General features: G+C 69.9%; 38 protein-coding genes, 1 tRNA gene and 1 pseudogene (2 of these 40 only partly in view). 22 read left to right on the top strand and 18 right to left on the bottom strand.

The annotated features are described in order from the left end of the window. Together M3Q35_RS46460 and M3Q35_RS46465 are read left to right on the top strand one after the other, a co-directional pair. On the top strand, positions 1 to 240 hold the 3' portion of the coding sequence (locus tag M3Q35_RS46460; RefSeq protein WP_273939012.1) for a hypothetical protein. It extends 93 nt beyond the left edge of the window; only the last 240 of its 333 coding nucleotides appear in the window; the start codon falls outside the window, past its left edge; it ends in the stop codon at positions 238 to 240. A gap of 52 nt (positions 241 to 292) precedes the next feature. Next, positions 293 to 1,105: a hypothetical protein gene (locus M3Q35_RS46465; protein ID WP_273939014.1), complete on the top strand. Its 813-nt coding sequence runs from the start codon at positions 293 to 295 to the stop codon at positions 1,103 to 1,105. Between the two features lie 56 nt (positions 1,106 to 1,161). Here the strand turns inward: M3Q35_RS46465 and M3Q35_RS46470 are convergent, their stop codons facing one another. The 4 genes from M3Q35_RS46470 to M3Q35_RS46485 form a co-directional block, all read right to left on the bottom strand. Next, positions 1,162 to 3,330, bottom strand: a complete 2,169-nt coding sequence (locus M3Q35_RS46470) for a heavy metal translocating P-type ATPase (RefSeq protein WP_273939015.1) — start codon at positions 3,328 to 3,330, stop codon at positions 1,162 to 1,164. Between the two features lie 58 nt (positions 3,331 to 3,388). After that, positions 3,389 to 3,595, bottom strand: a complete 207-nt coding sequence (locus tag M3Q35_RS46475) for a heavy-metal-associated domain-containing protein (RefSeq protein WP_273939016.1) — start codon at positions 3,593 to 3,595, stop codon at positions 3,389 to 3,391. Between the two features lie 28 nt (positions 3,596 to 3,623). Then, the gene (locus M3Q35_RS46480; protein WP_273939017.1) at positions 3,624 to 3,905 is read right to left on the bottom strand and encodes a metal-sensitive transcriptional regulator; all 282 of its coding nucleotides are present in this window, start codon (positions 3,903 to 3,905) and stop codon (positions 3,624 to 3,626) included. 127 nt (positions 3,906 to 4,032) lie between these two features. Further along, positions 4,033 to 4,845, bottom strand: coding sequence for a class I SAM-dependent methyltransferase (locus M3Q35_RS46485; protein ID WP_273939018.1), 813 nt, complete (start codon positions 4,843 to 4,845; stop codon positions 4,033 to 4,035). 53 nt (positions 4,846 to 4,898) lie between these two features. On the opposite strand from M3Q35_RS46485, the gene M3Q35_RS46490 reads away from it, so the two are divergent. Next, positions 4,899 to 5,441 (top strand): DUF2087 domain-containing protein, encoded by a 543-nt coding sequence (locus tag M3Q35_RS46490; protein ID WP_273939019.1) that lies wholly within the window; start codon positions 4,899 to 4,901, stop codon positions 5,439 to 5,441. A gap of 124 nt (positions 5,442 to 5,565) precedes the next feature. Then, on the top strand, positions 5,566 to 6,507 hold the full coding sequence (locus M3Q35_RS46495; protein WP_273939020.1) for an MEDS domain-containing protein: 942 nt from the start codon (positions 5,566 to 5,568) through the stop codon (positions 6,505 to 6,507). 4 nt (positions 6,508 to 6,511) lie between these two features. Here the strand turns inward: M3Q35_RS46495 and M3Q35_RS46500 are convergent, their stop codons facing one another. Continuing rightward, a complete protein-coding gene (locus tag M3Q35_RS46500) occupies positions 6,512 to 6,976 on the bottom strand; it encodes a helix-turn-helix domain-containing protein (RefSeq protein ID WP_273939022.1) in 465 nt (154 codons plus the stop codon). Positions 6,977 to 7,065: 89 nt separating this feature from the next. Between M3Q35_RS46500 and M3Q35_RS46505 the strand changes: the two genes are divergently transcribed. Further along, positions 7,066 to 7,998: an NADH-quinone oxidoreductase subunit B family protein gene (locus M3Q35_RS46505; RefSeq protein ID WP_273939023.1), complete on the top strand. Its 933-nt coding sequence runs from the start codon at positions 7,066 to 7,068 to the stop codon at positions 7,996 to 7,998. A gap of 36 nt (positions 7,999 to 8,034) precedes the next feature. On the opposite strand, the gene M3Q35_RS46510 is transcribed toward M3Q35_RS46505, so the two are convergent. Genes M3Q35_RS46510 through M3Q35_RS46525 form a run of 4 tightly spaced genes read right to left on the bottom strand, consistent with a single transcriptional unit; the run spans position 8,035 to position 11,526 of the window. After that, positions 8,035 to 9,243, bottom strand: a complete 1,209-nt coding sequence (locus tag M3Q35_RS46510) for an ABC transporter permease (RefSeq protein WP_273939024.1) — start codon at positions 9,241 to 9,243, stop codon at positions 8,035 to 8,037. Beyond that, positions 9,240 to 9,920 carry an ABC transporter ATP-binding protein gene (locus M3Q35_RS46515; protein ID WP_273939025.1) on the bottom strand — a complete coding sequence of 227 codons (681 nt, stop codon included), beginning with the start codon at positions 9,918 to 9,920 and terminating at the stop codon, positions 9,240 to 9,242. Before M3Q35_RS46515 ends, M3Q35_RS46510 begins: the two co-directional genes overlap by 4 nt. Beyond that, positions 9,917 to 11,005, bottom strand: a complete 1,089-nt coding sequence (locus tag M3Q35_RS46520) for a peptidoglycan-binding protein (protein WP_273939026.1) — start codon at positions 11,003 to 11,005, stop codon at positions 9,917 to 9,919. Before M3Q35_RS46520 ends, M3Q35_RS46515 begins: the two co-directional genes overlap by 4 nt. Before the next feature lie 2 nt (positions 11,006 to 11,007). Continuing rightward, positions 11,008 to 11,526, bottom strand: a complete 519-nt coding sequence (locus M3Q35_RS46525; protein ID WP_273939027.1) for a hypothetical protein — start codon at positions 11,524 to 11,526, stop codon at positions 11,008 to 11,010. Positions 11,527 to 11,639: 113 nt separating this feature from the next. Between M3Q35_RS46525 and M3Q35_RS46530 the strand changes: the two genes are divergently transcribed. Continuing rightward, positions 11,640 to 12,299: a response regulator transcription factor gene (locus M3Q35_RS46530; RefSeq protein WP_273939028.1), complete on the top strand. Its 660-nt coding sequence runs from the start codon at positions 11,640 to 11,642 to the stop codon at positions 12,297 to 12,299. Then, the gene (locus M3Q35_RS46535; protein WP_273939030.1) at positions 12,296 to 13,381 is read left to right on the top strand and encodes a sensor histidine kinase; all 1,086 of its coding nucleotides are present in this window, start codon (positions 12,296 to 12,298) and stop codon (positions 13,379 to 13,381) included. Before M3Q35_RS46530 ends, M3Q35_RS46535 begins: the two co-directional genes overlap by 4 nt. On the opposite strand, the gene M3Q35_RS46540 is transcribed toward M3Q35_RS46535, so the two are convergent. After that, positions 13,365 to 14,570, bottom strand: coding sequence for an NAD(P)/FAD-dependent oxidoreductase (locus tag M3Q35_RS46540; RefSeq protein WP_273939031.1), 1,206 nt, complete (start codon positions 14,568 to 14,570; stop codon positions 13,365 to 13,367). The genes M3Q35_RS46535 and M3Q35_RS46540 overlap by 17 nt on opposite strands. Positions 14,571 to 14,715: 145 nt before the next feature. Between M3Q35_RS46540 and M3Q35_RS46545 the strand changes: the two genes are divergently transcribed. The 4 genes and pseudogenes from M3Q35_RS46545 (at position 14,716) to M3Q35_RS46560 (ending at position 18,580) form a co-directional block, all read left to right on the top strand. Next, positions 14,716 to 15,171, top strand: coding sequence for a MarR family winged helix-turn-helix transcriptional regulator (locus M3Q35_RS46545; protein ID WP_273939033.1), 456 nt, complete (start codon positions 14,716 to 14,718; stop codon positions 15,169 to 15,171). Positions 15,172 to 15,307: 136 nt separating this feature from the next. Beyond that, on the top strand, positions 15,308 to 15,733 hold the full coding sequence (locus M3Q35_RS46550; protein ID WP_273939034.1) for a nitroreductase/quinone reductase family protein: 426 nt from the start codon (positions 15,308 to 15,310) through the stop codon (positions 15,731 to 15,733). A gap of 46 nt (positions 15,734 to 15,779) precedes the next feature. Beyond that, positions 15,780 to 16,432, top strand: a pseudogene (locus M3Q35_RS46555) (maleylpyruvate isomerase N-terminal domain-containing protein). A 78-nt stretch (positions 16,433 to 16,510) separates the two neighbouring features. Next, the gene (locus M3Q35_RS46560; RefSeq protein ID WP_273939035.1) at positions 16,511 to 18,580 is read left to right on the top strand and encodes a tetratricopeptide repeat protein; all 2,070 of its coding nucleotides are present in this window, start codon (positions 16,511 to 16,513) and stop codon (positions 18,578 to 18,580) included. Here the strand turns inward: M3Q35_RS46560 and M3Q35_RS46565 are convergent. Further along, positions 18,534 to 20,063, bottom strand: a complete 1,530-nt coding sequence (locus M3Q35_RS46565; protein WP_273939036.1) for a hypothetical protein — start codon at positions 20,061 to 20,063, stop codon at positions 18,534 to 18,536. The two genes, M3Q35_RS46560 and M3Q35_RS46565, sit on opposite strands and share 47 nt — an antisense overlap. 477 nt (positions 20,064 to 20,540) lie before the next feature. On the opposite strand from M3Q35_RS46565, the gene M3Q35_RS46570 reads away from it, so the two are divergent. Together M3Q35_RS46570 and M3Q35_RS46575 are read left to right on the top strand one after the other, a co-directional pair. Beyond that, complete coding sequence (locus M3Q35_RS46570) at positions 20,541 to 29,402, top strand: LamG-like jellyroll fold domain-containing protein (protein ID WP_273939038.1); 8,862 nt, start codon at positions 20,541 to 20,543, stop codon at positions 29,400 to 29,402. A gap of 35 nt (positions 29,403 to 29,437) precedes the next feature. Continuing rightward, on the top strand, positions 29,438 to 33,895 hold the full coding sequence (locus M3Q35_RS46575) for a ricin-type beta-trefoil lectin domain protein (protein WP_273939039.1): 4,458 nt from the start codon (positions 29,438 to 29,440) through the stop codon (positions 33,893 to 33,895). A 190-nt stretch (positions 33,896 to 34,085) separates the two neighbouring features. Here M3Q35_RS46575 and M3Q35_RS46580 read toward each other — a convergent pair whose 3' ends face one another. Beyond that, positions 34,086 to 37,124: an alpha-N-acetylglucosaminidase gene (locus M3Q35_RS46580; protein WP_273939040.1), complete on the bottom strand. Its 3,039-nt coding sequence runs from the start codon at positions 37,122 to 37,124 to the stop codon at positions 34,086 to 34,088. Next, entirely contained in the window at positions 37,121 to 39,256 is a 2,136-nt protein-coding gene (locus M3Q35_RS46585) for an NEW3 domain-containing protein (RefSeq protein WP_273939041.1), read from the bottom strand. The genes M3Q35_RS46580 and M3Q35_RS46585 overlap by 4 nt, the downstream gene beginning before the upstream one ends. A gap of 336 nt (positions 39,257 to 39,592) precedes the next feature. On the opposite strand from M3Q35_RS46585, the gene M3Q35_RS46590 reads away from it, so the two are divergent. Further along, entirely contained in the window at positions 39,593 to 42,253 is a 2,661-nt protein-coding gene (locus M3Q35_RS46590; protein WP_273939042.1) for a discoidin domain-containing protein, read from the top strand. A 75-nt stretch (positions 42,254 to 42,328) separates the two neighbouring features. Here the strand turns inward: M3Q35_RS46590 and M3Q35_RS46595 are convergent, their stop codons facing one another. Continuing rightward, on the bottom strand, positions 42,329 to 43,510 hold the full coding sequence (locus M3Q35_RS46595) for a PucR family transcriptional regulator (RefSeq protein ID WP_273939044.1): 1,182 nt from the start codon (positions 43,508 to 43,510) through the stop codon (positions 42,329 to 42,331). 294 nt (positions 43,511 to 43,804) lie between these two features. Here M3Q35_RS46595 and M3Q35_RS46600 point away from each other — a divergent pair, with 294 nt between their 5' ends. Continuing rightward, positions 43,805 to 44,977 (top strand): serine hydrolase domain-containing protein, encoded by a 1,173-nt coding sequence (locus M3Q35_RS46600; protein WP_273939045.1) that lies wholly within the window; start codon positions 43,805 to 43,807, stop codon positions 44,975 to 44,977. Between the two features lie 333 nt (positions 44,978 to 45,310). Here M3Q35_RS46600 and M3Q35_RS46605 read toward each other — a convergent pair. Next, positions 45,311 to 45,383, bottom strand: a tRNA-Leu gene (locus tag M3Q35_RS46605). Positions 45,384 to 45,549: 166 nt separating this feature from the next. Here M3Q35_RS46605 and M3Q35_RS46610 point away from each other — a divergent pair. Further along, positions 45,550 to 46,161 (top strand): ANTAR domain-containing response regulator, encoded by a 612-nt coding sequence (locus M3Q35_RS46610; RefSeq protein WP_043717271.1) that lies wholly within the window; start codon positions 45,550 to 45,552, stop codon positions 46,159 to 46,161. On the opposite strand, the gene M3Q35_RS46615 is transcribed toward M3Q35_RS46610, so the two are convergent. Further along, positions 46,154 to 47,587 carry a hypothetical protein gene (locus tag M3Q35_RS46615; protein ID WP_273939046.1) on the bottom strand — a complete coding sequence of 478 codons (1,434 nt, stop codon included), beginning with the start codon at positions 47,585 to 47,587 and terminating at the stop codon, positions 46,154 to 46,156. The genes M3Q35_RS46610 and M3Q35_RS46615 overlap by 8 nt on opposite strands. A 626-nt stretch (positions 47,588 to 48,213) precedes the next feature. On the opposite strand from M3Q35_RS46615, the gene M3Q35_RS46620 reads away from it, so the two are divergent. From M3Q35_RS46620 to M3Q35_RS46640, 5 genes are all read left to right on the top strand, one after another. Next, on the top strand, positions 48,214 to 49,440 hold the full coding sequence (locus M3Q35_RS46620) for a branched-chain amino acid ABC transporter substrate-binding protein (RefSeq protein ID WP_273939049.1): 1,227 nt from the start codon (positions 48,214 to 48,216) through the stop codon (positions 49,438 to 49,440). A gap of 81 nt (positions 49,441 to 49,521) precedes the next feature. Beyond that, positions 49,522 to 50,439, top strand: coding sequence for a branched-chain amino acid ABC transporter permease (locus tag M3Q35_RS46625; protein ID WP_273939050.1), 918 nt, complete (start codon positions 49,522 to 49,524; stop codon positions 50,437 to 50,439). Then, positions 50,436 to 52,148, top strand: a complete 1,713-nt coding sequence (locus M3Q35_RS46630) for a branched-chain amino acid ABC transporter permease (protein WP_273939052.1) — start codon at positions 50,436 to 50,438, stop codon at positions 52,146 to 52,148. The genes M3Q35_RS46625 and M3Q35_RS46630 overlap by 4 nt, the downstream gene beginning before the upstream one ends. Next, positions 52,145 to 52,957 carry an ABC transporter ATP-binding protein gene (locus M3Q35_RS46635; protein ID WP_273939053.1) on the top strand — a complete coding sequence of 271 codons (813 nt, stop codon included), beginning with the start codon at positions 52,145 to 52,147 and terminating at the stop codon, positions 52,955 to 52,957. The genes M3Q35_RS46630 and M3Q35_RS46635 overlap by 4 nt, the downstream gene beginning before the upstream one ends. Further along, the gene (locus M3Q35_RS46640) at positions 52,954 to 53,712 is read left to right on the top strand and encodes an ABC transporter ATP-binding protein (RefSeq protein ID WP_273939054.1); all 759 of its coding nucleotides are present in this window, start codon (positions 52,954 to 52,956) and stop codon (positions 53,710 to 53,712) included. Before M3Q35_RS46635 ends, M3Q35_RS46640 begins: the two co-directional genes overlap by 4 nt. Before the next feature lie 56 nt (positions 53,713 to 53,768). Here M3Q35_RS46640 and M3Q35_RS46645 read toward each other — a convergent pair whose 3' ends face one another. Continuing rightward, positions 53,769 to 54,227 carry a hotdog fold thioesterase gene (locus tag M3Q35_RS46645; protein ID WP_273939055.1) on the bottom strand — a complete coding sequence of 153 codons (459 nt, stop codon included), beginning with the start codon at positions 54,225 to 54,227 and terminating at the stop codon, positions 53,769 to 53,771. A 45-nt stretch (positions 54,228 to 54,272) separates the two neighbouring features. Between M3Q35_RS46645 and polA the strand changes: the two genes are divergently transcribed. After that, positions 54,273 to 56,975 carry a DNA polymerase I gene (gene polA, locus M3Q35_RS46650; protein ID WP_273939056.1) on the top strand — a complete coding sequence of 901 codons (2,703 nt, stop codon included), beginning with the start codon at positions 54,273 to 54,275 and terminating at the stop codon, positions 56,973 to 56,975. On the opposite strand, the gene M3Q35_RS46655 is transcribed toward polA, so the two are convergent. Further along, positions 56,972 to 57,671: the 3' portion of an aminotransferase-like domain-containing protein gene (locus tag M3Q35_RS46655; protein ID WP_273939057.1), read on the bottom strand. The gene runs 584 nt beyond the window's last position; only the last 700 of its 1,284 coding nucleotides appear in the window; its start codon lies off the right edge, out of view; the stop codon is at positions 56,972 to 56,974. The two genes, polA and M3Q35_RS46655, sit on opposite strands and share 4 nt — an antisense overlap.

The raw sequence follows: 57,671 nt of genomic DNA on the forward strand, positions 1-57,671 counted from the left end.
GCGATGCCGTCGATGACGGCCGTGGCGCACACCGGCATGGACATGGGATCCGGTCACGGGGGCGTGTGCGTTTTCACCACGCCTTCCCGCGATCACCCGCCGGTACTGGCCCTGGTGCTGCTGTTCGTCGCCATCCTGCTGACCGTGGTGTGGCGGCCGCTGCTGGTCGGCGGCCCGAGCCGGCGGGGACCGCCTTCGGGAGCCGAACTGCTGACCATGGTGTGCGTGTCCCGGACGTGACAGGCGCTCGTTGTGAGCCGTCCTGTTGACCTGTACCGGAAAGACACTCTCCATGTTCACGATCACGCGTGCCCTGGCGGCCGTTGCCGCCGCCGGGGTGTTGACCGCTGCCTGCGGCAGCCCCGACTCGATGCCGGGCATGGCCCCGACCACCACGTCCTCCCCGATGACCATGGGTGACATGGCCATGGGCGACGGCCTGGCCGCCACCTCCGGCGGCTACACCTTCCAGCCGACCTCGACCACCCTGTCGAGCTCGTTCCAGTTCAAGATCCTCGGTTCCGACGGACGGGCGATCACCGCGTTCGACCCCGAGCAGACCAAGCTCATGCACTTCTACCTGGTGCGATCCGACCTGACCGGGTTCCAGCACGTGCACCCGACCATGGCTGCGGACGGCACCTGGACCGCGCCGCTGGCCACCGCCGCGCCCGGCAGCTATCGGGCGTACACGCAGTTCGTGGTCAAGGGCACGGATGAGGTGCTGAGCCAGCCGGTCAGCGTCCCGGGCGACGCCACGAAAGTCCCATTGGCAGCGCCCAGCGCAACAACCTCGGTGGATGGCTTCACGTTGACCATCGGCGGCGACAAGCCGATGGCCGGCATGACCCATCAGCTGACGGTCAGCGTGACCAAGGACGGCCGGCCGGTCACCGACCTCCAGCCCTACCTTGACACGTATGCGCATCTGACGGCGTTCCACGCAACGGATGGCGCTTTCGCGCACCTGCACCCGCAGGGCAAGGCCGGCGACAAGCTGACCTTCGAGGCGATGCTGCCCAAGGCCGGCGACTGGCGGCTGTTCATCCAGTTCCAGACGGACGGCATCCTCCACACCGCCCCCATCACCATCACCGCCGGCTGAGTGCAGGGAAGGACGCCTTACCTGCATTGGATGCAGGTAAGGCGTCCTTCCCTGCATCAGTGGAAGCGGCGCAGGCGGAGGCTGTTGCTGACGACGAAGACCGAGGAAAACGCCATCGCGGCGCCGGCGATCATCGGGTTGAGCAGGCCGAACGCGGCCAGCGGCAGGGCGGCCACGTTGTAGGCGAAGGCCCAGAACAGGTTGCCCTTGATGGTGCCCAAGGTCTTGCGGGACAGGCGGATGGCGTCGACGGCGGCCCGCAGGTCGCCGCGCACCAGGGTGAGGTCGCTGGCCTCGATGGCCACGTCGGTGCCGGTGCCCATGGCCAGCCCGAGATCGGCCCGGGCCAACGCGGCGGCGTCGTTCACGCCGTCGCCGACCATCGCCACGACCCGGCCCTCACGCTGCAACCGGGCCACGACGTCGACCTTGTCGGCCGGCAGGACTTCGGAGATGACGTCGTCGATGCCGACCTCGGCGGCGACGGCCCTGGCAACGGAAGCGTTGTCGCCGGTGAGCAGAACCGGCTTGAGCCCCAACGACTTCAGGCCGGCGACGGCCTCGGCCGAGGTCGGCTTCACGGTGTCGGAGACCACCAGCACCGCCCGGGCGATGCCATCCCACGCCGCGACAACAGCGGTTCGGCCGGCCTGTTCGGCGGTCTGCTTGGCGGCGGTCAGCTCCGAGTCGAGCGGCAGGCCCCAACGGCCGACCTGGACCCGGTGGCCGTCCACGACCCCTTGCACGCCAAGGCCTTCCTCGGCATGGAATTCGGCGACCGCGGGCAGTGAGCTGCCGGCCGCGGCGGCGATGGCGCGGGCGATCGGGTGCTCCGAGGCGTGCTCCAGCGCGCCGGCCAGCCGCAACGCCTCCTCAGCGGAGACGCCCTCGGCCACGTGCACGGAGACCAGGCTCATCCGGCCCTCGGTGACGGTGCCGGTCTTGTCCAGCACCACCGTGTCGACCCGCCGCGTGGACTCCAACACCTCCGGCCCCTTGATCAGGATGCCCAGCTGCGCCCCGCGACCGGTGCCGACCAGCAACGCGGTCGGCGTGGCCAGGCCCAGCGCGCACGGGCAGGCGATGATCAGCACCGCCACGGCGGCGGTGAACGCGGCCTCGGCCGGATGGCCGGTGGCCAGCCACACCACCAAAGTGGCCAGCGCCAACATGATCACCACCGGCACGAACACCCCGGACACCCGGTCGGCCAGGCGCTGCACGGCCGCCTTGCCGTTCTGCGCCTCCTCGACCAGCCGGGCCATCTGCGCCAGCTGGGTGTCGGCGCCGACCCGCGTCGCACGGACCACAAGCCGCCCACCGGCGTTGACCGTCGCGCCGACCACGGCGTCGCCGCTGCGCACCTCGACCGGCACCGACTCGCCGGTGAGCATGCTCATGTCGACGGCCGAACTGCCCTCGGTGATCACGCCGTCGGTGGCGATCTTCTCGCCCGGGCGTACCACGAACTCGTCGCCGACCCTGAGCTCTCCCAACGGAATCCGCCGCTCGCGGCCGTCACGCAGCACCGCGACGTCCTTCGCGCCGAGCTCGAGCAGCGCCCGCAGGGCCGCGCCGGAGCGGCGCTTGGACCGGGCCTCGAAGTACCGGCCGGCCAGGATGAACACCGTGACCCCGGCGGCGACCTCCAGGTAGATGTCCATGCCGGACATCGTCGCCATGCCGGCCGCCGGCATCGCGGCGTCGCCGAGGAACAGCGCGTACAGCGACCACAGGTAGGCCGCGCCGACGCCCATCGAGATCAACGTGTCCATCGTCGCGGCGCCGTGCGTCAGGTTGGTCCAGGCGGCGCGGTGGAACGGCAGCGCGCCCCAGACCACGACCGGGCTGGCCAGCGTCAACGCCAGCCACTGCCAGTTCGGGAACTGGAGCAGCGGGACCATCGACAGCAGGATCACCGGCACGGCCAGCGACGCCGACACGAGCAGCCGCTGCCGCAGCGGATCGTGCTCCACCGGCGGCTCGACCTTGTCCACCGGCAGCGCGGCGGTGTAGCCGGCGGCCTCGACGACCTGCACCAGGTCCGCGGGCACGACCGAGTCCGGGAAGCTGACTCGGGCCTTCTCGGTGGCGTAGTTGACGGTCGCGGTGACGCCGTCCACCTTGTTCAGCTTGCGTTCGATGCGGTTCGCGCAGGAGGCGCAGGTCATGCCGCCGATGGACAGCTCGACCTCGCGCCGGGCGAGCTCGGTCGCCGAAGTCATCGAGGCTCCTCCATGCAGAATGAGTGGCCCGCCGCCTCCACGCCGACGGGCCATGGCGTCAGCCGACCAGCTGGTAGCCGGCCTCCTCGACGGCCGCGCGGATGTCCGCCGCCGGCACGTCGACGTCGCTGACCACGGTCAGCCGGCCGGTGGCCAGGTCGACGTCCACCTGCCGGACGCCGGTCACCTCGCTGACCTCCTCGGTCACCGAGCTGACGCAGTGGCCGCAGGTCATGCCCTGGACGGTGTAGGTGTTCTCGGCCATGGGGGTGGTTGCTCTCCTTCTGCGAGTTTCAGGAACGGACAAGACGCGCGATGGCGTCGCCCGCCTCCTTGATCTTCTCGTCGGCTCCTGCGCCACCCTCGGCGATCGCGTCGGTGACGCAGTGCCGGAGGTGCTCGTCGAGCAGGGACAGCGACACCGCCTGCAACGCCCTGGTCGCGGCGGAGATCTGCGTCAGGATGTCGATGCAGTACTTGTCCTCGTCGATCATGCGCTGTAGCCCGCGGATCTGGCCTTCGATCCGACGCAGGCGACGCAGGTGCGCCTCTTTGTTGTCGGCGTAACCGTGCATCGTCGTCCTCCTGTGGTCGGTGGCCCACGACGCGGCCGGCTGCCGGGGGAGTCACGGGCTCCCGTCCTTTATACCCCTAGGGGGTAGCGGTACGCGAACCTCGGGTGGCCGGCATCACCCGAAGGAGTCAGGCCTTGGTGGCGACGAGCGCCAGGGCGGGGCCGTGCGGGTGGTCGGGGGTGTCGAAGGCGACCGTCTTGACCTGCCAGCCGAAGTGTTCGAGGGCGGCCATCAGGTCGGCGCGGGAGAGCCAGTTGCTGTGCGGGGCGCTGCCGCCGCAGAAACCCTTGAGCTGCAAGGCGCTCTCGTACTCGAAGCGGTGCAGGGTGTGCTCGAAGCCCTCGTGCGATGCCGCGGCCGACGAGGTGAAACGCGGCGACAGCAAGGAGCTGGCCCGGACGATGTCCTCGTCGTAGTAATGGGTCCACAGGAAAAGCGACGAAGCGGCGCGAGCCATCAAGGCGATGGTCTCGACCGGGGTGCGCATGTGGTAGAGAACCCCGCTGGCGAAGACGAGGTCGAAACGCTCGTCGGTGTCGCGGAGATAGGCCATGAAATCGCCGAGCACGAAACGGGCGTTCGGCATGCCGAGCAGTTCCTTGGCGATGAGGCATTTCAGATAGGCCCGGGTCTGCGATTCCACGGCCAGCACGGAGGCGCCGGCCTTGGACAGCATGAAAGTGTGCCCGCCCTCCAGCGGCCCCAGCTCCAGCACCCGGGCCCCGTCGACGCCGCCGAGCTCGGACAGGGCCCACTGGACCCGGTCGTCGGCGAACAGCGGAATGGGCCCGGCGGAAAGGCCGGGCAGCTGTGAGGACCACTCGCCGGCGAACAGATCCACGGCGTTCTGCGGCGACGGCGCGGCCGTCACGTACTCGTCGAGAATCGACGGTTGAGCGGCTTCGGGCTGACGGCGGAGCCGCGACAAGAGGGAGCGCACGGGTGCACGGTAATTGATCGCGGCCGGCGGCCGGTTCGGGCTACCCTCCGCCGATGTCCGCGAAGTTGAGCGCGGCGGCCGCCGCGTTGCAGGCGTTGTCCAACCCGGCCCGGCTGGCGATCCTGGCCGCGATCGCCGACCGCAACCAGCGCCGGGTGCCGGTCGTCCTCGAAGAGCTGGGCGACCTGCGAACAGTGGCCAAGGAAGTGGGCCGGCTGACCGAGGCGGGCCTGCTGACCAAGGTCCGCGGCCAGTTCGTCGCCGACCTGACCACGCTGGGCGCGCTGGCCGACGCGGTGGTGGAGGCGACCGCGCTGGGCCGGGCCATCCCGGCGGATTCGCCGTTGCGGCGTTTTCTCGTGCACGGCCGGATCCGGACGCTGCCCAAACGGCCGGCCGATCTGGACGCGATGGCGGCGGTGCTGTGCACATTGCTGCCGAACGACCGCACGCTCACCGAGGCCGAGGTCAACGACTACCTCCACCAGGCCGGCGACGACGTGGCCGGGCTGCGCCGGCTGCTGGTCGACCTGCACTTCGTGCGGCGAAGCGGCTCGGCCGGCTACGAGGTGATCGAGCACCCGATCCACGTGTAAGACAATTCTGTCGGGCCCTGTGACGGTTTAGGGGACAGAAGTGTCTCACCAATTTCGGTAATTCCGTTCGACTGTCTCGACGGGTAGTCTCGGGCCGGAAATCCCCGCGGAATCGGACGGTGCGATGACATCCGGCTTACGGCACCAGGGTTGTCTGTACGGCAGCGACGCCGAGTTCCTCAGGATGGCGGTCCCGTTCGTCCGCGACGGCCTGGCCCGCGGCGAACCGGTGCTGGTCGCCACCACTTCGGCCAACCTGGAGCTGCTGCGGGACGCGATGGGCGAGGAGGCCGAGAACGTCGACTACGCCGAGGCGGCCTACTTCGGCCGCCGGCCGCCGCAGCGGGCCGCGGCGATCCACCGCTACTGGGGGCAGCACGGCGGCAGCGTGGTGCGGGTGATCGCCGAACCGGTGTGGGCCGGGCGTTCCCGCCGCGAGGTCGACGCCTGGCAGCGCATGGAGGCCGGGGTCAACGTGGTCCTCGCCGACGCCGACATCCGGCTGATCTGCCCGTACGACACCAGAATCGTCGAGCCCGGCATCATCGACGACGCCCGCCGCACCCACCCCGAGTTCGTCACCGGCATGCAGACCCGCCCGTCGGCGGAGTTCATGGCGCCGGCCGACTTCGCCCGCAGCCACTCGACCGCCGGCACGGTGGCGGTGGCCGGCGACTTCTACCGTTTCGACGGCGATCTCGGCGCGGTGCGGCGGTACGTGCTGGACAAGGCGACGCCGCTGCTGCCGGACGAGGATGCCGTGGCCACCTTCGGTATCGCGGTAGGGGAGTCGATCACCTATCTGCTGCGGCACGGCATCAGCGGGGTGTCGGTGTGGGTGCGGGCGAGCGCCGGCCGCGTCGTCTGCACGCTGCGGGGCGACCAGCCGCTGCCGGTGCATCCGTTCGTCGGCTTCCGCCCGCCGGGCCAGGAACTGGCCGACGGCGACGGACTGTGGCTGACCAACCAGATCTGCGAGTGGCTGGACGTCAGCTCGGACACCGCCGGCTGCACCGTGGAGCTGGCCGTGCCCGGTCACCGCGCGGCGGAGGCCTTCGGTGTCTGACCGCTCACCGCAGCCCGACGTCCCCGAACCGCTCCTGGATCCGCCGCAGCTCCCGCAGCCGGGGCTCGGTCTCCCCGCCGGCCCAGCGACTCACGGTCTTGGCCGACACGCCCAGCTGCCGCGCGGCCGCCTCCCGGCTCATGCCCTCGCGCCGCAGCACATCGGTGATCCAGTCGGCGAACGTCCCACCGGCGGGCGTCGGCTCGGCCGTTTCGGTGACGGTGCGCAGGACGTCGAACTCGACGTAGTCGGGGTAGGTGCGGCAGGAGACCTGGACCGCGCCGTCCGGCCCGGCGGCGTCCAGCATGGCCCGGAACACGGCGTTGGACACCTCGCGGCCGTCCGCCTCGGCCAGCGGCACGTCGGCCGCGCACTGCCGGATGAACTCGCGGATCTCCGGCACCGAGCCCGGCCGCGCGGCGAACACGCGCGTGCGCACCTCGATCGGGAGCACCTCGACCGGTTCCACGCCTGCCGCCTCTCGCCACGGGCCGTCCCCGGATTTTCGCCGACAACGACCGGATTCACCAGTATCGTTGCCGGCGCGGGAGGCGGCCGATGAGCGAGTTGCACGTCCTGTGGATCAACGGCGGGCTCGGCTGCGACGGCGACTCCGTCGCGCTGACCGCCGCCACCCAGCCCAGCATCGAGGAGATCGTGCTCGGCGGGCTGCCCGGCCTGCCCCGGATCGCCATGCACTGGCCGATGCTGTCCTACGACAACGGCGCCGACTTCATGGCGTGGTGGCACCGGGCCGACCGGGGCGAGCTGAACCCGTTCGTGCTGGTCGTCGAGGGTTCGGTGGCCGACGAGACGAACAAGGCCGAGGGCTACTGGACCGGCTTCGGCACCGATCCGAACACCGGCCAGCCGATCACCGCCAGTGAGTGGCTGACCCGGTTGGCCCCCAAGGCCTGGGCCGTGCTGGCCGCCGGCACCTGCGCCGCGTACGGCGGCATCCACGCCATGGCCGGCAACCCGACCGGCGCCATGGGCGTGCCGGATTTCCTTGGCTGGGAGTGGAAGTCCAAGGCCGGCATCCCGATCGTGTGCGTGCCCGGCTGCCCGGTGCAGCCCGACAACCTGTCCGAGACCCTGCTGCACCTGCTCATGCAGTACGGCAGCCCGGAGCCGGCGCTGCCGCTGGACGAGTCGCTGCGGCCGAAGTGGCTGTTCGGCACGACCGTGCACGACGGCTGCGACCGGGCCAGCTACTTCGAGCAGGACGAGTTCGCCGACCAGCACGGCTCGTCGCGCTGCCTGGTGAAACTGGGCTGCTGGGGCCAGGTGGTGCAGTGCAACGTGCCGAAACGGGGCTGGATCAACGGGGTCGGCGGCTGCCCCAACGTGGGCGGCATCTGCATCGGCTGCACGATGCCGGGCTTCCCGGACAAGTTCCAGCCGTTCATGGAACCGCCGGCCGGTGGCGGACGCACGACACATCTGTCCGGCTCGGTGATCCGGGTGCTGCGCTCCATCCGTACCCGATAGCCGCACCGTGGGGGACCGAAGTCCCCCACGGGCTGGTCAGGCGAGAGCCTGGGTCGGCGGCAGCCTGGCCGCGCGCATCGCCGGATACGCCCCGGCGACGGCCCCGGTCAGCGCCGACACGGCAACCCCGCCGACCAGCGCCTCCCACGGCAGGACCGCCGGCCAGCCCTGGGACAGCGCGTAACCCGTGGTCACCAGGATCCCGATCAGCACGCCGACCACGCCGCCGAGCCCGGCCAGCAGCACCGACTCGGTCAGGAACTGGCCGCGGATCTGCCGTTTCGTCGCGCCGAGGGCCCGGCGCAGGCCGATCTCGCGACGGCGCTCCAGCACGGAGATGACCATGGTGTTGGCCACCCCGACCCCGCCGACCAGCAGCGCGACGCCGCCGAGCCCGAGGAACAGGGCGCTGTAGGTGCTCTGCGTCAGCTGCTGCGCCGCCAGCACGTCCGACGGCCGCTGCACGCTGACCTCGTTGGGGGATTTCGGGTTGAGGGTCGCCCCGAGCACCGCCCGCACATCGGTCACCGCGGACTCCTGCGCCGTCAGGTAGACGGTGGTGGGGTGGCCGTCGAAGCCGAGCAGCTGCTGGGCGACGCCCCAGCTGACCAGGGCTGCCCGCTCGATTTCCGGCGCCAGCGGCATCGAGTTCAGCACGCCGGCCACCGTGAACCAGTGCCCGCCAAGGTAGACCTGGGTCGGGTGGGCCGGGTCGACGTGGTCGATGCCCAGCCGTGCGGCGGCGACCGCGCCGAGCACCACCACGGGGAACTTCTCGTTGCCCTGGTTGAGGAACGAGCCGCTGTGCACGGTGCCGCCCAGCACGCCGAGCAGGTCGTCCTTGGCCGCCAGCACGGCCAGGCCGGACGTCTCGGCCAGCTCGATCTTGTCCGACCGGCGCACGGTGGTGTTGTCCACCTTGCCGGTCGCCGACGTCGCGGTGACCGGCCCGATCCGCTTGGCCAGCGCGGCGGCGTTGTCCGGCAGCTTCGCCTTGCCGCCGAACAAACTCTGGCCCGGGCTGGCGGTGAGCAGGTTGGTGCCGAGCGCCGCGAGCTTGTCGTGCAGCGCCTGCTGCGCGGACGCCGGCACCGCGATCACGGCGACCATCGCCGCCACGCCGATCGCGATGCCCATGGCCGACAACACCGCGCGCAGCGGCCGCGTGCGCATCCCGTGCGCGCCAAGCGTGATGACGTCCGGCGGGGCGAGCCGGCGCGACTCCGGCAGCGTCGGGGCGGTCACCGGCAACCCCCGGTGTCCAGCTGGATCCGCCCGTCGAGTACCTCGATCCGGCGCGGCATGCCGGCGGCGATGTCGCGGTCGTGCGTGATCACGACGATCGAGGTGCCGTCCGCGCTCAGATCGGCCAGCAGGCCGAGCACGGCCGCGCCGGTGGCGGTGTCGAGATTGCCGGTCGGCTCGTCGGCCAGCAGGATCGACGGCTCGTTGACCACGGCCCGGGCGATCGCCACCCGCTGCCGCTCGCCGCCGGACAGCTCGTTGGGGAAGTGCTCGGCCCGATGGCCCAGCCGGACCTTCTCCAACGCCGCCAACGCTTTCACCCGGCGTTTGCGCCGCGGCACGCCGGCGTACAGCAGGCCGGTGCACACGTTGTCGACGGCGCTGACGCCCTCGCTGAGGAAGAACTGCTGGAACACGAAGCCGATCCAGGCCGAGCGCAGCGCCGACAGCTTGCGGTCCGGCAGCGTCGCCACGTCGTGGCCGCGGATCTCGATCCGGCCCTGCGTCGGCCGGTCCAGCGTGCCGATCAGCTGCAACAGGGTGGACTTGCCGGAGCCGGACGGGCCGACGATGCCGACCATCTCACCCTCCTCAATGGACAGTGAGACGTCGCGCAACGCCTGCACGCCACCGGGATAGGTGCGGGAGACGTGGTCGGCGGCGAGCACCGGGGTCACGAGGTCGTCACCACCTTGACGCCGGCGGCCAGCCCGCCGCCCGACACCTCGACCTGGCCGCCGGAGAACAGGCCCGTCTTCACCGGCACCAGATGCCGCTGGCCGTTCTGGTCGACCTCGACGGCGTAACCGCCTTCGGCCAACGCGAGCAGGGCGCCGACCGGCACCACCAGCACGTCCTTGTGCACGGCCCGGGTGAAGTGCACGGTCGCCGGCGTGGTGTCCAGCCCGCCGGCCAGGGCCGCGTCGTCCAGCTTCACCGTCACGGTGATCACCGACTTGCCGCTGGGCTGGCCGTTGCCGTCCTTCTCGGCCACGGCGGTGTGCCCGACCTCCAGGACCTTTCCGGTGCCGGTCTTGCCGTTGATCTCGATCGAGACCTGGTCGCCGGCCTTGGCCAGGTTCTGCTTGGCCACGTCCAGCTTGACCTCGACGACCTTGTCGACACCGGTCGTCTTCAACACCGGTCCCGCGGCCGGCCCGCCGAGCGTGCCGGTCACCGCCGACACCCGGATCGGGCCGGCCGCCAGGACGACGTCACCGGGGGAGAAGGTGCCGGTCTGCGGCAGTCCCTGCGCCTTCTGCCACTTCTTCAGCGCCACCGCCGTCGCGGCGGTGAACTTCTTGTCCGGTGCGCCGAATCCGCCGTAGCCCAGCTGCTGGAGATTCGTTTCCAGCACCTCGACGTCCGGGCCGTCGGTGACGCCGGCCGACAGCTCACGGTAGAACGGGAGCGTGCCGTAGAACAGCGGCACCGGGGCCGCGTCCACGCCGTACACGCTCTGGCCCTGGGTGATCGTCGCGCCGGCCGACGGCAGCGAGGTGATGGTGCCGGCCTTGCGCCCGTTCACGTCGGTCTCCGCGCCGTAACCCAAGGTGCCGCCGGCGTCCTCCTGCTCGCTCAGGTCGGCCTTGTTCACGGTGGCGGTGGCGACCGGTGGCGGCGGCGCGACAGGGGTCTGCGCCTCGGAGGAGTTGGCCAGCACCACGACCGAACCGGTGCCCAGCACCACCACCAGCACCGCCGTGCCAACAGCCCACCGGGTCCGATGACCACGCCTGCGATGTGTGCTCTGCTCGCTCATGATCAGTGCGCTTCCATCCCGCACGCCTTCATGGCCGCTTCGACCTTGGCCGGGTCGTCGCCGGGCCCGCCGATCTCCAGCTCACTGTCCGGCCCCGGCTCCTTCATGTGGACGCCGTGGTCGCGCATGCACTGCACTTCCTTGTGCAGATGGTCCTGCGCCGCGGCGTCCATCGGCGGGCCCGCCGCGCCGCCGTTGGGCAGCAACGACTTGCACGCTTCCATGGCGGTCTTGACCTTGGGGTCGTTGGGATCGCCCTTGACCCCGCCCAGCCGGCCGCCGTTGGGATCCGGGTCGGGCATGTCGACCCCGTGGTCCCGCATGCACTTGGCGTACCCGCGGATCTTGTCCAGGTCGAAGCCGTTGTCCTTGCCGCCGCCACCGGCCGGGGCGCTGCTGCTGCTCGTCGGGTTCGACGAGGACAGCGAGGCGACTTTGCCCGCGCTCTCGTTCGTCGCGCAGCCGGCCAGCAGCGCGAGCGCCGCCCCGGCTATGAGGACGGCGGTGGTCCGTTTACGCATGACACTCCTCGGGTGCTGGTTCGAAGGGCCAAGTAGTACCGATCGAGTGATCCGGAACCGATAAGCGAGGACGTTTATCCCGTTCTTATCGGCGCCCGGCTAGCCTGGAAAACGTGCGCGTGCTTGTGGTCGAGGACGAGCGGCTGCTGGCCGACTCGATTGCCGAAGGGCTGCGCCGGTTCGCCATGGCGGTCGATGTCTGTTATGGCGGGGAATGTGCGTTGGAACGGGTCGGTGTGCACGATTACGACGTCGTCGTGCTCGACCGGGATCTGCCCGATGTCTCCGGCGACGAGGTGTGCGCGGCGGTGATCGCCACCGGTGGCGAGGCCAGGGTGCTCATGGTGACCGCCGCCGTCGATGTCGCCGACCGGGTCGCCGGGCTCGGTCTCGGCGCCGACGACTACCTCACGAAACCGTTCGCCTTCAGCGAGTTGGTGGCCCGTGTGCAGGCTCTGGGGCGGCGGGCCCGGCCCGCACTGCCGCCCGTGCTGGAGCGGGACGGTGTGGTGCTGGACCTGCCCCGCCATCAGGCCGTGCGGGACGGTCGTTTCCTGCCTCTGTCGCCGAAGGAATACGCCGTGCTCCAGGTTTTGATGCGGGCGGACGGTGCCGTGGTCAGCGTGGAATCGCTGTTGGAAAAGGCGTGGGACGAGCACGCCGATCCGTTCACCAATGCGGTGCGAATGGCTGTGATGACACTGCGCCGCAAACTCGGCGATCCGCCGCTGATCGAGACCGTGCCCGGCGCGGGTTATCGGTTCGGCGCATGACTGTTCGGGGCAAGCTCACCGCGTTGTACGGCGGCCTTTTCCTGCTGTGCGGGATCGTGTTGCTGGTGATCGTCTATGTGCTGGTGCGCGACGCTTTGCCGGCGCCGACGGAGTTCACCAACCGGCTGGGCGTTCCGCTGCCGGACTCGCAGGTGGCCGCGCCGAGGCCGCCATGGGACTCCGTGGTCATCGACTCGCTCGAGGTGTACCGCTCGGCGACCCTGACCACGCTGCTCGTCCAGTCCGGCGCGGCGCTGTTGATCATGGCTGTGGTGGCCGTCGGACTGGGGTGGCTGGTGGCCCGGCGGGTGCTGCGGCCGCTGCACGACATCACCGCCACCGCACGGCGGCTCGGGGCCGAGGACCTCGGCCGCCGGATCGAACTCAGCGGACCCGACGACGAGCTCAAGGAGCTGGCCGACACCTTCGACGGCATGCTCGACCGGCTGTCCCGGTCCTTCGACAGCCAGCGCCGGTTCGTCGCCAACGCCTCCCACGAGCTGCGCACACCCCTTGCCCTGCAACGGACCCTGATCGACGTGGCGATGCTGTCCGACGACGTGCCGGCCGACATGCGGCTGCTCGGCGCGCGACTGGTCGAGGCCAACGAGCGCACCGAGCGCATCCTGGACGGCCTGCTGGTGCTGGCCCGCAGCGACCGCGGCCTGTCGGCCCGGGAGCCCGTCCGCCTCGATCATCTGGTGGAGACCGTCGCCGGCGGCTTCGCCGGAGTCGAGGTCCGGTCCCGGCCGTGGACCGTGGCCGGCGATCCCGTGTTGTTGGAACGCCTGGTCGTCAACCTGATCGACAACGCCGTCAGCTACAACCGGCCCGGCGGCTGGGTCCGGGTCGAGGTCGGTGACGCCCTGGTCGTGCGCAATTCCGGGCCATTCGTCGATCCTGACACCGTCGAGTCGCTGTTCGAGCCCTTCCGCCGCGGCTCCCACGACCGCACCGGCGAGGCCGGGCACTCCGGCCTCGGCCTGTCCATCGTGCGCTCGGTCGCCGTTGCCCACGGCGGCAGCGCCACCGCCCGAGCCCGGCCGGACGGCGGTCTGGACGTGACTATTCGGCTGCCGTGAGGGGCTTCTCCGGGTCGGCCAGCGCCTCCGGGTCGACGGGGGCGTCTGAGCGGATCATGGCCTTGATCGGGTCGACGACGTCCCAGACGTTGACGTTCATGCCGGCCAGCACGCGGTTGTCCTTGAGCCAGAAGGCGATGAACTCGCGACCGGCAACGTCGCCCCGCAGCACCACGCGGTCGTAGCCGGTGGGATCGCCGACGAACTCCATGCCCAGGTCGTACTGGTCGGTGAAGAAGTAGGGCAGGTCGTCGTGGCTGGCCGTCTCGCCGAGCATGGTGGCCGCGGCGACCGGCGGCTGGCTCAGCGCGTTGGCCCAGTGCTCGACGCGGATGTGCTTGCCCAGCACCGGATGGAAGGCGTTGGCGACGTCGCCGGCGGCGACGATGTCCGGGTCGGTGGTGCGCAGCGCGGCGTCGACGACGATGCCGTTGTCGACGTGCAGACCGGCCCGCTCGGCCAGCTGGGTGTTGGGGGCCGCGCCCACGCCGACCACCACGGCATCGGCGGCGATTTCCGTGCCGTCGGCCAGTTTCACGCCGGTGGCGGCGATCTCGGCGACGTTGGCGTCGAAGCGGAGGTCGACGTCGTGCTGGCGGTGCAGCTCGGCGAACACCGGCGCGACCTCGGGGCCGAGCACCCGCAGCAACGGCAGCGAGGCCGCCTCCAGCAGCGTGACGGCAACGCCGGCCTGCCGGGCCGCGGCGGCAACTTCGAGGCCGATCCAGCCGCCGCCGACCACCACGATGCGGGACGCGGTGCCGAAGGCGTCGCGGAGGGACTCCGAGTCCTCGATCCGGCGCAGGTAGCGCACCCCCGGGGCGTCGGCGCCCGGGATCGGGGGCCGGCGTGGGCTCGCGCCCGTGGCCAGCAGCAGCTTGTCGTACGGCTGGGAACTGCCGTCGGCCAGCTGCACCCGGTGGTCGTCGCGGTCGATGCGGCTGACCCCGATGCCCAGCGCCAGCTCGACGCCGTGCTCGTCGTACCAGGCGGCCGGGTGCACCGTCATGCTGTCCCGGTCGGCCTTGCCGGCGAGATGGTCCTTGGACAGCGGCGGCCGCTCGTACGGCAGGTGCCGCTCGTCGCCGACCAGTGTGAGCCGGCCGTTGTATCCCTTGTCGCGCAGGGCCTCCGCCGCCTTCGCGCCGGCAAGGCCGCCCCCGACGATCACGAACCGCTGCTGCGCCACGCCGCTCGCTCCCTTGGCCGCTAGTTTCGCCAACAAATCTTGGTCTTATCCCCGGTTCCGGTCAACCCTTGCCAGTCGATCGGGTGCCGGACACAGTTGAGGAAACAACCATGGTCGAATTGAGGGCCCGGGATACCATGCCGCCATGGAGCCGCACTGGCTGAACAACGACGAACTCGGCCTGTGGATGCGGCTGCACGGGCTCAGCGAACGCCTGCTGTCCGACGTCGACTCCCAGCTGCGGCGGGACGCCGGGCTCACCCGCTACGAGTACTACGTGCTGGCCATGCTGTCCGAGTCGCCGACCCGGTCCCGGCTGATGAGCGAGCTCGCCCTGGCCACCAACGGATCCCTGTCGCGGCTGTCCCACGCCGCCACCAAGCTGGAGGCCAACGGCTGGCTCACCCGCTCGCACGCCGCCGGCCAGCGCCGGTCCGTCGTGGCCACGCTGACCGACGAGGGCTGGGACAAGATCTGCGAGTCCGCCCCCGGTCACGTCGCGGCGGTGCGGGAGCGGATCTTCGACCACCTGACGCCCGAGCAGGCGAAGACCCTCTACGAGGCGTTGGCTCCGCTGTTCAACGGGACGTGCCCGCGCTAGCCCTCCTTTTTGGCACATGCGGTCCGGATGTGCCTCAGGGAGGCAAGTATGCGCCGCATGTGACATTTGCGCGGCCTCAACTAGCCTTGAAGGCTCAACTGTTGAACGTGCAATGCTTGAGCGCTAAAGTGATGGCATGACGGACTTCAACGCCCAGATCATCGAGGAGTTCCGCGCCAACGAGGGCGTGGTCGGCGGCCACTTCGAGGGCAAGCGGCTGCTGTTGCTGCACCACATCGGCCGCAAGAGCGGCCAGGAGCGGGTCACCCCGCTGGTCGCGGCGCCGGACGGCGACGCCTTCCTGATCTGCGGCTCGATGGGCGGCGCGCCGGCCGACCCGGTGTGGGTGGGCAACATCGAGGCCGGTCCCGGCGAGACCACCATCGAGTACGGCACCGAGACGCTGCGGGCCGCCACCACCGTCATCCGCCCGGACGGCGAGGAATGGCAGCGGGTGTACGGCATCTGGGCCGCTTACTGGCCGGACGCCAAGGAGTACGAGACCCACACCGACCGCAAGTTCCCGATCATCCGCGTGGTCCCCGTGTCCACTGTGGACTGACACAAACCGGTCGCGTCCGGCGGCGGCCACTGCTAGCTTGCGGCCCGTGGACCTGTTCGCCCGTTCATGGGCCGCGCTGCTCAAGGCCGTCGCCGACCTGACCGTCCCCGATTTCGAGCAGCCGTCGGGTTGCGCCGGTTGGCTGGTCCGGGACCTGGTGTGCCACTTGGTGATCGACGCCCAGGACGTGTTGATCACGTTGGCCACGCCCGTCGACGCCGAGCCCACCCGCAACGCCGTGACCTACTGGGAGGTCGTCTCGCCGCCCACCGGCGAGGACCCCCTCGACGCCCTCATCGTCCGCCTGGCCGCCGCCTACGGCGATCCCGCCCTGCTCAAGTTCCACCTCGACGACGTCGGCTCCGCCGCCGGCCGCGCCGCCGCCTTGGCCGACGCCGCTCTCCGCGTCGGCACCCGCGACCAGGTCATCACCGCCGGCGACTACCTCGACGCGTACGTCATCGAGTGGACCCTGCACCACCTCGACCTCGCCGCCCACCTGCCCACGTGGCCCCGCCGCCCGCCGAGTCCCTGGCCCGCGCCCGTGCCATGTTCGAGCAGATCGTCGGCCTCGAGTTCCCCGATTCCTTCTCGGACAAGGACGTCCTCCTCATCGGCACCGGCCGCCGCGCTGTGACCGACACCGACCTGGCCGCCCTTGGGAACGCGGCTTCGAAGCTCCCGCTGCCGCTGGGGTGAGGTCGTGCGCCCGACCGGCTGATTCCTGGCAGGCGGTCGTGTCCGGTGCAGTAGCGTGATCGTTCAGGCTTGTCGCTGATGGGGACGAGGCACGTGGACGACAGCACGAACAACGACTTCGGGGGCCGCGCCCAGTTCGTCGTGCAGGCCCGTGACGTCGGCTCGATCACCTATACGGAACCGGAGCTGCCCAAGGTCAGCCCCCGGCTCGTGCCGGCCCCGGTGGAGTGGTTCACCAACCGGGGCGGAGAGCTGGAGCTGCTGCGGGACGTGGTCCGGCGGGCCGGCGAGCCCCGGCTGCGGCCGTCCGTGGTCGGCCTGCACGGCGTGCCCGGGGTCGGCAAGACCGAGCTGGCGCGCCGGGTCGCGGCGATGGTGAAGGACGACTTCCCGGACGGGGCGCTGTACGCGTCCTTCGCGGCCGACGAGTCGCCGTCCGATGCCGCGGAACGGTTTCTCACCGCGCTGGGCGTGCCGCCGGCCCGGGTGCCGGCCGGCTTCCAGCCACGGGCCGACCTGCTCCGGTCGCTGACCGCCGAACGGCGACTCGTCTTCGTGTTCGACGACGTCACCGATGCCGCGCAGGTGACGTCGCTGCTGCCGAACTCGCCGGCCAGCCTGGTGCTGGCCTTGGCGGTCCGCGCCGACGCGTTGACCGAGCTGCATCTCGACGGTGCGGTCGACATGCCGCTGCGGCCGCTGAGCCCCGCGCACGCCGTCGAGATGCTCGGCGCGATGTGCCAGGACGACCGGGTGGCCGCGGACCCGGCGGCGGCCGACGAGCTGGTCCAGATCTGCGGGCACCTGCCGATGGCGCTGCGGGCCGCCGCCGGCTGGCTGCGGACGAACCGCCGGTGGAGCGTGCGGCGGCTGGTCGACCACCTGGACCGGGCGGACCGGAGTCCGGTGGACGCGGTGTTCGACCTCGTCTACGAGTCGCTGGACGACGACGCGCGCCGGCTCTACCGCCTGCTGGGCGTGATCGTCGGCGGGCACTTCGGGCCCGAGGTGTTGGCCGCCATGGCCGACCGGCCGCTGGACGACGTGCGCGATGCGCTGGACGAGCTCGGTCGGGCGGGGTTGATCGAGGACCGCGGCGACGGCGTGTTCGGGCTGCACCGCCGGCTTCGCGTGCATGCGCTGAGCTTGGCCGACGAACACGATTCGCCCGGCGACCGCCGTGCGGCCCTGCGCCGCGCGGCCGAGTGGTGGCTGGTCGGGGCCTCGGTCGCCGACATAGCCGCCACCGACGCACAGCGGCTGCGGATCGTGCCGCCCGACGACGGGATCATTGCCCTGGCAGCGTCGGTGTCGAAACCGGCGGCGTTGGCCTGGCTGAACCGCGAGCTGACCAACCTGCTCGCCGTCATGAATGCCGCGGCCGACCAGAAGTGGCACGACCTGGTGTGCCGGCTGTTCGAGGCGATGTGGCCGCTGCTCGACGCCCGGCATCCGCTGGCGATCTGGGTGCGGGCGGGGAAGTTGGCCGTCACGTCGGCCCAGGTGAGCGAGAACGCACCGGCCGAGGTGCGGAGCCGGTGCCTGCTGGCCAAGGCCTACCAGGAGCTGCGGCGGTTCTCCGACGCGCATGCGGAGCTCGATCGCGCCCGTGCGTTGGCCCCTTCCTGCGGTGATCGGCTTGTCGCGTCCACCGCGGACTTCACGGGCAATGTCCTGCTGCGGGAATCGCGGTTCGACGAGGCGCTGGCCAGTTTCCGGGTGGCGTTGCACATCAACGAGCAGCTCGGGTTGCCCCGGGCCATCGCGTTGCAGAGCATGTTGGTGGGCCGGGCTTTGACCGGACTTGGCCGTCACGAGGATGCCCTGGCCGCTTTCGACCGGTCACGGTCGATCCTGGCCGACGGCACGGCTCGGTCACTGCTGCCCAAGCTGCACCTGAGCACTGCGAAAACCTTGTCGGCCATGGGAAACCTGGCCGCGGCCGAGCAGATGCTGCTGGCTGCCGTGGACAGTGCCGGCGCGACCGTGCCGGGGGCGGAGGCGCTCGCCGAGCTGAGCACCCTCGCCGCGCGCCGGGGCGACGCCGACGCCGAGCTGGGCTATCGGCGTCGGGCCGTCGAGCTGTACGACAGCATGGGCGTCAGTCCTCGGACCGCGGCTTTTCTGGCCGGGTTGCCCGAAGGCTGAGGGTCCCGGCGTCGACGTGCCACTTCTGTTGTCGGCGCCGGTTGTGCACGTCCCACCAGTACAGCACCGAACCCGCCATCGAGACCGACACGCTGCCCTGCGCCACAACCTCCGTGCCATCCCTCAGCTCAGCCGTGATGTCACCGGATGCGTTGCGGCACACCGCGATTCGCGCACCCGGCCAGCGTCGGAGCAACTCCCGTGGCTCCTGGTTCTCCTCTGACCACACCACTGCGGCCCGTTCCAACAGTCCCGGATCGGCACCATCGTCGCGCGCGACCAGATATCCGCTCGGACGCTCCTCGACGCTCGGCACCACCGGGAACCGTTGCAGTACAAGCTGTTCGCCGTCCTGCTGGGCCTGCACCACGAACGCGTCCGGCTCGCTGATTCGCACTGCCGGCACCGGCACCGGTCGGGCCACCGCGTGCCACGGCGGCTCCGGCAACCGCAGCATCTCGTACATTCGCTGCCGCAGCAGAGCTGCCGCTCGCCCCGGCCGGGAGAAGATCGACTCGGCGATGTCGCCCGCGATGTCCCCTTGTCGGATCGTGTCGTCGAGTTGTTGCCGCAGCGGGCTTTGCCGGTCGAGGCGGGGCAGTCGGTCGAGCAGCCGGCGCATGGGGGAGTGCGGCACCACTTCCGGGCCGCCGTCCGCCGCGATCAGGACCGGCCGCTCGATGCCCACCGCGTAACACGTCAGCGATCCGTGGTCGGACACGACGACGTCCGCCGCCACCAGCGCCGCGCGCCAGCCTTCTTCCGGTGGCACCACGATCATGCCCGCTTCGCTCGCGTGCCGCAGCCACGCCCGCACCTGGAGGGTTCCGTGCCGGCTCCAGACGTTCGGATGCAGCACGAGCGCCACCCGGTAGTGATCGGCCGGCAGCGCCGCCGTGACCTTCGCCGGGAGGTCGGGATCCTTGCCGTACAGGGAGAATCGGCCCCAGGTCGAGCACAGCACGACCAGCCGCCGACCGTCCGCCCCGAACGCCTTCCGGTAGCCCGCCCTTCCCGTTTCGCTCGCCCGGATCCGGTCCATACACGGGTCGCCCGCCACCAGCACCTTCGGCGTCAGTTCCGGCGCCACCGCCCGCACCGTGCCCAGTTGGTCGTCGTGCGCCACCACCAGCGTCTCCGGCACGATTTCGCCTTCGTGCAGCAGGCTTTCGGCCCTCAGCCCCGAGATCGTGCCGTCCGGCGTCGTGCGGTGATACCCCACGCCGTGCGGCAGTCTCATCAGCGGCGCCCGCAGCCGGTGCAGCTCTCCGTTGTCACTCGCCGCCAGCGCCAGGTCGTATTCGCCTCGCACCGCCTCTTCCCACTGCTCGACCAGCGCCCCCTTCGCCGCCAGCTCTTCCGCCAGCGCCCTCGAGAACGCCGATCCTTCATCCACCGCGAACGTGATCGCGATCCGGTGGTCCGCCGCGATCAGCGGCACCACGTCCCACAGCCGGTTGATCCCTGCCGGTGTCCTCGCCACCACCAGCACCCGCCGCTCAGCCGCGACCGTGTCCCACCGGCTCTCGGCTCTCGGCTCTCGGCTCTCGGCTCTCGGCTCTCGGCCCCCGGCCCCCGGCCCCCGGCCCCCGGCCCCCGGCCCCCGGCCCCCGGCCCCCGGCCCCCGGCTTGTCCGATAGTACCGTTTTGTCCCGCTCGCTCCTGGGTGTCAACCGGCTTTTCACCCCTTTGTGCGCGCAGGTCGTCCGTCACTCGATCAGTGTACGAAGACGCCTGGTCAGGCTCTTGTCGTGCCTGTTCCGTTCGAAGTGGTTCCGATGCCGCTGGATGATGTCACCGGCACTCGATACCGCCTCCCGCATCCGATACGTCCGGTTCCGTGTTCAGATTTAGTTGTCCAGTGCGTTCGCACCGACGCTGAACAGACCCGATGCCCGTAACACCTCGTGATGACGCGGACGACAGCCGTCGATCGCGTGGGGAGTCGAGGGGGCGAGCCGTGGCTCGGGTGCGTTCGCGCCGTGCTGTCCTGGTCTGGATCGCGGTGGTCTTGGTCGCGGTCATGACGCTGCCGATGCTGGCCACGCAGGGACTGACCTTCACGTGGTGGCCCGTCGCCGGCACGATGCCGGCGGGTGCGTCGCTCACCGCGCCGGAACAGCAGTCCGGAAAGCCCGGCCAAGCCGGTGACGCCAGATCGTTGACCGCACCGGCGCGAAACCCGGAGAGACCCCCGGGCGCGGTGCCCGACAAACAGCCGCCATTGCCCGCGTCCAATTCGGCGAAATCGGCCCAGCACGTCAAGCCGAAGGTGAGCCAGCATTCCACCGCGCCCGCCAGTGACCCCAAGGCGGTGGAACGGCCGCAGGCCCGCACCGCCACCACCGAGACGTTCGACAACCCGGACGGCTCCCACTCGCTGCGGATCTATGACGCGCCGGTCAACGTCCGCGCGGCGGACGGCAGCTGGCAGCACATCGACCCGACCCTGGTGCCGGCCGGCGACCGGCTCAGGCCGACGGCCGCCCGGACCGAGCTCAGCCTGGCGACCCGGGCCGACGATCCCGCCCTGGTGCGACTGGTGTTCGACGACCGGCACGTCCTGGCCTACGGCCTGGTCGGCGCCGCCCGGAGCAAGGCCAGGACCCAGGACGCGACCGCGACCTACCCGGCCGCGTTCCCGGGCGTCGACCTCGCGTTGGCCGCGAGCGACGCCGGCGTGCGGGAAGACCTGCTGCTGACCACCGCGCAGGCCCCCACGAACTACACCTACTCACTGGCGCTGACCGGCCTGACCCCGCAGCTCGACGCGTTCGGCGCGGTACAGCTGCTCGACGGCACGAAGGTCGTCGCGACCATCCCGGCCGGCACCGCGACGGACGCCAAGCAGGCGACCGGTGCCGTGAAGTACACGCTGACCAAGGCCGGCAGCGGGTGGACCCTCGGACTGAGCCTGGACGCGACCTGGCTGCACGACCCGGCCCGTGCCTTCCCGGTCGACGTCGACCCGACGACCACCCAGCCCAGTGCCGAGGAGGACGACACCTACGTCCAGTCCAACGACGGCCGTGACCACTCGACGTCGCCGAAGCTGGAGACCGGCTACCTCAACGGCGGCATCACCCGGTCGTACCTGCGCTTCGACCCGGCCCGCGACCAGCTGGCCAACAAGTACGTGCTCGCCGCCTCGCTGAACCTGGACGCCTCGTACTCCACCACCTGCTCGCCGCGCGCGGTCAACCTGTTCGAGGTCAGCGGCGGCTGGAGCCGGAACCAGGCGTGGCCCGGCGCCCCGGTGGGGCGCACGCTGGCCACCAGCAGCTTCGCCCACGGCGGCCCGAGCTGCGGCCCCGACTGGGCTGTCTTCCAGCTCGACCCGGACGTCATGACGGCGTGGACCCACGGCACCGCCCTGACCAACGGCTTCGGCCTGCGCGCCGCCGACGAGTCGGACCGCAACGGCATGAACTTCGAGTCGTCGAACGGGCCGAACCAGCAGGACTGGCCGTACCTGACGGTGCGCTACTCCGACGAGGGCGCGGCCTTCCAGGCCACCGACGTGCTACAGCCGGTGAACAACAAGCAGGGCAGTGTCACCGCCGTCATCACCAACCAGGGCTCGACGACGTGGACCGCGAGTAACGGCTGGGACTTCGGCTACATCATCCAGCCGGGCAACTACGTCTCCAACGGCACCGCGATGCCGCACGACGTCGCGCCGGGCCAGTCGGTCACCCTGACCATTCCGCTGTACGCGCTGAGTCCCGGCCGATACCAGGTGTTCCTGACCATGTGGACACCGTCCAAACAGGACTTCTTCGTGGCCTACACGGTCCCGTACGGGGTGTTCGACCTCGACGTCACCAACGTGCCGCCGTCGGTGAACTTCGAGCAGCCGGCGACGCCGGCGACCGTGGCCACGCTCACCCCCACGCTGTACGCCGAGGCCACCGACACCGACCAGTGGCCGAACAAGGGCCTGACCTACAAGTTCCGGCTCTGCGCCGACCAGGCGCTGACCCAGAACTGCGTGGAGTCCCCGTGGGGCGGGCCCACCTGGTCGCCGCCGGCCGGCACCCTGTCGTGGTCCAAGAACTACTACTGGGGCGTCAAGGCGAACGACACCGTCGACCCGAGCCCGGACTGGGTCAAGCTGCAGCTGCGTCCGTCGGTGCCGCAGCCGGAGATCACCTCGCACCTGGCCGGCACGCCCGACACCGTGCACGGCCCGGGCCTTGATCCGGAGACCGGTGACTACTCGCTGGTCGACACCGACACCTCGGTTGCCACCGCCGGCCCCGATCTGACCGTCGGCCGCACCTACAACAGCCTGGATCCCCGTCGGGACAGCGCGTTCGGCATCGGCTGGGCGTCCAGAGTGGACATGAAGCTGGCCAGGGACGACGACGGCTCGGGCAACCTGGTGCTGACCTATCCGACCGGACGGCAGCTGCGCTTCGGCCTGAACCCGGACGGCAGCTACGGCTCGCCGGCGGGCGACAGCACGGTGCTGGTGCACAACACCGGCGGCGGGCTGGCCTACCACACGCTGCGCGACGCCACGGGCGGCCAGTGGCAGTTCGACGCCGCACAGCACCTGGTCACGATCATCGACCCGGCCGGGCTGACGGAGTCGCTGACCTATGACGGCAACGACCACGTCAGCACGATCACCAACACCACCAGCGGCCGGACGCTGACCCTGACCTGGACCGGCAACCACGTCACCGGTGTCGCCACCCAGGCGCCCAAGATCGGTGGCACACCGCTGATCTGGACCTACAAGTACGACGGCGACCAGCTGACCAACGCCTGCGCCCCGGGCAACGCCTGCACCACCTACACCTATCAGGCGGGGTCGCACTACCGGAGCTCGGTGGCCGACGACGCGCCCGCGGCCTACTGGCGGCTGGACGAGCACGACAACACGAGCTTCGCCAGCTCGGTCGCCTGGCACCAGGGCGGCGAGAACGCCGCCGGCCACGGCGTGATCACGGGTGTGCCGGGGGCGATCGCCGGCACCGGCGACACCGCCGCGACCTTCGACGGCGCCAGCTCGTACGTCACGCTGCCGGACAAGCTGGCCACCACCAGCATGTCCATGGCGGCCGAGCTGTGGTTCAAGACCACCGGCAGCGGCGTGCTGATGTCGTTGCAGAACCAGGCTTTCCCGGCCGGCACGCCGACCTCGGCCACGCCGGTGCTGTACGTCGGCACCGACGGCGTCCTGTACGGCGGCTTCCCGATGCGCGACCAGAGCGGCCCCAGGCAGATCGTCACCACGCAGGCGGTCAACGACGGCAAGTGGCACCATGCCGTGCTGTCCTCGGCGATCAACACCCAGACGCTGTACCTGGACGGTCAGCAGGCGGGCTCGCCGATCACCGGCCTGATCGACGCCAAGGCGCAGACCACCGCCGTGCTGGGCGCCGGCCGCGGCCAGGGCTGGCCGGCCACCAACAACGGCAACTTCTACTTCCAGGGCGACATCGACGAGGCGGCGTTCTACCAGCACTCGCTGGGCGCGCTGGCCGCCGCCGAGCACTACGCCGCCGCCCAGGCCGGCGTCGAGCTGACCGGCGTGACGCTGCCGCAGGACGCCACCCGGGTCTACGCCAAGCTGACCTACGACGACATCAACGACCGCGTCGCCAGTCTCGTCGACCACAGCGGTCTCAAGTGGACACTGGACCCACCGAAGATCACCTCGACGCAGAAGACGGACCAGAACAACAACCCCTACTGGGGTGACGTTGTGCGGACCTCGGTGCTGCACGGTCCGCAGACCTACGGCGACTGGACCTACACCTACGACGTGGTCAACGGCGGCCGGCCGATGACCACCTCGCACAACGGCCACGGCACCAGCCTGGAGTACAACACCTCGGGCTTCCTGTCGGCGAAGGTGGACGAGAACGGCACCCGGACCGAGCAGACCACCGACGAGCGCGGCAACGTGCTCAGCCGCAAGACCTGCCGCGCCGCCAACTCCTGCGACACCAGCTACTACACCTACGTCACGCCGGCGAACCCGCTCGACCCCAAGGGGAACAAGCTGGCCAGCAGCTCGGACGCGCGCTCGGCCGGCGCGACCGACACCACGTACCGCACGACCTACGACTACGACGCCGTCGGCCGGCCGACGGTGACGACCAAGCCGGTTCCGGTCGGCCAGACCACCCATCCGACCACCGTCAACGTCTACTCCGACGGCACTCAGCCGACCGCCGACCACATCGGCACGGTGCCGGCCGGTCTGCTGCTGTCGACCACCGGGCCACGGGGCGAGATCACCAGCTACCGATACAACCACAACGGTGACCTGGCCGAGCAGATCTCACCGTCCAAACTGCACACTCAGCGAACCGTCGATGACATCGGCCGCACGGTCACCAACAGCACGCTCAACGACGGCGGGGCGGTGTTCGCCACCACCACCTACACCTACGACGCCCGATCGCAGATCGCCACGACCACCGGTCAGGCGGTGAAGAACCCGGTCACCGGCGTCACGCACACGCCGGTCACCACCTACGGCTACGACGGCGACGGCAACGTCACCTCCTCCACCGTCGGCGACACCGTGGCGACCGACCAGGGCGGCGACGCGCCCCGCATCACCAGCTACGTCTACGACGCGCACGATCGGTTGCAGCAGAAGACCTATCCGGACGGTGGCGTGGAGAAGGTCGGCTACTCGGCGGACAACCTCAGCGTCACCACGACCGACGTGCGTGGCGCCAACTGGACCCGCATCTCCGACGAGCTCGGCCACGAACTGTCCACAGTGGTCAGCGGCGCCGGCGTCGATCCACAGAACCCCAACGCCACCTCGCTGACCACGGAGACCAAGGGCTACGACCCGGGCGGGCGGCTGACGGTCAGCACGGATGCCATGGGCCGCACCACGACGTACGGCTACTGGGGCGACAACCTGCTCGCCACCGTGACGGCGAAGAACTACGACGGCGCGCGTGATCTCGTCCTGGAGCAGCGGACCTACGACCCGGCCGGCAACCTGACCCAGGACGTGACCGCGGGCGGCGTCACCGCCACGACCGCCTACGACGCCGCCGGCTACATCTCCTCGACCACGCTCGACCCGGCCGCGTTGAAGCGAACCACCACCTACACGCGTGACCTCGACGGCAACGCGCTGACCGCGTCGAAGACCGGCGCCGCCGACCCGTCCCGCACCGAGTTCACCGCCTACACCTACGACAACGGCAACCAGGTCGTCCGTGAGGACGACAAGCTCGACGCCAACACGATGCTGTCCACCAGCACCATCCGCGACGAGCGCGAGCTGCCGATGCAGTCCATCGACCGGCGGCAGCTCACCACCAACTACACCTACGACGGCAACGGGCTGCTGGTCGGCACCACCACGCCGGCGGCGGACGTGTGGCAGGCCGGCAAGCTGACGTCGAACGTGCGTGGCGTGACCACCCTGGGGCGCAACACCTTCGGTGAGGTCACGCAGTCAAGGGACGCCTCCGGCGGTGTCACCACGACCGCCCGTGACGGCATGGGCCGCGCCACCGCGGCGATCCTGCCCAACTACACGCCGCCCGGGTCGAGCACGCCGATCACCGCGACGACGGTGACGGAGTACGACCACGCCGGCAACGCCGTCAAGGTCACCGACCCGTTGAAGCGGGTCACGGTGAACACCTACAACCCGTACAACAAGCTGCTCACCAGCACGCTGCCATCGGTCGGCGACACACCGAGCGTGGTGACCAACGCCTACGACCGCGACGGGGAGGTGACGTCGACCACCGACCCCGGCGGCGACCGCACGCAGTTCACGTACGACAACCTCGGCCACCGAAGGACATCCACCGCGGTGGACGACTCCTCCGGACAGACCCTGTACTACACCACGACAACCGGGTACGACGACGCCGGAAACCCGGTCACCGTCACGACACCGCAGAACAACACCACCACGACGGCGTTCGACGCGGCGCACCTGCCGACCAGGGTGACCGACCCGACCAACCGCAGCACCGCCACCAGCTACGACATCGCCGGCCGCAAGGCGACCGTCACCGACCCGACCGGCCTGCTCACCGCCACCAGCTACGACCTGGTCGGCCGGCCGACGCGGATCACGCAGTCGAGCAACGGCACGGAGTTGCGGCACACCACCACCGGCTACGACGCCAACGGCAACGTCGCCGCCGTCACCACCGCGGAGAACCGGCTCACCACCTACGGCTACGACGCGCTGAACCGGGTGGCGCAGCAGACGGAGAAGGTGGACGACACCCACGCCATCACCACGACCACCGGCTACGACGCGCTGGGCAACAAGTCGCACTACGTCGACGGCGACGGGCACGCCACCGAGTACACCTACAACCCTTGGGGCCTACCGGAATCCACCATCGACCCGGCCACGGCCGCGTACCCGAGCCTGGCCGACCGCACCCGCACCACCGTGTACGACGCGGCCGGGCAGACGGCCACCATGTCCGAGCCGGGCGGCGTCGTCCGAACCAACACCTATGACGCGCAGGGCCGGCTCACGCGGCAAACCGGTACCGGCGCCGAAGCGTCCACCGCGGACCGCAAGATCGGCTACGACCTGGCCGGGCGGATCACCACCGTCGGCGGACCGGCCGGCGACACGACGTACACCTACGACGACCGCGGCAATCTGCTCACCTACACCGGACCGGTGACCTCGGGCACGTACACCTACAACGGTGACGGCACCACGGCGACGCGCACCGACGCGGCCGGCACCGCGACCTTCGGCTACGACAACGCGGACCGGCTGGCCTCGGTGACCGACCCGGTGACCGGCCGGACCATGGACTACGGCTACAACAGCGGTGGTCAGCTGGCTTCGATCACCGACCGGGCCGTGGCCAGGACGACCAGCCGCACCATCGGCTACGACCCGCTGGGCCGGCAGACCTCGGACCTGCTGCGGCAGAGTCCGGACGGCGCCGTCTGGACCACCCGGCTCGGCGAGACCTACGGCTACGACCTCGACGACAACCTGACGTCCAGGTCGGACCTCACCGTAGGCAGGTCGGCCAACAACGGGTACGGCTACGACGGCGCGGGACGACTGACGTCCTGGAGCGATCCGACCGGGAAGAACACGGTCTACGGCTGGGACAACGCCGGCAACCGGACCTCGGTCGGCGGCCAGGCCTACACCTACGACGAGCGCAACGAGTTGTTGTCCGGCAACGGGAACACCTACTCGTACACCGCCCGCGGCACGCTGAAGTCCACCAACGCCAACGCGGCCACGTTCGACGCCTTCGACCGCCAGATCACCAGCGGCGCCATGCAGTACTCGTACGACGGCCTGGACCGGGTCGCGGTCCGCAACGGCACGGCGTTCGGCTACGACGGCCTGACCAACAACGAGGTCAGCGACGGCAGCCGGGTCGTCAGCCGGCTGCCCGACGGAACCCCGCTGTCCGACAAGGCGATCGGCGCGACCGGCGGCAAGACCCTGTTCGCCGACCAGCACGGTGACATCGTCGGCCGCTACCTCGGCGGCAGCACCGACGGGTTGCGCGGCTACGACCCGTTCGGCGCGGTCACCTCGTCCAGCGGCGACACCTCCGCGCTCGGCTACCAGGGCGGGTGGACGGACTCCGGCACCGGTCAGGTCGACATGGCGGCGCGCTGGTACTCGCCGGCGTCCGGGCAGTTCACCAGCCGCGACAGCGTGAACGTGCCGCCGAACCCGTCCTGGGCCGGCAACCGGTTCGGCTACGGCAACGCGGACCCGCTCGACGGCAAGGACCCCAGCGGCCATTGTCTCGAGGACCTGTGCATTGGTGAGGCTGCCCTGGCCGTCCTGGCTTACGGCGCGATGGTCAGCGCCGCCGAATGGGTCTACCAGCATCCCCTGCACATCACCATGCCCTGGGACATCCCCCGTGACGTGCCCGGCACCTACGACGGCCCGGTCTCGGTGCCGAGGGACATCGCCATCGAGAACGACGACGATCTGACGTGCCTCGGCAAGTGCTTCCCCGGTCCGGTGACGGTGGACCCGTCGTGCAAGGTCAACTGCAAGCCGGACAACCCGTGCCGGGTCAACTGCAAGCCGCCGAAGAAGCCGGATCCCCCGAAGCCGCCGCGGGACATTGTGAACCTGCTGTTGAAGCTGGCCCGCATGCTCATCGGCCAGACGCTGCTCGACCCGAGGGACGGCACCGACCGGGCCGACCCCGACCCGAACCACGTCACCGACCCGTCCTCGACGGACTGGCAGAACGGCACCAGCACCACCACCGTGCCGACCGACGAGCAGCTCCGGGAGGACGAGGCCGGGGCGGCGCAGGGATTCACGGCCGGCGACGGCCGGCCGAAGTGGTGGCCGGGCGACGAGGACGACCGGGACGACTGCCAGTCGGATCAGTACTACGGCCCGCTGGACCCGTCGGGGCGTGCCACCGGGGCGTCCGCGCACCTGTGCCCCGGCGAGGTCTCCGCGCCCGACCGGAGGGACTGGGGCGGGTACAACCCGCCGGGCTGGCCGACGCCGAACTACCAGGACCCGAACGTCGCGTACCAGCGCTACATGTACGACCGCACCCACCTGCTCGGCCGGAACTTCGGCGGCACCCAGAATCCCGACAACGTGGTGACCGCGTACTGGCGGGTCAACCAGCGCAGCATGTACGACTTCGAGACCAGGGTGAGCGCCAGTCTGGCCGCGGGCGACGAGGTCTACTACCAGATCGTGCCGATCTACCGTCCCGGCCAGACCCGGCCGGTGGCGATCAGCATGCTCGAGGAGACCAAGCGCGGCGACTGCAATGACGTGATCATCCGCAACGACTACGCCGGCAGCACGCTGTCCGGCGGCCTGTGTCCGTGAGCTTTCCTGTGACGAGCAAGGAGAAACGAGAGAACATGGCGACACTGAGACGCGCGGCCGCACTGGCCGTCGGGGTGGCGGTCGGGGCGGGTCTGCTCGCCCAGCCGGCCTTGGCGGCCCCGCCGCAGCCGGCGGCGGTCGCCGGCCCGGTGACCGTGGCCAAGCCGAACAGCCTGGTGCCCAAGGACAAGACGGGCAACCTGGTGCTCTATGTGGACGGTCAGCAGGCCGCACGGGGGGTGGCCGCCGTCGGCGGAACCGTTGCGCTGAGCCGGAACGGCCGGGTCGAGGCCAAGGTGCCGGCCGGCAAGGTGGCCGAACTGGCCAAGCAGCCCGGCGTCGCCGACATCCGTCAGCCGGACCGGGTGGTGCCGATGGGCTCCATCGACCCGGAGGGCGTGCTGGCCTCGACGGCCGACCAGTGGATCAAGGCCGGCTTCACGGGCTCCGGCGTGAAGATCGGCGTCATCGACCCGGACCTGGGCGGGCTGGCCGACGGCCAGTCGGCGGGCACGCTGCCGGCGCAGATGCCGGTCAACTACGGCAACTGCCAGGCCGATGACCCGGCGTCGACCCAGCACGGCCGGTCGGTGGCCGAGGTCGTGCACGCGACCGCGCCGGACGCGCAGCTGTTCGTGGCCTGCGCCGGCACCTCGATGGAGTTCGCCACCGCGGCGAACTGGTTGCAGCAGCAGGGTGTGCAGGTGATCACGGCCGCGATCGGCATGTTCACCTCGGGCCGTGGTGACGGCAACGGCGCCGCGGACAGCCCGGCGGACGTGGTGCGCCGCACCAGTCAGGCCGGCATCCTGTGGTCGGTGGCGGCCGGCAACCAGGCGCAGACGCACTGGACCGGCAAGGCGACCACCAACGCCAGCCGCTTCGTCTCGTTCGACGGTGGATCCGGGGTCACCGACGGCTTCTCGGCCGGCGTCGGCCAGCGGCTGACGATCGGCCTGCGCTGGGACGCCTGGCCCGTCACGAACCAGGAATTCGACCTGTACGTGATGAAGTCGAGCGCACCGCCGACCGGTCCGACGGACCCGAACGTCGTCGCGTACGCGGCCAACAACCAGGCGACGACGCCCGGCGGTGGCGAGCCGACGGCCGAGGTCACCTTCACCGTGCCCAACGACCCGAACCAGGGGCCGAGCCACCAGTACTTCGTGTACCTGAAGAACGTCAACGGGAACCCGGCGACCCGGCTGGACCTGTTCATGAGCGGCGCGTCCGGCGTGTTCCAGTACTACACGGCGGCCGGCAGCATCACCGAGCCCGCGACCTCGCCGTACGCGCTGGCCGTCGGCGCGACCACGCCGACGTCCGGCCAGATCGAGCAGTACAGCGCGCAGGGGCCGACCATCGACGGCCGGATCAAGCCGGACATCGCCGGCTACGACAACGTGAGCACCTCGTACAACCCCAACGGCACCTTCGGCGGCACGTCCGCGGCCTCGGCCGGCGTGGCCGGCGCCGCGGCGCTGGTGAAGTCGGCCGGCCCCGGCCTCGATGCCGCGCAGGTCAAAGCCGAGCTGGTGGCGCGGACGAACCCCAAGCGCAACGACAACCAGTGGGGCAGCGGCCAGCTGGTGCTCGGCCCGCCGCCGACCCAGCCGATCACGAAGGGCGGCTCGCGGTACACCGCGTTGCCGAAGCCGCTCGCCATCGAGGGGCGCGACTACCAGCCGAACGAAGTGGCGACGCTGCCGATCCCGAACGTGCCGTCGGACACCACCGCGGTGGTGTTCAACCTGGCGGTGCGGACGGATCCGTCGGTGGGCCCGAACGTGCCCAGCAGCCTGGACGTCTTCACCGGTGATCCGACGGTTTCGGCCAGCCGGGCGACCACGATCCGGGTCACGCCGACCGGTGGCTGGGTGGACGTCATGGTGGTGGCGCGGGTCGGCACCGACCGGGCGGTCCGGCTCAGGGCCGGTGCCGGCAACGTGTTCGACAATGTGGACCTGCTCGGCTATTTCGGCGCCAACGGCAGTGGTTACGTGTCGGAGCAGCAGCCGGTGCGGGTGCTGGACACGCGGGGCTTCAACAACAGTCCGCGCAAGACGGCGCTGGGCAATGGTGAGGTGTACTCGATTCCGGTTCGCGGCGTCGCGGGCGTGCCGTCCACGGCCAACGCCGTGCTGGTGAACCTGACCGCCTCGGAGTCCAGTGTCGGCACCGCGATGTCGCTGTTCGCCACGGACAACGCCGGCACCACGATCAACGTGAGCGCCAACGAGAAGCGCTCCAACACCTCGATCGTGCCGATCGCGCCGGACGGCACCATCAAGGTGCGCAACGGCGTCGGCATGGTGCAGGCGACCGTGGACGTGATCGGCTCGTTCACCACCGACGCCAATGCGGCGCTGTTCGTGCCGTTGCCGGAGACGACGCGGGTGGTCGACACCGCCACCGGCACCGGCGAGCGCAACGGCACGATCGGCCAGGACGAGACGGTGAACTTCCAGCTCGGTGGGCTGGCCGGGATCAGCAGCACCGCCACCGGTGTGGTGCTGAGGGCCGGCGGCGAGGAGGACAGCCTTGGCACCAGCCTGTCGGTGTTCCCGCAGGAATCGGGCTGGCTCAACGACACCAACGCGACCATGAAGCAGCGCGAGCGGCTGGCGGCGGCGGCGTTCGTGCCGCTCGGCCCGAGTGGCAGGGTCGGCGTGCGCAACGAGCACGGCAACGCGCAGGTCGCGCTGGACGTCGCCGGCTATTTCGTTGGTGGACCGGCGTTCAACGCCGGCAACACCGACTGCGCGGCTCCGGTCAACGAGGCCGGCTACACGTCGGTCTATGACGGTCGGGCCGAGTCCAACCTGATCGGCTGGCGGACACTGGGCGCCAAGGGCCTCACCGACGACGGCTGCACTATGTCCACTTCGGACGGCAGCGCGCCCGGCGCTTCGTGGTACGCCGCACGGACACTGGGCGAGAGCTACACGGTGAAGCTGGACTACAAGCAGGATCAGGAAGGCTTGTCCAGCGACGTCCTGATCGGCTTCGCCGACCCGGCCACGGACGCCACCTCGCCGCTGAAGACCGGGGTCGGAGTCCACATCGGACTCGCCAGCGCGTCCGGCCAGTCCATGACCGGCTCGGTCGTGCCGTTCAGCACGGCGGTCGCCGCCGCCCAGAAGCCGGCCGGGCAGTGGAACAGCTACGAGATCTCGGTGGACTGGCGGACCATCACCGTGCGGCTCAACGGAACCCAGGTCAACCAGTACAGCAGCGACGGCAGCCGGTTCTACGGCCAGTACATCGGCCTGGCCAACGCCGCGCCCGGCGTGCACTTCCGGGACATTCGGGTCAAGCGCAACCAGCCGATCCGGGTCGGGCAGTTCGTCGGCGCCAACAACCGGTGTCTCGACCTGTACAACGGCAGCCCCAACAGCACCGGCACCACCAACGGAATCTCGTTGTGGGACTGCAACACCACCGGCGCCCAGGTGTGGGCGCAGACCGCGGACGGGGCGCTGACCAACGCCTCCAAGTGCCTGACCGCCTTGGACAACGGCACCGCCGCCGGCACCCAGGAGGTGCTCGGGTCGTGCGTCCCGCAGCTCAGCAGCCAGGTGTGGGTGATAAGGGACAACGGCACCATCGTCAACCCGCGTTCCGGCCGGTGCCTCACGCCGGCCTCCACCGCGAACGCCGCCGTGCTGCAACTGCAGGACTGCACGGGTCGCGCCGACCAGGTGTGGCGGGTGCCGGACCAGCACGGCCAGAACGGTGAACTGACCGATCCGGGCGGCAAGTGCCTTGACGTGGACAACGGCGATCCGACACGGGGCATCGTGCAGGAGTGGGACTGCTACCACAACCAGGCGCAGAGCTGGATCGCGCCCGGCGACGGCACGCTGCACGCGGCCGGCAAGTGCCTGACCGTCAACAACGCGGCCACTACCGCCGGCACCGGTGTGGTGCTCTGGAACTGCAGCGCCGGCGACCCCGGCCAGCAATGGGTGCAGCGCCTCGACGGCACCGTGCTCAATCCCAACGCCGGCCGCTGCCTGACCGGGGCGTCCGACACCAACGGCGGCGCGTTCACCATCCAGGACTGCACCGCCGCGGCGCTGCAGCAGTGGCGGATGAGCGCACAGACGCTGTGGACCGGGGCCATCGTCGGCGTCGGCGGCAAGTGCACCGACATCAAAGCCGAGGACCCGGCCAACACCACCGTGTGGCTGTGGGACTGCTTCGGCGCGTCCGGTCAGCAGTGGACCGACCAGGGTGACGGCCGGCTGCTGTCGCTGTCCAACTGCATCGACATCGTCAGCGTCAACAACGGCACCGCCATCGGCGTCACGACCTGTGGGTCGGGCAGCCAGCAGTGGGCGGAGCGGCCGGACGGCGCGATCGTGAACACCTATGCCGGCCGGGTGCTGGACGACCAGTACGGTAGCACTGACAACGGAACGAAGATGCAGATCTGGGACTTCGTGGGCACGCCGCAGCAGCGCTGGGCGATCCCGCTGCGTCCGAGCTGACCGGCGACTCCCCGGGGAAGGGCCGGCCGATCCGGCCGGCCCTTCCCCCGCCGCGAGTCACGTCAGTCGCCGGCCTCCAGCTGCGCACCTGCCGGTTGCGGATCCAGGGGACAAAGCCCGCTTCATCCCCGGGTGCCCAGCCGATAGGCGCGGATCACCGTGGACTCGAAGGCGCAGCTGACCTCGACCATTACGTGACCGTGAAACCGGAGAAGCGGACCAGGCCCATCGTGGTCGTGCTGGCCGCCTCGGCGAACAGGCCGACGTCCTGCGCCGCACCGCCGCCGGGCACGGTGACGCTACCGACGGTCGTCCACGTCGTGCCGTCGTGTGAGCAGGTGCCGGTGTAGGTTGTCGGGCCGGTGCGAGTGAGCCTCAGCTGGCTGGGTGCGGCGAAGCCGGGTGCGATCACGAGCCCGTCCAGTTCGCCGTCGCCGTTGCCGTCGTAGCTGAGCAGGCATCCGTTGCCTGGTGTCAGGGCGAGCGTGAGGTAGCCGGCCGTGCCGTTCGTGGTGAGGTCGTCGCGGATGACGATGCCGGCTCGCGCCCATGGGCCGGTGTTGGCCTGCGCGGTGACCTCGGTCGTGACCGAGCCTCCGACGGCGAGCGTGGCCGGCCGGTAGATCGTGCCGAACTCGTTGATGCCGCCCCACATGTCCGCGCCGCCGGTGTAGATCGCGAACGAGTTGTCCTTCTGCCCGAACACGCTCGTGGTGAAGGTGACGGTTCGGTACGGCGGCTGGACCGGGGCTGGGATGAGCAGCTCGGCATAGCCCGCGTTGGTCAGGGCTGTTGCGCCGTAGCCGAAGCGCGCCGTCGCGGTGATCGGGATGCGGTCCATCGCGGTCTTGACGACGTACCCGGACGGCACGCGCACGGTGAACGCGGTGTGCGCCGAACCCCCAGTGGCAACATCTCCCAGGTTCACCGGGCCGCCGGTGTCGAATCCGTCCGGCGCCGACAGCGAGACCGTCGTCCGCCTGGCCACACCGGCCACGTTGGTGTTGGCGACGGTGACGTCGACCCTGGACCCGGACACGGCCGCGGTCACGCGGGCGAACATCGGGTCGGCCGCGAGCGTCCGCCACACCCGGCTGGCGACCTGGTGCGTGTCGCCGGTCGGCGTGCTCGGATAGGTGTTGCCGCGACGGTTCCACGCGTCGTTGACGGCGAACCAGTCGACAGTCGTGCCGCGTTCCAGGCTGTCGAAGAACAGGGCCCAGCGGTGGCGGTAATGGTCCCCGACAAGGCCCTGCCAGTCCCGGTTGGCGTAGTCGTGCAGGCCGGCGTCGGACACCGCGCGGTTGCCCCACGCGGTGAGGATGTCGCGGGCGTTGTAGTCCAGCAGCGCCGCCTCGGCCGGCGTGCTCGCCGATCGCCGGGCGTGGTCCAGCCAGGTGCCGACCATGAACCGCGCGTCGGTGCCGAGCAGGTTGTCCTGCAACGTGATCAGGTCCAGCCAGTGGTCGGCCAGTGCCCGGAACCGGGTGCGGTCGCCGGCCAGGAACGCCTCGTTGAGCTGGGGCAGCAGGGTGCGGCCCGCGTTGTCCAGGACCTGGCGGGCGACATCGAGCAGGTCGTATCGGTACGTCGCCTCCCGGCGCAGCGACGGATCGGCGGCCAACAGGCGCCGCAGGGCCAACTGGAGTTGGCCGGGATCGTAGGGCAGGACGCCGGTGACGTAGATGTCCGCGCTGGTGGCGGTCAGGCTCGGCTGAGCGTTGAACAGCGAGTCCGGCGCGGTGTCCACGTTGCCGGTGTTGCCGCTCATGCCGTACGCGGTGGCCAGCAGCAGCTGCCAGGCCGCGTCCGCCTCCGGATCTCGCCGGCCGTACCGGCGGGCCGCGTAGTCGCTGATCCACGCCGGCAGGTCGACCGGCTGGCTGCGCCAGAACATGTCGCTGAGGAAGTCGCCGAGCACGGGGTTGGTGTCGTTGCCCTCCGGCGCGAAGTGCACGCCCGCCAGCGCCCCGCGCCTCGGATCGGCCAGCACGGCCGGCAGCTCGGTGTTGATCGCCGGCAGCCGCCCGTACAGCACCACGGTGCCGCCGGCGTTGGAGATCGTTCCCCAGGTCCACGGCGCGCCCCAGAACGCGTCCAGCTTCGTCCACTGTGGATCGACGTCGGCCTGGAGGTCCAGCACGAACACCGTGCTCAGGTCCAGGCCGGCCATCATCTGCTGGCGGGGGTTTCCCGACCAGGCCTGGAGCATCCACAGCGCGCCGGGACTGGCCGCCTGCATGGCCCGCTGCACCGACGCGCCGGCGGCGGCCAGGTCCAGGTCGCCGACCTGGCCGCCCTCCTGGAAGAAGTCGCCGCCGTAGGCTCGCTGCCCGCCGGGGAACAGCCGGTCCTGTTGCCGGTAGAAGTCGTCGGCCAGCTGCCGATAGAGCGGCTCCACCGGGTTGAGCAGCGACGGCCGGACATAGGCGCCCCAGTTGCCCTGCGGGATGACGTCCACGCCGGGGTGGCGCTGGCCGAAGTCGGTCGGCACGAACCCGAGGAAGCCGGGCACGACCGGCGTGACGCCCAGTTCGCGCATCCGCTCGGCGATTCGGTTGCCGAGCTCGGCCCGCCGGCGCATCAGGTCGAGCGGGATGGGCTCGGCGAAGTTGGACATGTTGTCGAACCACCACCACGGCTGGTGCGCGGGCAGCGGGATCCACGAGCGCGCCTGCTGGTCCGAGTACCCGATGTCCAGCAACAGCTGGTAGTAAGCCAATTCGTGGCCGATGTACATGGGGACATGGGTGTAGCCGCTGGCCGCGAAATAGTCGATCTCCTGCTGCCAGCGGTCCCAGTCCCAGTAGGGCGAGGTGTAGCCGAGCCAGCACACGTTGCCCTGCAAGCGAATCCGGTGCGGCGACGAGAGCGTGATCGGCGTCGCCGGGGCGGGGAGCAGTGCCGGCAGATGGTCGAGTCGGTTGTAGTCCCAGGAGATGTGGCCGTTCGCGACGTGCTTGAGCCACCAGTTGAACGCCGCCGCCTGCGCGATCGGGCTGCTGCCGGCCAGCACGACATGCCCGGGCCGGCCGGAGATCTGGAACCGGTCGAGCCCGTTCGCCGCGGCCGGCAGTGTCCGCAGCTCGAACTGGCCGGCCGCCGGGCCGAGATAGCGTGCGATCATCCCGCGCACGCCGCCCGACGCGGCGTGCGCGGGAAGGCCGTTGGCCGGCCAGGCGAGCGCACCGGCGGCGGCGGCCGCGCGCAGGAACGTTCGGCGCCTCATGCGATCGCCAGCGCGAAGACGTGCAGCATGGACAGGCCGGAGCCGCCGGTCGCGACGGGCAGGGTCACGCTCGCCACCTTCTTCGCCGGATCGATGGGGACGGTGGACCGATAGATGTCCGTGGTGACGCGGGCCGGCGCGGTCCCGGCGACGTTGTGGTACGGCATGCTGACGGCGACGGTCGCGTCGGCCGGCGCGAAGGTCCAGTCCGGCGCGCTCAGCGTGAAGGCCTGGGTGCTGCCGTCGGTGTAGGTGATGGTGCCGGTCCCACCGGCCGGCCCGAAGCCCGCGGTGGCAAGGAAACCGAGCGTGCCACCGCTGCCGCTGAGGTTGATGATCTGTCCATTCGCGACGACGTTGTTCGGTTGGCCGGGCGCGGCGGACGGCCAGGTGAAGACGAGGCCACCGCTGCTGACCGTGCCCCCGGCGGCGACTCCGGCGGCGGCCAGTGCCTTGGCGGAGAAGGTCTCGCCGTAGTTGTCGATCGCCGGACCGAGGTTCGGCGGATTCGTGTTGTTGTCGTCGGTGACGCCGACATTGCCGAACGCAGCGGCCAGCGACGGATACGGCACCACGGTCGTCGCGGTCGCCTGGCCGGCGAGCGACTGTCGTCCGCCAAGGGTGCGGTAGGACGTCTGGACGGTGAGCGTCGTGTACGTGGTGCCGGGCGGCTGCGGCGCGGGGATCGCTGTCAGGGTGACCGATTGCGTGTGCCCGGGCAGAATGCTCGGGATCCGCTGTGTCGCCGGCCGCACCGTCCAGCCGGGCGGCGCCGACAGGCCGACCGTGACGTCCGAGATGGCGCTGGATCCGTTGTTCTGGATGCCGATGGTGACCCGCGTGCCGCTGACATCCGGGACGATCGCGACCGACGGCGGTGGCCACGATGCCTTCGAGCGGTGCACACGGTAGAGCGCGACGCCGTGCGCCGGCACGTCCGCGGAGATCGTGCCGGTGGTCTCGGTCGTCTGGTGCGACCACAGGTCGGTCAGCCGGTAGCCGCCGGCATTGCCCGCACTGGTCGAGATGTTCCGCGCGGTCGCGGACTTGTTGAACAACGCGATCGCGGCGTCGCCATTGGCGAGTGGTTTGGCCAGCACGTCCGCGTCGGCGTCGCTGTGCACGATCGTGCCCTGTGCCCCCAACGGGTCCTGGTCCACGGCGAGCACGTCCTGGTTGGACAGCATGGCGATCGTCTGCGGCGACAGCGAGCCGAGATCCGCGGACAGCAGCAGCGGCGACGCCAACTCGGCCCAGAGCGAGAACTGGCTCTGCTGCTCGGTCGGTGTGGTGCCGGCGGTGCCGGCCAGCAGCATGTCCGCGTCGTTCCAGCGACCGGGCCCGGCGTGGGCGGCCAGGCCGGGTGTGTTGTCCTCGCGGTAGTTGGTGAGAATGCTGGACCAGCTGGGCTGGATGTCGTCGCCGAACCGCCACAGGTTCCCGGTGTCGCCGACCCACGACATGATGTCGGTGAAGTTCGGCCCGGTGCAACAGAAGTACGCCGGCGCGGACTCGGAGAACACGATCGGCCGGTGGGTGCTCAGCAGCGCCCGGCTCACCTCGGCATAGACGATCTTCGCCACCTGCGCCGGGCTGTCCCCGGGATACTGGTCGGTCGGCTGGTTGCAGTAGTCCAGCTTGAGGAAGTCCACGCCCCACGAGGCGAACGTGTCGGCGTCCTGCTGGATGTGGCCGTACATGCCGGGGAAGCCGCCGCAGGTGCGGTAGCCGCCGTCCTGGTAGATGCCGAACTTCAGGCCCAGTCGGTGCACCTGGCCGGCCAGCCACCCGATGCCGTGCGGGAAGGTGGCCGGATTCGCTTGCAGGACACCGTCGGCGTCGCGCTGCGACGCCATCCAGCAGTCGTCGACATTGACGTAGTTGTAGCCGTGCCGGGCCAGGCCGGTGGTGACCAGCGCCGTCGCGTTGGACAGGATCGTCTGCTCGGTGATGTCGCAGCGGTAGTGCTGCCAGTCGTTGAAACCCATCGGCGGCGTGAGCGCCAATCCGTTGTAGGACGGCGGTTCGGCTGTCGCCGGCGGCTGGAGGCCCGGCATGAGCACCGACAGCGCGATCGCCACGGCCGACGCCAGACGCCATCGAACGCCGGCCGGCATGCTGCCATTGGCCACTGCTTCCTCCCCAAGTCGAGCGGCGGCGGCGGCGGACCTGTCGAACGCTAGGGATTCTCGTCTTTGGAGACAAGACGCTAACTGCTCGTTCTTGCAATTTTTAGCCGTAAAACAATCATTAACAGTCAACAAGATGGCGTCATATAGGGTGTAACGGACATATCGACGAGTTCCGCTCGCGCATCTTGCCGTACTGGCGGGCCGGGCCATAGCGTCGAGACGCCACGCGATGTGCCCGCCGCCATCGAGTCGTCAACGACGGAGGTTCCCATCGTGCCGCGCGGTGCCGCTCGACTCCTTGTCCTGACAACGACTGTCCTCGCAGTCCTGGCCTCGGTGACCGTCCCGGCGGACGGTGCGGGCACGTCGATCATCACGATCGACGGAACCTCGCCCGGACGCGTCTTCGACGGGGTCGGCGCGCTGTCGGCCGGCGCTTCCTCCCGGCTGCTCGTCGACTACCCGGAACCCGAGCGCGGCCAGATCCTCGACTACCTGTTCACTCCCGGCCATGGCGCGGCTCTCCAGGTCCTGAAGGTGGAGATCGGTGGGGACACCAACTCCACCGACGGCACCGAGCCCAGTCACATGCGCGGCCCCGGCGACCTGAACTGCGATCGTGGCTACGAGTGGTGGCTGATGGAACAGGCCAAGCAGCGCAACCCGAACGTCACACTGTCCGCGCTCGCCTGGGGAACGCCGGGCTGGGTCGGCGGCGGCCAGCAGACCGTGTGGACCGACCGGTTCACCTCGTACCTGTTGTCCTGGCTGGGCTGCGCCGCTCGACATGGACTGCGCATCGACTACCTCGGTGGCTGGAACGAAAAAGGTTTCAACGCCGCCTGGTACGAGAAGTTGCGCGCCGCGCTGGTCCGCAACGGCTACGGCTACATCAAGATCGTCGCCGACGACAGTTTCAACTGGAGTGTCGCGGGCGCGCTGGCCACCGATCCCGCCTTCGCCGCCGCGGTCGATGTGGTTGGCCAGCACTACGTGTGCGGTTATCTCACCGCCTACACCAGCTGTCCCAGTCCTTCGACCGCACAGCAGCTGAACAAACCGTTGTGGGCCAGCGAGCAGGGCTCGCAGCCGTACGACACCGGCGCCGCGCCGCTGGCCCGCGCGCTCAACCGGCAGTACATCGACGGCCGGATTACCGGCGCCGTCAACTGGTCGCTGGAATGGTCGGCCTATCAGGGACTGCCCTTCGCCGGCGACGGGCTGTTGCTGGCCAACGAACCCTGGTCCGGCCACTACACCGTCGGACCCAGCGTGTGGGCGACCGCGCACACCACCCAGTTCACCCAGCCTGGTTGGCGCTACCTGGACAGCGGCAGCACCCGCATCCCCGGCGGCAGCGTGGTCAGCCTCCGCTCACCCGTCAGCGCCGACTGGAGCAGCATCGCGGAAACGCTGGACGCCACCACGCCCCAGCAGGTCACGTTCTCGATTGCGGGCGGCCTGTCCACCGGAGCCGTCCACGTCTGGTCGTCCACTATGGACTCCGCCAGGCCCTCGGACTGGTTCGTCCGCCAGCCGGACATCCGCCCGAACCACGGCGCCTTCACCGTCACCCTGCAACCTGGTCGCGTGTACTCGTTCACCACGACGAACGGTCAGGGCCGAGGAGCAGCGGCCTCGCCGCCCGCCTCCGCCTGGCGACTGCCCTATGTGGACGATTTCGGCCGCTATCCGACGGACGCCACCCCACGGTACTTCTCAGATCTCGGCGGCACTTTCGCCACCGCGCCGTGCACGGGCCGGCCCGGTATGTGCCTGCGGTCCGCCGTGGATCAGCAGCCGGTGCAGTGGAACAACCTGGACAACCACCCGCTGACCGTGATCGGCGACCCGACGAACTGGCACGACTACGACGTCGGTGTGGACGCGCGGCTGGACCAGGCCGGCAGTGTGGACCTCGGCGCCCGGGTGGTCAACGGCGTCTCCGGCTATCACCTCACCGCCGGCAGCGACGGCCACTGGACGCTGACCAGGGTCGCACCGGATGGCGCCGTCAGCACACTGGCCAGTGGCTCCACGGACTTCCCGGTCGGCGCCTGGCACCACGTGTCCCTGCGGGTCCGGCAGATCGAGGTCACCGCCGCCGTCGACGGCCGTCCGCTGGCCACCGTCGGCGACGACGTCGACACCGCCGGACAGGTGTCCCTCGGCGTGTCCAACTACCAGCACGCCGAGTTCGCCAACCTCACCGTCACCCCGGACCTTGGCGTCGCGACCAGGCTGTCCGTCGCCAACATCTCGCCCTCCCCGGTCTACCTGGCCGCGCCAGGGGACCAGACCGTCGTGAGTGCGCAGGTGAGCAATCCCGGTCCGGTACCGGCGACCGCGATCACGCTGGCGCCGCGCGTCCCGTCCGGTTGGACCGTTGTCCAGGTCCAGTCCGGACCGACCACGCTGGCCCCGGGCCAGACCGGCACCTGGCGCTGGCGGATCGGCTCGCCGTCCGATGTCATGCCGGACAGCTACCCCGGCGCAGTGACACTGAACTATCGATCCGGCGGCCAGGTTGGCGCAGGGGCAAGAGATTTGCCGCTCTACGTCGGCATGGTCCCGCAGTCCGCCATGACCGCCACCGCCGACAGCGCGCAGGAGCCCGGCTATGAAGCCAAATCCGCGATCGACGGCGACCGGACCACCATGTGGCATTCCGCATGGTCGCCCTACCAGCCACCTCCGCACGAGCTGACCCAGGACCTCGGCGGCGGATATCAGGTGACCGGCCTGCGGTACGTACCTCGCCAGGACGGCAACCCGAACGGCATAGTCACCTCCTACGCGGTTGAGGTCAGCATGGACGGCACGACCTTCACACCGGTGGCAACCGGAAGTTGGGCGGCCGACGACAGCACCAAGTCCGCCGTCTTCCCCGCCCGGGCCGCCCGGTACGTGCGGCTTCGAGCCCTGGCCGGTGTGAACGGCTACACCGCCGCCGCCGAGATCAACGTTTTCGGGAAACCGAGCCATGGAGAACGGTGAGTACACCGACCACCGGCTGGGGTTCGCAGAGGTCACCGTTCCGCCAGGCGCTCGGTTGGTTCGCGCGGCAGGATGTCAGTGCTGGAGGCGAAGCTGGAGCCAGCAGGAGAGTCGATCGTCGGGGTGGCCGAGCAGGTCGACGCCGAACAGGTCGCAGACACGGCGGAGCCGGTACTTGAGGGTATTGGGATGCACGGTCAGGCTCCGCGCTGCCTCGCCGATGTTGCCGGCGGCGTCCAGCCAAGCGACCACTGACGCCGCATAGTGCGTGCGGCGGGTGCGATCGTGCTTGAGCATCGCTTCGATTCCCGGGTGGCGCAGCGCGGGGTGGCGTGCCAGCTCGTCGGAGAAGTGCATGAGCAGCACCCTGGCGTGGACGTCACCGAGCGCGGTGACCGGCCGACTATCAGGATCGGCGGTGATCACCCGCAGGATGTCGTCCACTTCGGCACGCAACGTGGGCACCTCGGTGGCCGCGGTGGCCGTACGGCTCTGCGCGCAGCGCACGGGCGCATCCAGAGTTCTGTCGAGGGCGGCCACGGCCTGCTCGGCGAGGCGGCGTGCGGTGGCCGGTGGATTGTTGGGCAACAGGATGTACACGGTGCGGTTGATCGTGGCCGTGGCCGCCTCCGCGGACACCGCTGCCCAGTGCCGAGTTGCGGCGGTACTCAGCCATGCGTCCGACTCTCCGTTCGGCGACGCGAGGCCGAGCAGGGTCAGCCGCGGCGGGTCGGGCAGGCCGAGCCGGGCACGCGCCTCGCCGATGGTGACTTCGCCCGTCAGCAGGCCGCGCAGCGCGTTCTCACGGATCCGCCGGTCAAGCTCGGCAGCGCCCCACTGGCGCAGCAGGTGCGTCGCGGCCAGCCGGGCGCCGTCGAGCAGTGCGGCTTCGCCGGCCGCGTCCATCGGCGTGGCGCCTTCGATCGCCCAGATCGTGCCCAATGGCCGTTCGCCGGCACGGATCGCCACGGCCGCGCGCGGCAGTTCGTCCTCGGCCAGGATGGGCAGCCGCACGACTCCAGTGGCCGCCAGGACCTGCCGGTACTGCTCGAAGTGCTCGGGCTGGTCAGGGACGCGGCGATCGAGGATTCCTCGGCGGCGCAGTTCGTCGATGCGCTGCTCGGGGATCGAGGAGTAGGCGAGCACTCGGTTGTCGAGGTCCTCAATGGACACGGAACCGCCGATCACGGCCGCCACGGCGTCGGCAAGGGCGTACAGCTCCTCGCAGGTGCCGCCGACGTTTGGCGATGCCGTCATCCGCACCGACGAAGTGTAGGCGATTTCGCCAACGACGCGCCATTGAGCGAAAACCAGAATTGCAGGACCGCGGGACCGGAAGGAAGCCGGACCGGGGTGAGCACCCTTGCCGTGTTGCCCGACTTCACCGTGCCAGCTGACATCTCGGCCACCAACCGCAACCACATCGGCGACATGAGCCGGCCTCGACGTCCGCGCGGAGTTCCGGCCGGACCGGGCAGCGGCGACAATCAACCTCGGGAAGGAACCATGAGTCACAGGATCTGGCATCGCGTTCTAGCTCTGGTTGTCGGAATGGCCACCGTGCTGTCCACGTCCACGGCCGCCGCGGCGGGTCAGGGCACTGGGAGAAAGCTGGACGAGGCGCTGGAACGGGCCGCGTCGAAGTTCGGTGACATCGGTGCGCAGGCTGTGGTGATCCGCAACGGCCGAGTGATGTGGTCGGGCAACCGTGGCAAGGCGACCATCGACCCGGCGACGCCGGTCACGGACCGCACACTGTTCTCGTACGCCAGCCTCGGCAAGATGTTGTTCGCGACATTCGTGTTGCACCAGGCCGAGAACGGGGTGCTCGACCTCGACAAGCCGATCTCCACCTACATCGGCGACGAGGTGGCGGGTTCACGGGTCGTCACAACCCGGATGTTGCTGACGCACACCGCGGGTTACCCGGACCTGTACGGGGATCCGGCCACGGCGCCGCTGTTCCCGCCCGGCGACCGGTACGACCCCAACCGGCCGTACACGTTCGAGATGCTGAACGCCGGCATCCGCCAACCGGTCGATCCCGGCAGGCGCTTTGAGTACTCCAACACCGGCTACATCATCCTGGGGCACGTCCTGGCCAAGATCTCCGGCGGTGACCGGGCATTGGAGTGTGCCTACCGGGATTTCGTCCGGCGGGCAGGCACTGCGTGGGTGCCGGTGACCGACGACGTCCTCACCATCAAGCGCACACAGGGCGCCTTCAGTCGCTTCGCGCACGGCTATGACCGCCTCGACGACGGGAACCTGGCGGACACCTTCACCCGGTACGGCGCGAAGGGCATCCCGACCGACCTGTACGGCCTGCCGTTCACCGACGGCGCGCTGGCCGGAACCGCGACCGGCCCGGGTCTGGTACTCGACGCGTTGTTCGTCCGCGGCACCATGCTCCGGCCGGACACCGTGCGAATGATGGTCACGCCATCACCGCAGTCACGCCAGAACCCGGATCCGGAGTCCGGCACGTACGGGATGGGCACCTTCCAGACCAAGGCTGCGGGACACACCTGGCAAGGCCACGCCGGCAGCTACGGCGGATTCATGTCGATGGCCGCGACCGACGTCGACCGCGGCATCACGATCGCCGTCGTCGTCAACGAGACGTCGTCGGCAAATCCGGCGACCGTGATCTGGCAGGCGTTGGCCGAGGCCGCTACCCCCGGCGCGGGAGCGGCTGCAACGGGCGGTGGCGGACGTGAGTGACCCGGGCGATCCGTTCACCAAGGCGCTGCGCGGCACCTACAACGAGCTCCACGGCGAAAAGACGGCGGTGTTGGCGGCCATCACTGACCTCGACAAGGCCGATGAGGGCGAAACCGGTCGTTCGAGCGTTGCCGGCTTCGTATTGCTCGACTCGCTGCCGTTCCTGGCGCTGAAACCGAGCGATGCGCCGGAGGCGTTGCTGAGGCGGTTGTTCGAGGTCAGCCACCTGGGCGTACCCGAGATCGCCGAAACAGCGGAAAGGCTGACCACCGTGCTCGAAACGCAAGAAACGCCTGCTCAGGGAGCAGGCGTGGCTTGTGTGGATGCGGTATGTGCCCCCGGTCAGATTCGAACTGACACTGGACGGGTTTTGAATCCGTTGCCTCTGCCGTTGGGCTACGGGGGCCTGTTGCGGAGATGCATGACTCTACGCGACGGGGCGAGGGGGTTCCCGGGCGGGGGTGTCGGGCTGATCACGCGGCTGGGGCGGGTGGTGGGCGCGCACACTGAGTAAACTGCGGTTTCGGTCCACTCGTCAGGGTGGATTCCAGCGATCGCACAGGAGGACCGCGGTGACCCAGCCGGCTGCCGAGGCCCAGACGCAGGCTGCTGCCCCGCAGCGTCGGGTGCTCGTCGCGGAGGACGAGGCGCTGATCCGGCTCGACCTGGTGGAGATGCTCCGCGAGGAGGGCTACCAGGTGGTCGGCGAGGCGGGTGACGGCGAAGAGGCCGTGAAGCTCGCCGGGGATCTGCGACCTGACCTGGTGATTCTTGACGTGAAGATGCCGAAGATGGACGGCATCGAAGCCGCCTCGGTGATCGCCAAGGAGCGGATCGCCCCGGTGGTGATCCTGACGGCGTTCAGCCAGCGGGACCTGGTGGAGCGGGCCCGCGACGCGGGGGCGATGGCGTACCTGGTGAAGCCGTTCGCGAAGCGGGACCTGGTGCCGGCGGTCGAACTGGCGATGAGCCGGTTCTCCGAACTCCAGGCGCTGGAGAACGAGGTGGCCAGCCTCACGGACCGGCTGGAGACCCGCAAGGTGATCGAGCGGGCCAAGGGGCTGCTGATGAGCGCTCAGGGCCTGACCGAGCCGGAGGCGTTCCGCTGGATCCAGCGCACGGCGATGGACCGCCGCACGACGATGAAGGCGGTCGCGGAGGCCGTGGTCGACAGCATCAAGTGACGGTGACGTCCTTGAGCACGGACGTGGGCAACACGCCCCCGTCGGCGGGATAGAGCCGAACGTCGAAGGAGTGGGCCCCGCGGGCGAGGCTGCCGGCGCTGAACACGACGGTGTACCGCCCGCCGAGCCCGACTCCGCCGCTGTCGGTTGGCTGCCCGCAGACGAGCTTGCCGTCGAGCCACACCTCGAACCCGGCGACGCCGGCGACCTCCTTGGAGTACCGGCCGTCGAGGAACACGTCGAGCACGACGCGCCCGCTGTCCTGGCTCTCGTCGACGACGATCCGCGGCAGCTGCACGTCGGCGGGGGCGGCGGGCAGGTCGGCCGGGGCGATGCCGGGCACGGGCGAGGTGTGGTGGATCTCGAGGTAGCTCTCGACGATGGTGGCCTCGCCGCCGGACGACCGCAGCACGTACGGGCTGAGCTGCTCGGGCCCGGCCAGCCCCAACAACGCGGCGGGCATGTCGGCGTAGACGGTGGTGACGGAGCCGGCCGGCACGGGACCGGGCACGGCCTGCACGAGGGGATAGGTGGCGTCGCCGAGCTGCACGGCCAAGCCGCCGACGGTCAAGCCGTCGCCGGCCTTCACGGTGGCGATGTACCGGGCGGAAACGGTGCCCACCAAGGGTTTCCGGGAAATCCCGATGCCGGGGGCGGTCTCGCCGGGGGACAGCGCCCGCAGGGTGGCGGGCACCAGCGACACCTCGCTGACCGCCGGCACGTCCGAGGTCGGCCCGGAGAAGCCGGCGCCGCCGACGAACACCCGGGACTTGAGCCCGGCCGGCCCCTGGAATCCGTACAGCACCGACGCCGACCGCCAGGACGGCACGATGCCGCCGAAGCCGATTTCCCGGCCATCTTGTAAGACGGTAATACCGTCAGCGCGGAATACGACCTCGAACAGATGGGGCACGCCGACCCCGCGCGGCGAAACGGCATCGGTGCGACTGCCGCCGACCCGGGGAACGTCGTCGGCGGCCATCACCCGGGCGCCCTGATCGTCCACGACGATCTGCACGGTTCCCGGCGGCAGCGTCGACCCGACCCGATCGACGGGACCGGGACTGAGATCGACGGTCAGTTGGCCGCCGGGCCCGGCGGCATCGGTCACGACGGCTATTCGGCCCAATTCCCCATTCGAGGCAAGCTCTATGCGCGAACGGGCACGCAACACCGCCTGATCGGCGCCGCATTCCAGCCCGATGACGAGCCCGCCGGCCCCGCTACCTGCGTCGACACAGCCCGGGTAGCCGGACAGGTGCCAGCGCCGAGTCAGCGTCGAGACATCGGAGAAGTCGTCGAACACGCCGGTCAGCGGCTTTTTCCACGAGTTGTCGGGAGTAACCGACGGGCTCCCGGTGGCCGTCGCCGGGTTGGACCGCTTGCCGTAAGCATCCACGGCCCGCACTTCGATCGTGTAGGACACGCCTGTCCGAAGTCCACCGAGCCGGACTTCGGGCTGTATGGTCAGCAATGTGTGGTCCAGTACGCCCCCGTGGCGCCAGGTCACCTCGTACCCCGATGCCCCGGCATCGGTCCAGTCGGCGCGCAGCGCGCCGACTTCTGAAGTCAACCGCAGGTCGGACGGCGTCACCGGTCCGCTGATTGGTTGTGGTACGAGAACGTTACGGTTGGTGAATCGGTCAACCCGCCGGATCTCCGAATTCGGGGCGGGTGGTGTGTTTTGGGGTTGCTGAACCTCACGTAGCACCACACCCGCGCTGACCAGCAGAAGGATGGCTCCCAGCGGCACAAGCAGGCGTTTCGTCGGGACCATTCGGGCATGGTAGGCGGGCCTGTCGGGACGGAGATAGCTCCGTTGCCGAGTTGAAATCGGTATTTACGCTAGAAGCGCTAACGTAAACAGTTGTGGCGTTGTGCGTCGGTATGGCAACGGAGGGTTCTCGCAACGTTGCGGTCTGGTCACGGAAACGTCCGCCGCGATGACTGTGGTGCGCTTCATCGCCTAACTTCCGCGCAACCCCCAAATCAGGCGGGGTCAAGCGGCACGTGCGTATCACACGGTCGCGCAGCTCGGAGAAGGGACGTCACGTGCGTAACCGGACGGTGAAGGCCGCGGTGGTGGTCATGGCCGGCGCTTTGGCGCTGGCAGCCTGCGGCACGAACAAGACCGAGAGCGGCGGAGGCGGCTCCGCCAGCTGCGACACGAGCAAGGGCACGCTCACGATCGGCGTGATCGCCCCGCTGACCGGCAACCTGTCGGCGTTGGGCCTGGGCATCCAGCACTCCGCCGAGCTCGCCGTGGCCGAGGCCAACGACAAGTGCACGGTCAAGGGCTACAAGCTGACCGTGGACCCGGAGGACGACCAGGCGACGCCGCAGGTCGGCGCGCAGGCCGCCACCAAGCTGTCCTCGGACTCCAACGTGGTCGGCGTGGTCGGCACGCTGAACTCCTCGGTGGCCCAGACGGTGCAGCCGATCCTGTCGGGCAAGAAGGTCCCGCAGATCTCGCCGGCCAACACCAACCCGTCCCTGACCAAGGGCACGGACCTGAGCAACCCGAAGCGCCAGTTCCCGAGCTACTTCCGGGTCTGCACCACGGACAACTACCAGGGCCCTGACGCGGCCGACTACCTGGTGAAGAAGGCCGGCAAGAAGAAGATCGCCATCATCCAGGACGGCAAGACCTACGGTGCCGGCCTGGCCGCCGCGTTCTCCGAGCGGGCGACCACCGACGGCGCCACCATCGTCGACAAGGAGCAGGTCGGCGAGAAGGACACCGACTTCTCCGGCGTGCTGACCAAGGTCAAGGCGGCCGCCCCCGACGCCATCTACTACGGCGGCGAGTACCCGGTGGCCGGCCCGCTGTCCAAGCAGGCGCAGGGCCTCGGCCTCAACGTCCCGGTGATGGGCGGCGACGGCATCTTCGACCCGAAGTTCATCGACCTCGGCGGCAAGGAGGGTGACCTGGCCACCTCGGTCGGCGCCCCGACCGAGTCGCTCGACACCGCCAAGGACTTCGTGAAGGCCTACGCGGCCAAGGGTTACAAGGACCCGTACGCGGCGTACGGCGCCTTCTCCTACGACGCGGCCAACGCGATCATCGCCAGCCTGGCCACGACCCTGGGCGACAGCGGCACCTGGGCCGACGGCCAGCGCGACAAGCTGATCAGCAACATCGGCTCGTACAAGGGCAACGGCGCGACCGGCGCGGTGGCGTTCGACCAGTACGGCGACAGCACCAACAAGGTCCTGACGGTGTACCAGGTCACCGGCAAGGAGTGGAAGGCAGTCCAGACGGGTCCGTTCGAGGGCTGACCGCTCTACTGACATGAGCACGGTTTCGGCGGGGGTGGGTGCCTCACAAGGGCCTCGCCCCCGCCGTCTATGGAGGTAGCAGTGGGAACCCTGTTGCAACAGATAGCCAACGGGCTCATCTTCGGCGGTTTGATCGCCATGGTGGCCCTGGGCTACACGATGGTCTACGGGATCATCCAGCTCATCAACTTCGCGCACGGCGAGGTCTTCATGACCGGCGCCTTCGGCGGCCTGTTCACCTACACCTACATCCTGCCCGCCGCGGCCCAGCAGATCTGGTACGTGGCCCTGCCGGCGATGTTGGTCGGCGGCATGATCACCTCGCTGGTGATCGCCCTGCTGATGGAGCGCTTCGCCTATCGGCCGCTGCGCAACGCGCCCCGGCTGGCGCCGCTGATCACGGCACTCGGCGTGTCGGTGCTGCTCCAGGAAGTGGTCCGGATCTGGTACCCGGGCGCGACCTCGGCGATCCCGTTCCCGAGCCTGCTCGACTCGGTGCCGCTGCACCTCGGTCCGATCACCCTCAAGCCGAGCGGCCTGCTGATGCTGGTCGTGTCGCTGGTGCTGACGGTTGTCCTGCAGACTTACGTCAGCCGGTCCCGGATGGGCCGCGCGATGCGGGCCACCGCGCAGGACCCGGACACCGCCCGGCTGATGGGCATCAACCCGGACCGCGTGATCGTGCTGACCTTCGCCATCGGCGCGGTGCTGGCCGGTGTCGGCGGCGTGCTGTACGGCAGCTACATCAACGCCGTGGACAACCTCATCGGCTTCCAGAACGGCTTGTTCGCCTTCGCCGCGGCCGTGCTCGGCGGCATCGGCAGCATCCGCGGCGCGGTCATCGGCGCGTTCATCATCGGCCTGATCAAGAACCTGGCCGACATCTACCTGCCCGGCGGCACCGCGTACGACTACGTGTGGATCTTCATCCTGCTCATCGCGGTGCTGGTGTTCCGGCCGCAGGGTCTGTTCGGCGAGGCGGAAAGGGTGCGGGCATGAAAACGCTGGCTCGACCGCTCATCATCGTCGGCGCGATCGTCATCATCATCGGCGCGCTGCTGCCGTGGGCCACCTTCGTGCTCAACGACGGCGCCTACCCGGACAAGGCGTCGCTGGAGTTCTTCGACGCCCCGTTCGGACTCAGCTCGTTCCGGCTGTACCTGGAGATCCTCGGCCTTGCCGCGCTGGTCTTCGCCTTCGTGCCGCTGCACGACCGGGTCCGCGTGCTCAAGTCCGTCGGCTGGGGCGCGGCCGGCATCGCCGTGATCAACACGCTGTTCATCATCGGCGACGGCGGCGGCCTCGGCGCCGTCACGGCGGCCGACGGCCACTCGGCGTTCGGCGGCCTGGCCGCGGTCGTCGGCGCGGCACTGGTGCTGGTCGGCGTCTACCAGCTGCCGAAGCAGCGGCTGGCGGTGATCAAGCCGAGGCTGCCGTTCTGGGCCGAGTGGCTGGTCCTGGTGGTGGCGTTCGTGGCGATGCTGTTCCTGATCACCGAGACGCTCACCGCAGGCGGCCACAGCGGCGTGTCCGACCCGTACATCGGCCCGCTGTTCCTGTCCTACCTCTGCGCGGCCGGCGCGCTGCTCGGCGTGCTGTACGCCTTCGGCGTCACCAAGTGGATCTCGGACCTGTCCGAGCGCCACCGCATCTTCAGCATCGTCGTGCTGGTGCTGTGCGCGGTGGCCGTGCCGCTCACCTCGGTCGGCAACGACTACTGGATGACCATCACCGCCAACATCGGTGTGTACGCGGCGACGGCCATCGGCCTGAACATCGTGGTCGGCCTGGCCGGCCTGCTCGACCTCGGCTACGTCGCGTTCATGGGCATCGGCGCGTTCGTCGCGGCCAACCTGTCCGGCGCGGTCGCCGCCGAGTTCGGCATCCGGCTGCCGTTCCTGCTCGCCGCGATCATCGCCGGCATCGTGGCCGGCCTGTTCGGCGCGGTCGTCGGCTCGCCGACGCTGCGGGTCCGCGGCGACTACCTGGCCATCGTCACGCTGGCCTTCGGTGAGATCTTCGTCCGGGTCTCGCAGAACAACATCGGCGGCCTGACCGGCGGCTCCAACGCCATCCCGAACATCCCGGACCTGACCCTGTTCGGGGCCGCGTTCAACGACCCGCTCACCATCGGCGGCATCCAGCTGCCCGGCGGTGTCCTGTACTACTTCCTGATCGTGCTGCTGGTCGCGCTGGTGATGTTCGTCTTCGGCAACCTGAAGAACAGCCGCATCGGCCGGGCCTGGATCGCCATCCGCGAGGACGAGGACGTGGCCCGCGCGATGGGCGTGAAGACCGGGAAGCTCAAGATCCTGGCCTTCATGACCGGCGCCACGACTGCCGGCCTGGCCGGCGCGGTGTTCGCGCACAAGCTGGCCACCGCCTCGTACGACAGCTTCCAGTTCAACTGGTCGGTCACGCTGCTGGCCGCGGTCATCCTCGGCGGCATGGGCACGATCCCCGGCGCGGTGCTCGGAGCCGCGCTGCTGACCGTGCTGCCGGAGGAGCTGCGCCAGTTCCAGAACTACCGGCTGCTGGTCTTCGGCCTGGCGCTGGTCGTGATCATGCGGTTCCGGCCGCAGGGCCTGATCGCCGACCGGCACCGTCGGGCCGAGCTGGCCGACGAGGACGTGACCGGCGAGTCACTGGACGACACGGCGATCAAGGGTTCGGTCGCGGTCGCGGGAGTCAAGGAGGCCGGCGCATGAGCACCCCGGTGTTGCAGGCACGGGACGTGTCCATGATCTTCGGCGGCCTGGCCGCGCTGCGGAACGTGTCCCTCAGCCTGGACGAGGGCAAGATCCACGGCTTGATCGGGCCGAACGGCGCCGGCAAGACGACCTTCTTCAACTGCCTGACCGGCCTGTACACGCCGACCACCGGGCAGGTGCTGCTCAAGGGCGCCGTGCTGCCCGGCGACCCGGCGGCGGTCACCGACGCCGGCGTGGCCCGGACGTTCCAGAACATCCGGCTGTTCCCCAGCATGACCGTGCTGGAGAACGTGTTGCTGGGCCGGCACGTGCGGATGAAGCAGGGTCCGCTGTCGTCGCTGTTCCACGGGCCGGCGTTCCGCCGCGGCGAGGCCGCCGCGCGGGACCGGGCCCGTGAGCTGCTGGCCTTCGTCGGACTGAGCCGGGTCGAGGACGAGCTGTCCCGCAACCTGCCCTACGGCGACCAGCGGCGGCTGGAGATCGCCCGCGCGCTGGCCACCGATCCGGCGGTGCTGCTGCTGGACGAGCCGACCGCCGGCATGAACCCGCAGGAGACCGAGGCGGCCCGCCAGCTGATCTTCCGGATCCGCGACACGGGCGTGTCGGTCGTGGTCATCGAGCACGACACGAAGTTCATCTTCACGTTGTGCGACCGGGTTTCCGTGCTGGTGCAGGGCGAGCTGCTGATCGAGGGCACGCCGGACGAGGTGCGCGGCGACCCCCGCGTCGTCGAGGCGTACCTGGGCAAGCCGCCCGAGGAAGTCGAGGCCGAGCTGCAGGCCGTGCAGGAGGGAGACACGCCGTGAGTGAGTCGACCGCGGCGCCTTCGGCGACCGCCACCACCCACACCCGTCCGCTGCTGGAGGTCCGTGGCCTCTCGGTGGCGTACGGAGCGATCGAGGCCATCCGGGACATCAACTTCTCGGTGCAGGCCGGGCAGATCGTCAGCCTCATCGGTGCCAACGGCGCCGGCAAGACCACCACGCTGCGCACGATTTCCGGGCTGCTGCGGCCCAAGCGCGGCGAGATCACGTTCGAGGGCCGGCCGATCCACACCCAGCCGGCGCACGCCATCCTGGGCATGGGCGTGGCCCACTGCCCGGAGGGACGGCGGCTCTTCCCGCGGATGACCGTGGAGGAGAACCTGCTGCTGGGCGCGTACACCCGGTCCGACGACGGGGTGTCCGAGGACATGGAGCGGGTGTACGAGCTGTTCCCGGTGCTCGGTGAGCGCCGGGGCAACAAGGCCGGCCTGTTCTCCGGCGGCGAGCAGCAGATGCTGGCCATCGGCCGGGCGATGATGTCCCGGCCGCGGCTGCTGATGCTGGACGAGCCGTCGATGGGCCTGTCGCCGATCATGACCCAGCGCATCTTCGACACCATCCGCAACCTGCGCGACCTGGGCACCACGGTGCTGCTGGTCGAGCAGAACGCGCTGGCCGCGCTGGCCCAGTCCGACTACGCCTACGTGGTCGACCTCGGCCACACCACGCTGGAGGGCACCGGCCACGAACTCCTGGCCGACCAGCGAGTCCGCGACGCCTACCTCGGCGAAAGCTGACTTCTCACCCCCGCGAGTCCCGCCCACAGTCACACCGAATGTGTGAAACCGATTCATCAATTCGGTGTGACGCTGGGCGGGACTCGCGGGGGTTTCGCGCCGGTTTTGGCGCGGATGGCGCAGGTGAGGCGGGCGGTGCAGATCCGCTTGCCGGCCTCGTCGGTGATCACGATCTCGAACGAGGACATGGTCTTGCCGACGTGCAGCGGAGTGGCGACGCCGGTGACCAGGCCGGCCACCGCGCCCCGGTGGTGCGTGCACGACAGCTCGACGCCCATGGCGATCAGCCCGTGGTCGGCGGCGTGCATGGCGGCGGCGATGGAACCAAGGGTCTCGGCCAGCACGGCATTGGCGCCGCCGTGCAGCAGCCCGTACGGCTGGCGGTTGCCGGCCACCGGCATGGTGCCGACCAGCCGGTCACGGTCCCATTCGGTGATCTCGATACCCATCTTGGCCGGCAGCTGCTCGGGCAGCGCCGCGAGCTCCTCCGAGCGGGCCCGCGCGGTCTCGGTCACCGCCACCTCCACGTCTTGTCGGACCCTCACCCTAGACTCGGCCCCGTGAACCAGGCCGCAGCCCACACCGACAACCGTCTCCTGCTGCTCGACGGCCACTCGCTGGCCTACCGGGCGTTCTTCGCGCTGCCCGCGGAGAACTTCAAGACGACCACCGGGCAGACCACCAACGCGGTCTACGGCTTCACCTCGATGCTGATCAATCTGCTGCGCGACGAGAAGCCGACGCACCTGGCGGTGGCCTTCGACGTCTCGCGCAAGACCTTCCGCACGGAGCACTACTCCGAGTACAAGGCCAACCGGTCGGCCACCCCGGACGAGTTCCGCGGCCAGGTCAGCCTGGTCCAGGACGTGCTCGGCGCGCTGGGCATCCCGGTGCTGGAGAAGGACAACTTCGAGGCCGACGACATCATCGCCACGCTGACCACGCAGGCCTCGGCCGACGGTTTCGAGGTGCTCATCTGCACCGGCGACCGCGACGCCCTCCAGCTGGTCACCGACAAGGTGACGGTGCTCTACCCGCGCAAGGGCGTCTCCGACCTGACCCGGTTCACGCCCGACGCCGTGCAGGAGAAGTACAACCTGACGCCGCAGCAGTATCCGGACTTCGCGGCGCTGCGCGGCGACCCGTCGGACAACCTGCCCGGCATCCCCGGCGTCGGCGAGAAGACCGCGGCCAAGTGGATCCGCGAGTTCGGCTCGCTCGGCGACCTGGTCGACCGGGTGGACGAGGTCAAGGGCAAGACCGGCGACGCGCTGCGGGCCAACCTGTCCAACGTGTTGCTCAACCGGCAGCTCACCGAGTTGGTCAAGGACGTCGAGATCCCGCTGGCGCCGGCCGACCTGGCGGTGCGGCCGTGGGACCGGGACCGCGTGCACCGGCTGTTCGACGACCTGGAGTTCCGGGTGCTGCGCGACCGGCTGTTCGCCACGTTGAGCAGCGCCGAGCCGGAGGCCGACGAGGGCTTCGAGGTGACCGGCGGCGCGATCCCGTCCGGCGAGCTGGCGGCGTGGCTGGACAAGCACGCCCGCACCGGCGCGCGCGTCGGCCTGGCGTTCAAGGGGACCTGGGGCAGCGGAACCGGCGACATCGAGGGCATCGCGCTGGCCACCGCGGCCGGCGAGGGCGGCTATCTCGACGCCACCGCGCTGACCGAGTCGGACGAGAAAGCCCTCGCGGCCTGGCTGGCCGACGCGAAGGTGGCCAAGGCCGGGCACGACTTCAAGGGCCCCGTGCATGCCCTGCGGGCCCGCGGCTGGGACCCGAAGGGCTGGACCAGCGACACTGCCCTGGCGGCGTACCTGGTGCGGCCGGGGCAGCGCTCGTTCGAGCTGGACGACCTCGTGCTGCGCTACCTCAAGCGTGAGCTGCGGGCCGAGGAAGGCATCGACGACGGGCAGCTGTCGCTGCTGGCCGACGAGTCCGCCGACCTGGAGGCCGCGGCCAGGACGCAGATCGTCAAGGCGAAGGCCGTGGCCGAGCTGGCCGACGCGCTGGACACCGCGCTGGAGTCGATCGGCAGCCGACGGCTGCTGGACGAGCTGGAGCTGCCGCTGCTGGGCGTGCTCGGGGAGCTCGAGCAGGCCGGCATCTGCGTCGACGTCGAGCACCTCACCGAGCTGGAGGCGCACTTCGCCGGCCGGGTGAAGCAGGCCGCGCAGGACGCGTACTCGGTGATCGGCAAGGAGATCAACCTCGGCTCGCCCAAGCAGTTGCAGGTCGTGCTGTTCGAGGACCTCAACATGCCGAAGACCAAGCGCACCAAGACCGGTTACACCACCGACGCCGAGGCGTTGCAGACGCTGTACGAGACCACCGAGCACCCGTTCCTGGCCCACCTGCTGGAGCACCGGGACGCGTCCCGGCTCAAGACCACTGTGGACGGTCTGCTCAAGTCGGTGGCCGACGACGGCCGCATCCACACCACGTTCAACCAGATGATCGCGGCCACCGGGCGGCTGTCCTCGACCGACCCCAACCTCCAGAACATCCCGGTGCGCACCGAGGAGGGCCGCCGGATCCGGCAGTCGTTCGTGGTCGGCTCGGGCTACGCCGAGCTGATGACCGCCGACTACAGCCAGATCGAGATGCGGATCATGGCGACCCTGTCCAAGGACGAGGGCTTGATCGAGGCCTTCAACACCGGCGAGGACCTGCACACCTACGTGGCCGCGCAGGCCTTCTCGCTGCCGATCGAGGAGGTCACCGGCGAGCTGCGGCGGCGGGTCAAGGCCATGACCTACGGCCTGGCCTACGGTCTGTCGGCGTTCGGCCTTGCCTCGCAGCTGCGGATCTCCACCGAGGAGGCCCGCGCGCAGATGGAGGCCTACTTCGCCCGGTTCGGCGGCGTGCGCGACTACCTCCAGGCCATCGTGGTCAAGGCGCGGGCCGACGGCTACACCGAGACCATCCTCGGCCGCCGGCGCTACCTGCCCGACCTCAACAGCGACAACCGCCAGCGCCGCGAGATGGCCGAGCGGATGGCCCTCAACGCCCCCATCCAGGGCAGCGCCGCCGACATCATCAAGGTGGCCATGCTCGGCGTGCACAAGGCCTTGCAGGAGGCCGGCCTGCGCAGCCGGGTGCTGCTCCAGGTGCACGACGAACTCGTGCTGGAGCTGGCCGAGGGCGAGCACGAGCAGGTCGAGGCCCTGGTCCGGGACAACATGGGCAACGCCTACCAGCTTGCCGTTCCGCTGGAGGTCTCGGTGGGCTACGGCCGTTCGTGGGACGAGGCCGCCCACTAGCTCTCCACGATTTCCCTTACGGTGTCCAGTGTCCGGCGCAGGTCGGGCACTGGCACCGAGCCGAGGGCCAGCCGCAACGCCTGCGGCACAACGGGAGTGGTCGCGAACTGCTCGGCCGTGGCGACGGAGATCCGGTGCCGGGCCAGGGCCGCGGCGACGTGGTCGGCCCGGCCGGGCAGCGGCAGCCAGAGGAAGTACGACGCCGGGTGGCTGACGAACGGCAGCCCGGCGAAGACGTCACGGGCGATCGCCTGCCGCATATGGGCATCCGTGCGTTTGTGGGCCTCCAACCGGTCCACGGTGCCGTCCTCCAGCCACCGCCGGATCAGGGCGACGTTGAGCGCCGGGGTGTTCCAGGTGGTGGCGCGGATGACCCGTTCGATCGGCTTGGGTTCGGGCGCGACGACGTAGCCGACGCGCAGCCCGGTGGCCACGCTCTTCGAGAGGCTGGAGACGTAGACCGTGCGCTCCGGGGCCAGCGCGGCCAGCGGCGGGGGAGCGTCCTCGACGAGGTAGGCGTAGGCGCCGTCCTCGATGATCAGCAGCCCGTGCCGGCGAGCCGTTGCCACCAAACGTTTCCGTGCCGTCAGCGACATGACCGTGCCGAGCGGGTTGTGCAGCGTCGGCATCGTGTAGACCGCGCGGACCGGCCGTCGGCGGCACAGCTTGTCGAGGTTGGTCGTGGCCACCAACTCC

It is taken from the genome of Kutzneria chonburiensis (assembly GCF_028622115.1).
Lineage (GTDB): Bacteria > Actinomycetota > Actinomycetes > Mycobacteriales > Pseudonocardiaceae > Kutzneria > Kutzneria chonburiensis.

Coding starts and splice junctions, on each gene's coding strand:
- M3Q35_RS46545 (WP_273939033.1), top strand. CDS start 14,716: ATGGAGCCGCACTGGCTGAACAACGACGAACTCGGCCTGTGGATGCGG.
- M3Q35_RS46595 (WP_273939044.1), bottom strand. CDS start 43,510: ATGACGGCATCGCCAAACGTCGGCGGCACCTGCGAGGAGCTGTACGCC.
- M3Q35_RS46635 (WP_273939053.1), top strand. CDS start 52,145: ATGAGCACCCCGGTGTTGCAGGCACGGGACGTGTCCATGATCTTCGGC.
- M3Q35_RS46480 (WP_273939017.1), bottom strand. CDS start 3,905: ATGCACGGTTACGCCGACAACAAAGAGGCGCACCTGCGTCGCCTGCGT.
- M3Q35_RS46535 (WP_273939030.1), top strand. CDS start 12,296: ATGACTGTTCGGGGCAAGCTCACCGCGTTGTACGGCGGCCTTTTCCTG.
- M3Q35_RS46475 (WP_273939016.1), bottom strand. CDS start 3,595: ATGGCCGAGAACACCTACACCGTCCAGGGCATGACCTGCGGCCACTGC.
- M3Q35_RS46470 (WP_273939015.1), bottom strand. CDS start 3,330: ATGACTTCGGCGACCGAGCTCGCCCGGCGCGAGGTCGAGCTGTCCATC.
- M3Q35_RS46575 (WP_273939039.1), top strand. CDS start 29,438: ATGGCGACACTGAGACGCGCGGCCGCACTGGCCGTCGGGGTGGCGGTC.
- M3Q35_RS46505 (WP_273939023.1), top strand. CDS start 7,066: ATGAGCGAGTTGCACGTCCTGTGGATCAACGGCGGGCTCGGCTGCGAC.
- M3Q35_RS46495 (WP_273939020.1), top strand. CDS start 5,566: ATGACATCCGGCTTACGGCACCAGGGTTGTCTGTACGGCAGCGACGCC.
- M3Q35_RS46490 (WP_273939019.1), top strand. CDS start 4,899: ATGTCCGCGAAGTTGAGCGCGGCGGCCGCCGCGTTGCAGGCGTTGTCC.
- M3Q35_RS46525 (WP_273939027.1), bottom strand. CDS start 11,526: ATGCGTAAACGGACCACCGCCGTCCTCATAGCCGGGGCGGCGCTCGCG.
- M3Q35_RS46550 (WP_273939034.1), top strand. CDS start 15,308: ATGACGGACTTCAACGCCCAGATCATCGAGGAGTTCCGCGCCAACGAG.
- M3Q35_RS46520 (WP_273939026.1), bottom strand. CDS start 11,005: ATGAGCGAGCAGAGCACACATCGCAGGCGTGGTCATCGGACCCGGTGG.
- M3Q35_RS46600 (WP_273939045.1), top strand. CDS start 43,805: ATGGCCACCGTGCTGTCCACGTCCACGGCCGCCGCGGCGGGTCAGGGC.
- M3Q35_RS46580 (WP_273939040.1), bottom strand. CDS start 37,124: ATGAGGCGCCGAACGTTCCTGCGCGCGGCCGCCGCCGCCGGTGCGCTC.
- M3Q35_RS46630 (WP_273939052.1), top strand. CDS start 50,436: ATGAAAACGCTGGCTCGACCGCTCATCATCGTCGGCGCGATCGTCATC.
- M3Q35_RS46560 (WP_273939035.1), top strand. CDS start 16,511: ATGGGGACGAGGCACGTGGACGACAGCACGAACAACGACTTCGGGGGC.
- M3Q35_RS46465 (WP_273939014.1), top strand. CDS start 293: ATGTTCACGATCACGCGTGCCCTGGCGGCCGTTGCCGCCGCCGGGGTG.